The following is a 56,005-nucleotide window of genomic DNA, read 5'->3' as shown; positions in this document are numbered from 1 at the left end:
TCGGAGGCTCCGAGCCGAGAGTTGATCTTGACGCGCTCGAAGCCGCGCAGCCGGGAAGAGGCACCCGTGACGATCTCGGTCACGTAGGTGTCCTTGCGTACGTGCCCCGGCCACGCCCCGCACACGATGGCGGTCCGCTGGATGAGCCGCAGATTCTGCTCATTGAGGTGGTCGGCGGTGAGTACCTTGTGCGTCAGGCTCCGAGACCCGGTGAACTCCTTCTGCAGGGCGTCGAGTTCCGTCTGCAGACGGTAGGACAGAGCCTGCGAGTCCTGGCTCGCGCCGCGCAGGGCGGCGCGGGCGGCAGCGTCCACGCGGCGACGCTCCTTCACGACGATCCCCGACACCAACGTGAGTACGGAGTCGAGAAGCTCCACGTCCTCGGGCTCCGCCGCATCCTTGTGCAGCAGTCCGGGAACGGGGTGGTGAGAGCTGATCAGATGAAGCGCGAGGGCCGGAAGCCGAACGGCGACGAGATGACTCACCTCGTCGCGGAACCTCCCCGCACGAGCTTCCACGTCATCCGCACGCGATTCAGCGCCGAGCCTGCCCGCCTCGGCGGATTGCACACGCGCCTCAGAGCTCCTCACGGCGGCTTCCATGCCGAGCCTGCGCGCCTCGGAGCTCTTCAGGGCTGCTTCCATTTTCCTGCCGCGGCGCACGTGTTTGCGGCACAAGAGCGCCAGCAGCAGTGCGACGACAGCGATGACGACAGTCACGGCGCCGAGCGCAAGTGCGGGTTCTGAGAGAGAGGTCACGGAAAAGGGGTCCTAGGGGATTGAGGGAATTGAGGGAATTGAGGGAAAAAGGTGCACGTCTTCTGACATCGACGGCAGTGCGCCGCCCGTGCGGCGGTGGGAGCCGAGCGGTACCGGAGAGCCGAGCCGAGCCGAGCCGACGCGCTGCGATGCGGCGAACCGCCTGCCGGCCGGGACGGTCCGGCGCAAGGCCCGAAAGGAAGGAAGTCGTTGGCCGTCACACATCACGGGGCCTTCAAACGCCTCACAACCGTTGGCCTCTGACACGGCCGCCGGGCCGGTCCTACTTTCAGTCACCGTCGATCAGGACTCCATTACGGACAGGCGGCGAACGCAGGGTGCTGACCGCCATCAAGTCCTGCCGCGTCTCGGCGATGTCTTACGCCGAAGCGGCGCCCATCTTACGGGAGTTGACCTGCAAAGCGAGCCTCGGGAAGGCGTTGGGATCACACAGGGAGAAACGAGATCATCCGGACTTCTTGTGGACATCCTCGCTACGATCGGTGACCACGGCGACGGGCGGCGGCGTGGCCTGATCCCCGCCTCGTAGGAAGTTCCCCCGCCGACGCGTAACGTGAAGCAGTATGAAGATCCTCATCAGCGCCGACATGGAGGGCGCCACCGGCGTGACCTGGCCGGCTGACGTGCTGCCGGGGACACCGCAGTGGGAGCGGTGCCGGTCGATGTTCACCTCGGACGTGAACGCGGCGGTGCTCGGCTTCTTCGACGGCGGAGCCGACGAGGTGCTGATCAACGAAGCGCACTGGTCCATGCGCAACCTGCTCCTTGAGCGGCTCGACGAGCGCGCCCAGATGCTCACCGGACGCCACAAGTCCCTGTCCATGGTCGAAGGCGTGCAGCACGGGGACGTGGACGGCATCGCGTTCGTCGGCTACCACGCGGGCGCCGGCATGGAGGGCGTCCTGGCCCACACCTACCTCGCGAACTCCATCACCGGGGTGTGGATCAACGACGTACGCGCGAGCGAGGGCCTGCTGAACGCGCATGTCGTCGCCGAGTACGGCGTCCCGGTCGTCCTCGTCACCGGCGACGACGTGGCCTGCGAGGACGCCCTCGGGTACGCGCCCGGGGCGCTCAAGGTCGCGGTCAAGGACCATGTGTCGCGGTACGCGGCGGTGTGCCGGACACCGGCCAGAACGGCCGCGGACATCCGAGCGGCGGCCAAGGAGGCGGCGTCGCTGGCGGTGCGGCACCAGCCGGTCGAGGGCGGGCCCTTCACCGTGGCGCTGGAGTTCGACGCGGAACACCTGGCGATGGCGGCCACCGTCGTGCCGGGCGTGGACCGCGTCGGGGAACGGAAGGTCGCCTACACCAGCGCGACCATGTACGAGGGTATTCGCACGTTCAAGGCGGTCACCACGATCGTTTCGGCCGCGGTGGAGGAGCAGTATGGCTGACAGCGCGCGAGGGCACGTCGACGAGGAGGCGCTCGACGAGGTCGTGCGGTTCACCTCCGACCTCATCCGGATCGACACCACCAACCACGGCGGCGGGGACTGCCAGGAGCGCCCGGCCGCCGAGTACGCCGCCGAGCAACTCGCCGGGGCCGGTCTGGAGCCCACCCTGCTGGAGCGCACCAAGGGCCGCACCAACGTCGTCGCACGGATCGAGGGCACCGACCCGTCCGCCGACGCGCTGCTCGTCCACGGTCACCTGGACGTGGTGCCGGCCCAGGCGGAGGACTGGAGCGTGCACCCGTTCTCCGGGGAGATCCGCGACGGCGTCGTCTGGGGGCGGGGCGCGGTCGACATGAAGAACATGGACGCGATGATCCTCGCGGTCGTGCGCGCCTGGGCACGGCTCGGGGTGCGGCCCCGGCGTGATCTCGTCATCGCCTTCACCGCCGACGAGGAGGCGAGCGCCGAGGACGGCTCCGGGTTCCTCGCCGACGAGCACGCCGGGCTGTTCGAGGGCTGCACCGAGGGCATCAGCGAGTCGGGTGCGTTCACCTTCCACGACGGCTCCGGACGGCAGATCTACCCCATCGCGGCGGGCGAGCGCGGCACCGGCTGGCTGAAGCTCACCGCGCACGGGCGGGCGGGCCACGGCTCCAAGGTGAACCGCGCCAACGCGGTCACCCGGCTGGCCGAGGCCGTCGCACGCATCGGCGCCCACGAGTGGCCCGTCCGGCTCACCCCGACCGTGCGCGCCGCCCTCACCGAACTGGCCGCCCTGTACGGGATCGAGCCCGACCTCGACGACCCCGACGCTGTGGACGTGCTCCTCGGCAAGCTCGGGCCGGCCGCCGCGTTGGTCGAGCCGACCGTCCGCAACAGCGCCAACCCGACCATGCTGCACGCCGGGTACAAGGTCAACGTGATCCCCGGTGAGGCCGTCGGTTACGTGGACGGCCGGTATCTGCCCGGCGGCGAGGACGAGTTCCGTACGACCCTCGACCGGCTCACCGGACCCGACGTGGACTGGGAGTTCCACCACCGCGAGGTGGCCCTCCAGTCGCCCGTGGAATCGGTGACGTTCGCACGGATGCGGGCCGCCGTCGAGGAGTTCGCGCCCGAGGGCCACGTGGTGCCGTTCTGCATGTCGGGCGGCACGGACGCCAAACAGTTCTCACGCCTCGGCATCACCGGCTACGGGTTCTCGCCGCTGAAGCTGCCGGAGGGCTACGACTACGGGGCACTCTTCCACGGGGTCGACGAGCGCGTACCGGTCGAGGCACTGCACTTCGGGGTACATGTCCTGGACCGCTTCCTGCGGACGGCCTAGGCAGGGCCTAGGGGACGAGAAGGGAAATGGGGGTTCAGGTGCAGACGCTGCCGTACGGTTCGTGGCCCTCGCCGATCGACGCGACGCTCGCCGCCGCGCACGACGGCCATGCCGAGTTCGTGGGCTTCGTCGGTGAGGAGGTCTGGTGGACCGAGCCACGGCCCACCGAGGGCGGCCGGCGCACCCTGGTCCGGCGGGGAGCCGACGGCAGAGAGGAGTCGCTGCTGCCCGCCCCGTGGAACGTGCGCAGCCGGGTCATCGAGTACGGCGGACAGCCGTGGACCGGAACCGTACGGGACGGCGAGCCCCTCGTGGTGTTCGTGAACTTCGCCGACCAGCGGCTCTACCGGTATCAGGCGGACGGCGACCCGCAGCCCCTCACGCCGCTGTCCCCCGTGGGCGGCGGCCTGCGGTGGGTGGACCCGCAGCTGCGGCCGGACCGGGACGAGGTGTGGTGCGTCCTGGAGGAGTTCACCGGCGACGGACCGACGGACGTACGGCGTGTCCTCGCCGCCGTGCCCCTGGACGGCTCCGGGGCCCAGGACCGCGACGCCGTACGGGAACTGACCGACGAGCGGCACCGCTTCGTCACGGGCCCCCGCGTCTCCCCCGACGGGCGGCGCGCGGCCTGGCTCGCCTGGGACCACCCGCGCATGCCCTGGGACGGCACGGAGCTGGTCGTCGCCGACGTGACCGACGACGGCACGCTCGCGGAACCGCGGACCGCGGCCGGCGGCCCGGAGGAATCCATCGCCCAGGCCGACTGGGCCGCCGACGGCACACTCGTGTACTCCAGCGACCGCACGGGCTGGTGGAACCTGTACGGGGTGGGGCCGGACGGCCGGGAGCGCGCCCTCTGCCCGCGGGACGAGGAGTTCGGCGGGCCGCTGTGGAAGATCGGGTCGCGCTGGTTCGCGCCCCTGGAGAGCGGACTGATCGCCGTCGTGCACGGACGGGGCGCCACCGCGCTCGGGATCCTCGACCCGGAGACCGGCGAGGTCGTCGACGCGGCCGGCCCCTGGACCGAGTACGCACCGACGCTCGCCGTGCACGGCGGCCGCGTCGTGAGCATCGGGGCGAGCCCCCGCAGCGCGTACGAGGTGGTCGAGCTGGACACCGTCCCCCACGCTTCACCGAGCTCGGCCCTGGGCCGGGCGCGCGTGATCGGTGCCGCCCAGGACGACCCGGTGGACCCGGCGTACTACCCGGAGCCCCAGATCCGCACCTTCCACGGCCCCGCCGGACGTGAGATCCACGCGCACGTCTACCCACCCCACCACCCGGACCACGTGGCCCCCGGCGACGAACTGCCGCCCTACGTGGTCTGGGCCCACGGCGGCCCCACCAGCCGGGCGCCGCTCGTCCTGGACCTGGCGATCGCCTACTTCACCTCACGCGGCATCGGCGTGGCCGAGGTCAACTACGGCGGGTCCACCGGGTACGGGCGGGCCTACCGCGACCGGCTGCGCGAGCAGTGGGGCGTCGTCGACGTCGAGGACTGCGCGGCCGTCGCCCGCGCGCTCGCCGACGAGGGCACCGCCGACCGCGACCGGCTCGCCATCCGGGGCGGCAGCGCCGGCGGCTGGACCACGGCGGCGTCCCTCACCACGACCGACGTCTACGCCTGCGGCACGATCCTGTACCCGATCCTCGACCTCGCGGGGTGGGGCTCGGGGGAGACCCACGACTTCGAGTCGCAGTACCTGGAGACCCTGGTCGGCCCGCTCGCCGAGGTGCCCGGACGGTACGCGGAGCGCTCGCCCGCCGAGCACGCCGAGCGGGTCACCACCCCGTTCCTCCTCCTCCAGGGACTCGACGACGTGATCTGCCCGCCCGCGCAGTGCGAGCGGTTCCTGGCGAGGCTGGAGGGACAGCGGGTCCCGCACGCCTACATCGCGTTCGAGGGCGAGGGCCACGGATTCCGGCGGGCCACCACGATGGTGCGGGTACTGGAGTCCGAACTCTCTCTGTACGCACAGGTCTTCGGCCTGAACCCACCCGGCATCCCGACCCTGGAGCTCGCCAAGTGACCGCACCGACCAGACCGGTTCCGCCGCCCTCTCCGGCCCCGCTGACCCGGCCCGCCCGTCTCGCCCCCGGAGCCCGGGTGGCGATCGTCGCGCCCAGCGGCCCCGTACCCGAGATGGGGGTCCCCCCGCTCGAGCGAAGCCGAGAGTGGGGGAGGCTGAGCACCGGACTCGACCTCCTGCGCGGCTGGGACCTGGAACCCGTCGTGGCACCCCATGTCCTCGACCGGCACCCCGCGTTCGACTACCTCGCGGGCACGGACGCCGACCGGGCCGCCGACCTCCAGGCCGCCTGGTGCGATCCGTCCGTGGACGCCGTGCTGTGCGCCCGCGGCGGCTACGGGGTGCAGCGCATGGTCGACCTGCTCGACTGGGACGCGATACGCGCGGCGGGCCCCAAGGTGTTCGTCGGGTTCAGCGACATCACCGCCCTGCACGAGGCGTTCGCGACCCGGGCCGGACTGGTCACGCTGCACGGACCGATGGCGGCGGGTGTCGACTTCCTCAAGAACGCGACTGCCCAGGAGCATCTGCGGGCCACGCTCTTCGAACCGGAGACGGTTCGGACCATCGCCCCCGCCCAGGCGACCCCGCTGGTACCCGGCCGGGCCCGGGGCGTCCTGCTCGGGGGCTGCCTGAGCCTGCTCGCGTCCGAGCTGGGCAACCGGCACGGCCGCGCCTCCGCGCGCGGCGGACTGCTCTGCCTGGAGGACGTCGGCGAGGAGACGTACCGCCTCGACCGCTACCTCACCCAGCTCCTGCGCGCGGGCTGGCTCGACGGCGTCTCGGGGATCCTGCTCGGCTCCTGGGCCGAGTGCGCCCCGTACGACGAGGTGCGTGCGCTGCTCACCGACCGGCTCGGGGCGCTCGGAGTGCCGGTCGTGGAGGAGTTCGGGTTCGGGCACGGCGAGGGAGCACTGACGATCCCGTTCGGAGTGACGGCCGAGCTGGACGCGGACGCGGGCACACTGACACTGGACGTGCCGGCGCTGGCGTGAGCCCGGGGTGCCGGGGACGGAACGGCCTTCACGGAAGCGCGTCGTTCGCTGAATACCCGTCAAGAAACACCACTACAGGGTGATTGACCCTTCCCGGCACATATCACACCATGACACCGCCCGTCACTTATCGGCCGGTAGTCGGGTTGCCCTCTGCGTGGAGGTCCTCGTGTCCCGTCGTCGCACCCGTGCGCCCAGACCCCGTTCCTTGCTCGCCCTGGCCCTGGGCACGGCACTGGCCGTCCCGCTCCTCGCGGCCGCGCCCGCCCCCACGGCCGGCCCGCACACCGTCACCCCCCTGCGGTTCACGGTCCAGGCAGGCGGCCGGACCTGCGTGGTCGACGCCGACCTCTACCGCCCGGCCGGCGTGGACCCCGACCACCCGGCACCCGCGGTGCTCGCCACCAACGGCTTCGGCGGCAGCAAGTCGGAGCGCGCGACCGCCGAGATCGGCAAGGTGTTCGCGGCGCGTGGCTACGTCGGACTCGTCTACTCCGGCCTCGGCTTCGGCCGGTCCGGCTGTCTGATCTCCCTCGACGACCCACGCGTCGACGGTGCGGCGGCGTCCCGGCTCGTCGACTTCCTGGCGGGCACGCGCGCCGCCGACGACGGCACGAAGGCCGACTTCGTCACCCAGGACGGCGAGGGAGATCCGAGAGTCGGCATGATCGGCGGGTCGTACGGGGGCGCGGTCCAACTGGCGACGGCCTCCGCCGACCACCGCGTCGACGCCCTCATCCCCCTGACCACCTGGAACGACCTCGCCTACTCGGTCGCCCCGAACAACGCCACGGGTGCCCGCGCGGTGCCCGGCGCCTTCAAGTGGCAGTGGACCAACGGCTTCTACCTCATCGGGGAGGGCCAGCCGCTGCTCGCGCCGAGCCTCGACCCGTCCCGCTTCAACTCCCGCCGCTGTCTGCACTTCGTGAGCCGGGCCTGCGAGATGTTCCGGACGCTGAACTCGGGCAGCTATCCGGCGGACCGGACGAAGGAGTTCCTGGCGTACACCCGCAGCGTGTCCCCCGTCTCCTACCTCCGCACGGTGAAGGCACCGACCCTCCTGATCCAGGGCCAGGCCGACACCCTCTTCAACCTGGGCGAGGCCACGGCGACATACCGGACGCTCACGGCGCAGGGCACCGAGAGCAAGTTGATCTGGCAGTCGTGGGGCCACAGCGGCGGCCTCACCGGCCCGGCGAGCGGCGAACTCGACCTGGCGAAGGGCAACCTGGAGTCCAGTTACGCCGGCCGCCGCATCCTCGCCTGGTTCGACCGCCATCTGCGGCACCGCCGGATCGACACGGGACCGGCGTTCGCCTACCACCGCGACTGGGTCACGGACCCGGGGCGCGCGTACGCCACCGCGACCCAGGTCCCCGCCCTCACCGAGACCCTGTACCTCTCGGGAGACGGCACGCTCGTCGACAGCCGGAAGAGGGTCGCCCCCGGGAGCCGCTCGTACACCAACTGGCCGACGCCGACGAGCCATTCCGAGAACTCCCTCGCCGGACTGGTCGGCTTCCCCGACCCGGCGCCGTACGACACACAGGGCACGTACCTCGCCTGGACGACCGGCCCCCTCACCGCCCCCATGGACGTCGTCGGCGAGCCCCGGGTCACCCTCCGGGTGTCATCGCCGGAGGCCGAGCGTGCGCAGGGCTCCGGGAACGCGGCGGACAAGCTCGTGCTGTTCGCGAAGCTGTACGACGTCGCCCCCGACGGCACACAGACCCTCGTCCGCCGACTGGTGGCACCCGTGCGTGTGCCGGACGTGACGAAGCCGTTCACCGTGTCGCTGCCGGGCATCGTGCACCGGTACGAGGCAGGGCACCGGCTGCGGTTCGTGATCGCCGGCAGCGACGACGCGTACGTCGGCAACCGTGGCGTCAAACGGGTCACGATCAGCAGCACGCCCGAGGACACGGGTGTGCTGCGGCTGCCGGTGGTGCACTGACGCGGGCCCGGGACCCCCGGGCGCGCGGGTGCGTGCTCCGGATACCGTGGCGGGGTGTCCGACACCGTTCCCTACCTGGCCGAAGGCCCCCGCGTGGGCATCCGGCACCTCACGTACGACGACCGCGCCGAGTTCACCGCCAGGGCGCGGGAGAGCAGGACTCTGCACCACCCGTGGCTGTTCCCGCCGGTCACCCCCACCGCCTTCGCCATCTATGCGGAGCGGCTGATCGAGGACCCGACGAAGGCGGGTTTCCTCGTCTGTGAGAAGGACGGCGGGGCCATCGCGGGCTACATCAACATCAGCAACATCGTCGAGGCGGCGTTTCTGTGCGGGGCCCTCGGCTACGGGGCCTTCGCGCACGCCGCGGGGCGGGGGCTCATGACCGAGGGGCTGCGACTCGTCGTCGAGTACGCCTTCACCACCATGGGCCTGCACCGGCTGGAGATCAACGTGCAGCCCCGGAACGCCGCGTCCATCGCGCTCGCGCGGCGGTGCGGCTTCCGGCTGGAGGGGTTCTCACCGGACTTCCTGTTCATCGACGGCGCGTGGCGGGACCACGAGCGGTGGGCCATCACCACCGAGATGATCGCCAAGCGGCCGTCTTCCCCGTAGTCCTCCCGTCCGTGAGGATGGCGCCCATGAGAACCCTCGTCGTCGTGGACGCCCCGTCCAACCTGGGCCTGCGCCCGCCCGCCCGCGGCACCGTGCCCGGCTGCTACAAGCTCGCTGGGGCCCTGCGCGAGCAGGGCATCGTGCGCCGACTCGGCGCACTGGAGGGCGGGGTCGTCGTACCGCCGCGTTACGACCGGGGGGACTGGCAGGAGGGCGACGGCGTGTTCAACGCGGCGGCCATCGCCGCGTACACCCCCAGGCTGGCCGACCGGATCGAGCAGTATGTCCGCGCCGGAGACCTGCCCGTCGTCCTGGGCGGCGACTGCTCCATCCAGCTCGGCGCGTCGCTGGCGCTGCGCCGCGTCGGGAGGTACGGGCTGGTGGCGGTGGACGCCTCCGCCGACTTCCGGCATCCGGGGAACTCGGACCGGGTCGGTGCCGCGGGCGGGGAGGAGCTCGCCCTCGCCACCGGGCGCGGGCAGGACGACCTGACGAACCTGGAGGGACGCGAGCCGTACGTGCGCGACGAGGACATACGGCTCTTCGGCGTCCGCGACGCGTTCGCGGACGATCTGGCCGAGCTGGGCGCCCTCAAGATCCCCACGGTGACGGTGGGCGACCTGCGCACCCGGGGTCCCGAGGAGCTCGGGCGGGCAACCGCACAGAGCTTCGAGGTGCCCCAGCTGGACGGCTTCTGGGTGCACCTCGACGCCGACGTCCTGGACCCCTCGGTGATGCCCGCCGTCGACAGCCCCGACCCGGACGGGCTGCTGCCCGACGAACTCGTCGCCCTGCTGCGGCCCCTGGTCACCTCACCGCACTGTGCGGGCCTCAACGTCACCATCTACGACCCCGATCTCGACCCGGACGGCACGGCCGGGGCCCTGCTCAGCGACGTCATCGTGGCGGCGTTCTCCCGCACGGCCGACTGAGCCGTCAGCGCCGGTGCTCACTCGGACGCGCGACGGTCCGCGTACTCGTAGATCGAGCCGTCCGGGTGCATCGCGATCAGATTGCGGCCCGCGGGCGTCCCCACCGGGCCTGCCAGGACGTGGGCGCCCGAGTCGGTGAGGACCTGGTGGGCCTCGTCCACATCCTTGACGGCGATGGTGGCGGCGACCTTGCGGAGCACCTCCAGCTCGGCCTCGGGACCGCTCATCAGCAGGAAGCAGCCGACGGCGGCCACCTGGACGCCACCGCGCTCGAAGCGCAGGGCCCGGCCGCCCGCGAGCCGTTCGTAGAAGGGGACCGTGGTCTCCAGGTCGTCGACGCAGATGCGCAGCGTGGCTCCCAGAATTTCCATGTGCCGAGCCTAGTTGGGGCGGGCCGCGCAGGAGATCGTTTCCCGGGGATCCTCCGGATCTCCCCGGAATCCGCCGGTGGTGACGAGCGGCGTTACGCGTGGTGGGGCGCGGGTACTCGCGGCTCATGAAGCCTTTGGATCACCTGGAACACCTGGACAAGGATCTGGTCGACGAGCTGGCGCAGGTCGCCCGCGAGACCGTGCGTGACGAGCTGCGGCAGCAGACCCGCAAGCAGCGGCGCACGGCCACGCTGTACGCGGCGTCCGGCGCCGTCGCCCTGTACGCGGGCGCCGCGCTCGCCCTCACCATCGGCCTGGCGCTCGCCCTGGGCCTGCCCGGCTGGGCCGCCGCGCTGGTCACGGCGGTGCTGCTGGGCGCCGCGGCGTACGCGCTGCGCAGCGCGGCGCGTCCCTCCATGTCCCGGCCCGCCCCCGAGACGGCGCCCGGCACGTCCCCCGTGACGCCCCCGGGCGGGCGCGGCCCCGGCCAGCCGCCGACGCCGCCCGTCGCGCCCGGCGGTGTCGGCGGGACGGCCGGAGCCCCGGGTGCACCGGGCCCCGGTGCCCCTGGGACGGGAGTGCCGCGCCCGGACGACACGGACCCCGGAGCACCGCACCGCTGGGAGCGGTGAGCGGATGCGGCGGCCGTCCGGCAGGAACCGGCCGCTGGACATGAGCCGGCCCTTCGAGACGAGCCGGCCCGTCGACATGACCGGAAGCCACCTCCCGGAACAGGGGACAGGACCATGCTGAATCACCGGCCACTGAGGAGACGACTGCCGAGGAGCCGCAGGACTGTCGTGGTGACCGGGGCCAGCGGCGGCGTGGGCCGGGCCACGGCACGGGCCTTCGCCGCCCGGGGCGACCGGGTCGCCCTGCTCGCCCGGGGACGCGAGGGGCTCGCCGCGGCCGCGGACGAGGTGGAGCGCGCCGGGGGAGAGGCGCTCGTCGTCACCGTCGACGTGTCCGACGCGAAGGCGGTGGAGGACGCGGCCCAGCAGGTCGCCGACGAGTTCGGGCGGATCGACGTCTGGGTGAACAACGCGTTCGCCGGGGTCTTCGCCCCGTTCACGGACATCACGCCCGACGAGTACCGCCGGGTCACCGAGGTGACGTATCTGGGCTGTGTGTTCGGGACCCGGGCGGCGCTGCGGCACATGGTGCCCCGTGACCGGGGGACGATCGTGCAGGTCGGGTCGGCGCTCGCGTACCGGGGGATCCCGCTGCAGTCCGCGTACTGCGGGGCCAAGCACGCGATCCAGGGGTTCAACGAGTCGTTGCGGTGCGAACTGCTGCACGCGGGGTCGGGGGTGCGGACGACGATGGTGCAGCTCCCGGCCCTCAACACTCCCCAGTTCGACTGGGTGTTGAGCCGCGTGGCCGGGCGGGCCCGGCCCGTCGCGCCGGTCTACCAGCCCGAGGTGGCCGCGCGGGCCGTCGTGCACGCGGCGGGCCACGCGCGGCGGCGCGAGTACTGGGTGGGCGGCTCCACGGTCGCGACACTGCTGGCCAACGCCGTCGCCCCCGGAGTGCTGGACCGGTATCTGGCGCGGACGGCGTTCGACGCGCAGCGCGAGAAGGGGGAGCAGGCCGAGCCGGGGAACCTGTGGAGCCCGGCCGACGGGCCGCACGGCCGGGACTTCGGGGCGCACGGGCGCTTCGACGACGAGGCCCAGGCGGACAGCGCCGAGGAGTGGTTCTCCCGGAACCGGGGGCGGCTGGGCGCGGGGGCGGTGCTGGGCGGCACAGCGCTCGGAGGCACGGCGGCCGTGCTGGCGGTACGGCGACGGGTCGGCCGGTGCGGGTGAGCGACAGGGGTGCGGGACTTTCGCAACAGGCCCTGGCTCCCCGTACCCGTGTGCTCGGCCCGGACAGTGAGGAGAGGGAACACCGTCCGGGCCGAGAGCCCGCGGGGGGACCGCGGTTCGGGTACCCGGAGGCCGCGGTGGAAACCCATGGACGTTTGGGCGCCCTGCCCAGGGGGACGCGGTAGGCCCCCGTACGCGACCTCCCAGGAGGCGAACCGTGAGTCGACCCCGCATCGTGATCGTCGGTGCCGGCTTCGCCGGCTACCGGGCGGCCCGCACCCTGGCGCGGCTGACCCGGAACAAGGCCGACATCACCCTGCTCAACCCGACGGACTACTTCCTGTACCTGCCCCTGCTGCCGCAGGTCGCCGCCGGACTCCTGGAGCCACGCCGGGTCAGCGTCTCCCTCGCCGGTACCCTGCCCCACGTACGGCTGGTGCTCGGCGAGGCCGACGGCATCGACCTCGACGGGCGCACCGTGCACTACACGGACCCCGAGGGCGACGGGGGCACGCTGGCGTACGACCGGCTCGTGCTCGCCGTCGGCAGCGTCAACAAGCTGTTGCCCATCCCCGGCGTCGCCGAACACGCGCACGGTTTCCGGGGGATGCCCGAGGCGCTGTACCTGCGCGACCACGTGACCCGGCAGATGGAACTCGCCGCCGCGTCCGACGACCCCAAGAGCTGTGCCGCGCGATGCACCTTCGTGGTCGTCGGCGCGGGCTACACGGGCACGGAGGTCGCCGCGCACGGGCAGTTGTACACCGACTCGCTGGTGCGCAAGCAGCCCCTGCGGGAGGGCATGCGGCCGCGCTGGATGCTGATCGACATCGCGCCGCGCGTGCTGCCCGAACTGGACGAGCGGCTCTCCCGCACCGCCGACCGGGTGCTGCGCCGGCGGGGCGTGGACGTACGGACCGAGACGTCCGTGCAGGAGGCCACGCCCACCGGAGTACGGCTCAGCGACGGCGAGTTCATCGACACACGCACGCTCGTGTGGTGCGTCGGGGTCCGGCCCGACCCGTTCGTCGAGCGCATCGGGCGGCCCCTGGAGCGCGGGCGGCTGCTCGTCGACCCGTACCTCCAGGTGCCCGGCCACCCCGACGTGTTCGCCTGTGGGGACGCGGCCGCCGTGCCGGACCTGGAGAAGCCGGGCCAGTACACGCCGATGACGGCCCAGCACGCCTGGCGGCAGGGCAAGGTCGCGGCCCACAACGTCCTCGCCTCCCTCGGCAGGGGCGAGCGCCGCGTCTACCGCCACCGTGACATGGGCTTCACCGTCGACCTCGGCGGTGCCAAGGCCGCGGCCAACCCCTTCGGTGTCCCGCTCTCCGGTCGGCTCGCCGACGCCGTCACCCGCGCTTACCACCTCGCCGCCATGCCCGGCAACCGCGTCCGGGTCGCCGCGGACTGGTTCCTGGACGCCGTACTGCCGCGCCAGGGCGTCCAGTTGGGGCTCGTACGGTCCTGGTCGGTGCCCCTGGACACGTCCTCGCCGGAGCTGGCGCGGGTTCCGGGAACACCGGGGCCCGCCGGACGTGAGCCGGAAGGGGAAGCACCCGGGAAGTCCGGTCAGGAGGTGTCCCCACTCCCGGAAGAGCCCGGGCCGGTGCGGGCATCGGAGCAGAAGTCAGAGACGGAGAAAGACTCATGAAGAGCCGTCAGCTCACCGAGTACGCCCAGCAGTTGCGCGTCGACAGCGTCCGCGCCTCGGCCGCCGCGAACTCCGGTCACCCCACCTCCTCCATGTCGGCCGCCGATCTCATGGCCGTCCTGCTCGCCCGCCACTTCCGCTACGACTTCGACCGCCCACAGCACTCCGCCAACGACCGCTTCGTCCTCTCCAAGGGCCATGCCTCCCCGCTGCTGTACGCCGCGTACAAGGCGGTGGGCGCCATCAGCGAGACCGAGTTGATGACGTACCGCAAGCTCGGCAGCCGGCTCGAAGGGCACCCGACCCCGCGGCGCCTGCCGTGGGTGGAGACCGCCACCGGCTCGCTCGGCCAGGGGCTGCCCGTCGGCGTCGGTCTCGCGCTGGCCGGCAAGCGGCTCGACCGCACCGGATACCGGGTGTGGGTGCTGTGCGGCGACAGCGAACTCGCGGAGGGCTCCATCTGGGAGGCCGCCGAGCACGCCGGGTACGAGCACCTCGACAACCTCGTGGCGATCGTCGACGTCAACCGGCTCGGCCAGCGCGGTCCCACCCGGCACGGGCACGACCTCCCCGCGTACGCCCGCCGCTTCCGGGCCTTCGACTGGCACACCATCGAGATCGACGGCCATGACGTGGACGCGATCGACCGGGCGTACGGCGAGGCCCTCTCCACCCGCGGCCAGCCCACCGTGATCCTCGCCCGCACCCTCAAGGGCAAGGGCGTCGCGTCCGTCCAGGACCGCGAGGGACTGCACGGCAAGCCGCTGCCGGAGCCCGAGGAGGCGATCGCGGAGCTCGGCGGCGTCCGGGACCTCCACATCGAGGTCCAGCCGCCACCCGCGGCCCGGATGCTGCACGCCGTACGGACGGGCCACCTCGACCTGCCGCGCTACGAACTCGGCGACGAGGTCCCGACCCGTGACGCCTACGGGAGCGCCCTCGCCGCCCTCGGCACGGCCCGCGGCGACATCGTCGCCCTGGACGGCGAGGTCAGCGACTCCACGCGCTCCGAGTTCTTCGCCAAGGAACACCCCGACCGCTTCTTCGAGTGCTACATCGCCGAGCAGCAGATGGTCGCCGCCGCGGTCGGGTTCGCGGCGCGCGGCTGGGTGCCCTACGCGTCCACGTTCGCGGCGTTCTTCACCCGGGCCCACGACTTCCTGCGGATGGCCTCGATCAGCGGCGCCGGACTTAACCTCGTCGGCTCGCACGCGGGCGTCGCCATCGGCCAGGACGGGCCCTCCCAGATGGGCCTGGAGGACCTCGCGATGTTCCGGGCGCTCCACGGTTCGACCGTGCTGTATCCGTGCGACGCCAACCAGACGGCCAAGCTGATCGGCGCGATGGCGGGCCAGGAGGGCATCCGCTACCTGCGGACGTCCCGCGGGGCGAGCCCCGTGATCTACAGCCCGACCGAGGAGTTCCCCATCGGCGGCAGCAAGGTGCTGAAGGCCGGCGACCACGACCGGCTCACTCTCGTCGCGGCCGGGGTCACCGTCCATGAGGCGCTCGCCGCGGCCGAGGCGCTGGAGGGCGAGGGCATCGGGGTACGGGTGATCGATCTGTACTCGGTCAAGCCCGTCGACCGCCGCACCCTGCGCGAGGCCGCCGAACGCACCGGTTGCCTGGTGACCGTCGAGGACCACCGTACGGAGGGCGGCATCGGTGACGCGGTGACGGACGCGTTCCTGGACGGGCGCCCGGTGCCGCGCCTGGTCCGGCTCGCCGTGCGGAACATGCCGGGCTCGGCCACACCCGCCGAGCAGCTGCACGCCGCGGGCATCGACGCCGAGTCGATCGCGGCGGCGGCCCGGCTGCTGGTGGAGCACGCCGTGGTGCCCTGACCCGTCACGATCCGCAACAGCCGGAACAGGGAGGCCCCTATGGCAAGGGCGCGCACGGTACGGGCCGGCCGCCGCACCGTGGAGATCCAGCGGCCGGACAAGGTGCTCTTCCCCGGCAGCGGGGACGCCAAGGAGTACACGAAGGGCGACCTCGTCGAGTACTACCGGTCCGTCGCCCCGTTCATGCTGCCCCATCTGCGGGGGCGGCCCCTGATGCTGGAACGGCTGCCCGACGGCGTCGAGGGGCAGCGGTTCATGCAGAAGAACACGCCCGAGCACTACCCGGAGTGGATCAGGCGGATCGAGGTGCCCAAGGAGGGCGGCACCGTCTGCCACACGGTGTGCGACGACACGGCCACCCTGGTGTACCTCGCCGACCAGGCATGCCTCACCCTGCACCGCTGGCTGTCCCGGGCGGGCGGGCTCGACCGGCCCGACCGCCTGGTCTTCGACCTCGATCCGGCCGAGGACGACTTCGGCCAGGTACGGCAGGCCGCCCGGCGGCTCGGCGGGCTGCTCGACGAGCTGGGACTGCCGGCGGGCCTGATGACCACCGGCTCGCGAGGACTGCATGTCGTGGTGCCCCTGGGCGGCCGCCACGGCTTCGACGAGGTCCGTGAGTTCGCCCGGGACGTCGCCGAACTGCTCGCCCGCGATCACCCCGACGCGTTCACCACGGCCGTCCGCAAGCAGGACCGCGGCGACCGGCTCTACCTCGACGTGCAGCGCAACGCGTACGCGCAGACCGCGGTCGCCCCCTTCACCGTGCGCGCCAGGCCGGGCGCGCCGGTGGCCACCCCGCTCACCTGGGACCAGCTCGACGACCGGGGCGTCGACGCCCGTCGCTGGTCCGTCGCGGACGCCGTCGACCAGGCGCGCACCGACCCGTGGAAGGGGCTGATGCGGCGGGGGCGCGCCCTGGGCCCGGCCCGACGGAAGCTGAACCGGCTGCGGGGCTGACGGCCGTACGGCGGCAGCGTGAGCGCGTCAGCGGCAAGCACGGACTTTCGCACGTCCATGTGGAGGTTTGGTCAGCCTTTGTGGGGCCACTCGGGGAGACGAGGTGGCCATGGCTAACACACCGAACACACCGAAGTCACAGGGTGTCAGCCCTGTGGACGTGCTGCGTCACGCCCGCACCCAGTTCGCGGAGCTGACCGGCATGGCACCCGAGTCCGTGACGTCCTTCGAGCAGAACGATGAGGGCTGGACGCTGGAGATCGAGGTCCTGGAGCTGGCGCGGGTCCCCGACACGATGAGCCTGATCGCGAGCTACCAGATCGAGCTCGACCCGGACGGGGAGCTGACGGGGTACCGGCGCGTGCGCCGCTACGAACGCGGCCGGGCGGACCCACATCGGCGGGGCGACCGGTAGACCGCCGTCCCCCACGGACAACGGACCGGGAAAGACCCAAGACCCTGAAGACACAAGGAGGAACGGTCGGCATGACCGTAGTTCCGGCACAGCAGGCAGGCGGCGGCGGAGGCGGCTCCAGCGGCCTCTACGACGTTCTGGAGCTCATTCTCGACAGGGGACTCGTCATTGACGCCTTCATACGGGTCTCCCTCGTCGGAATCGAGATCCTCAAGATCGACGTCCGGGTCGTTGTCGCCAGCGTCGACACGTATCTGCGTTTCGCCGAGGCATGCAACCGGCTCGATCTGGAGGCAGGGCCGCGCAAGGCTCCCGGCCTGCCGGACCTCGTCGGTGAGATCACCGAGTCCGGGGCGCGCGGCAAGTCCAAAGGGGCGTTGTCCGGTGCCGCCGAGACCGTCTCGGAGGCGTTCAGGCAGGCACGCGAGGAGGGTCAGGCCGAACCACGGCCACGTGCCCGCAAGGCCACGAGCGCACGCAGGAAGGAGGAGCAGGAGTGAGCACCTACGTCTACGGCATCGCCGCGAGCTCGCATCCCGCGCTCCCCAAGGACATGGGCGGAGTCGGTGATCCGGCGCGTCCCGTGCGCATCCTGACGGAAGGCGAGCTGGCGGCCATCGTGAGCGACGCCCCAGAGGGGCTGCGACCCAAGCGCAAGGACCTGCTCGCCCACCAGACCGTGCTGAGCGAGGCGGGCGCGGGTGGCGTCGTGCTGCCCATGCGGTTCGGCAGCGTCGCCCCGGACGACGCGGCCGTGACGGAGGTGCTCGCCGAGCGCGCCGAGCACTACCTGGAGCGGCTTCGGGCCCTGGACGGCAGGGACGAGTACAACGTCAAGGCCAGCCACAACGAGGAGGCCGTGCTGCACCGGGTGATGTCCGAGAGCCCCGAGATCCGGGCTCTCGCGGAAGCCAACCGGCAGGCGGGCGGCGGAAATTACGAGCAGCGGCTGCAACTCGGCGAGACCGTGGCGGCCGCAGTGCAGAGACAGGAAGCCGAGGACGCGGTCGACCTGCGGCACGCGCTGGAGGCCGTCGCCGAGGCGGTGAGCGCCGGCCCCGAGTCCACGGGCTGGCTCGCCAACGTGTCGTTCCTCGTGGACCACGGGGCGGCCGAGACGTTCCTGGCCGCCGTGGAGGACGTCCGCAAGAGCCATCCGCACCTCGACGTGCGGGTGAACGGGCCGCTGCCGCCGTACAGCTTCGTGGAGCCGGGGCCGTCGGAGCCCGCGGAGACGGGGCCGCGCGTGTGAGGCAGGGGCAAGCGAGTCAGGTGAGGTGCGGTAAGGCGCAGTCGGATGAGGTGCGGTCATGGGACTGATCAGTGAGGTGCTGCTGCTGCCGTTCGCACCGGCCCGCGGCAGCCTCTGGGCGATACGACAGGTACTGGTCGAGGCCGAGCGCCAGTACTACGACCCGGCAGCCGTCCGGGCCGAACTCGCCCGGCTTGAGCAGTTGCTCGACGCCGGCGAGATCGACGAGGAGGAGTTCGACCGTCTGGAGGACGAGCTCCTGGACCGGCTGGAGATCGCTCTGCAGTGGAGGGCGGCAACGGTCGGGGAAACCGGCGGGGGGACGACAGGCGAGGGGACGGCAGGATGAATCGTGTGGGACTGGGCCTCGCCGTAGGGGCCGGATACGTCCTCGGACGGACGAAGAAGATGAAGCTCGCGTTCGCGCTCGGCACGCTGGCCGCCGGAAAGCGGATGCACCTGAGCCCGCGGGCGCTGACGGATCTGGTGTCCCAGCAGCTGCAGAACAATCCGCAGCTCAAGGAGATCAGTGATCAGCTCCGCGAGGGCGCGCGCGGTGCGGGCAAGGCAGCCACGGGCGCCATGCTCGAACGGCAGATCGACGGACTCGCCGAACGGCTGCACGGACGGACCACCCAGCTGCGCGAGCACCTCTCGGAGGTGACCCCCGACGTGCCCGGCGCCGACGCCGAGGAGGACCGGGACGAGACCGAGGAGGACGAAGAAGAGCCTCGCGAGCGGGCCAACCGGGACGAGCGGGACACGGACGAGGAACGGGAGGAAGAGCCCGAGGAGGAGCACGAGGAGAAGCCGTCGGCCAGGAAGGGCGCGGCGCGGCAGGGCACGGCCAGGAAGGCCGGGACCGGGGCCAGGAAGCCGGCCAAGACACCGGCCGCGAAGAAGGCCCCGGCGAAGAAGCCCGCCGCCAAGAAGACGGCGGGCCGCAGGACCACCGCGCAGAAGGCGCCCGCCAAGGGGACGGCCGCCGCCCAGGCGGCCCCGCGCAAGGCCACACGGGAGTCGGGGCGTGAAAGGAGGCGAGGACGATGACTGACATCCTCGGTTCGGCGACCGGACGGGCCAAGGGCGCTGCCGACTCGGCCGGGAACGGGGCGAAGGAGACTCCGCTCGCCGGCCTGGCGCACAGCCCTGCCGTCGACCATCTCAAGGCCGAGGCCCAGGAGTACCTGGCCGCCCAGGCCCAACGTCTGCTCACGGACGCCGGGCACAGGCTCGGCCGGGCGACGGTGAAGCTCAACGACATAGCCGAGGGCAACAGCCCTGGCTTCGCCAAGCTGGCCCTCGACGGCGGCCGCAAGCTTATGGAGGGCAAGGGGCCGCTGCGCACCGCCCTGGAGGTCGGCGCCGGCCGGGCCAAGGAGAACGTGGTCGGTGCCCTGAAGAACCTGGGCGGCGGCAAGGGCAAGGAGAAGGGCCGGGCGGGCCACAAGCCCACGGTCATCATCGAGTCCATCGACATCGGTGTGCCGCTGCGCACCGCCTACGACCAGTGGACCCAGTACCAGACCTTCAGCACCTTCGCCAAGGGCGTGAAGAGCGCGCAGCGCGCGGACGACACGCACTCCGACTGGCAGCTCAAGATCTGGTGGTCCAGCCGCAGCTGGAAGGCCCGCACCACCGAGCAGGTGCCCGACGACCGGATCTCCTGGACGTCGGAGGGCGCGAAGGGCACCACGAAGGGCGTGGTCTCCTTCCACCGCCTCGGCGACAACCTCACCCGTGTCCTGCTGCTGATCGAGTACTACCCGTCGGGGTTCTTCGAGAAGACCGGCAACATCTGGCGCGCCCAGGGCCGCCGGGCCCGGCTCGACCTCAAGAACTTCGCCCGCTTCATCACACTGCGCGGCGAGGCGGAGGACGGCTGGCGCGGCGAGATCCGCGACAGCGAGCTCGTCCGCAGCCACGAGGACGCCGTGGCGGAGGAGGAAGAGTACGAGGAGGGAGAAGAGAGCGAGGAGCCCGAGGAGCCCGAGGAGCCCGAGGAGTACGAGGAGGGCGAAGAGGGCGAAGAGGGTGAAGAGGGCGAGGAGTACGAGGCCCCCGGCGACGAAGAGCCTGAAGACGCCGCCGAGGAGGAGAACGAGGAAGAGTACGAGGACGAGGAAGAGGACGAGGACCGGGCCGCCGTGAGCGGGAGCAGGCGATGACGTTTCCCAACCGGGCCCCGGAGCCGTACGGCCAGGGTGGAGGCGCCAACCTGGCCGACATACTCGAACGCGTGCTCGACAAGGGGCTGGTGATCGCGGGAGACATCCGTATCAACCTGCTCGACATCGAACTGCTCACCATCAAGCTGCGCCTCATCGTCGCCTCCGTCGACAAGGCGAAGGAGATGGGCATCGACTGGTGGGAGAGCGACCCGATGCTGTCCTCCCGGGCGCGCCGCGATGAACTCACCCGCGAGAACGCCGAGTTGCGCGCCCGGCTCGCCGCACTCGACGAGGGGCGCCCGGAGAGCGAGGCATTGCTGGACGGCAGTGGCCGCTCCCGGGCCGAACCGTCACTGGAGCAGAGTGAGCGCGAGAGCGACGAGCGCGGGAGGGAACGGAGCCGTCCGCGGGAGGAGGAGTCCTGATGACCGGACTGCGGTACGTCTACGCCGTCTGCCGCCCCTTCGGCGCCGCGCTCCAGGCCCAGCTGATCGGGGTCGCGGGCGCGCCGCCGAAGCTGCTGCCCCATCACGGCCTGATCGCCGTCGTCAGCGAGGTGCCGGAGCGAGACTTCGCCGAGGAACCCCTCAAGGCGCACCTGGAGGACCTGGACTGGCTGGCCGCCACCGCCCGGGGCCACCAGGCTGTGATCGACGCGCTCACCGCGGTCACCACGCCCCTGCCGCTCCGGCTCGGTACCGTCTTCCGGGACGACAGCGGTGTCCGCGTCATGATGGAGGCCCGCGAGGACTCCTTCCGGCGGGCTCTGGACCGGCTGGAGGGCCGGGTGGAGTGGGGCGTCAAGGTCTATCTCGACCTTGAGGCCGCCGAGGCCGCCGAGGCCGCCCGCCCGCAGGGAAAGGCCGCGTCCGGACGTGACTATCTGCGGCAGCGGCGCATGCGCAGCAGGTCCCAGGACGACATGTGGGAGAAGGCCGAGGCGTTCTCCCACCGACTCCACGAAACCCTTTCCGGACGCGCCGAGGATTTCCGTTTGCACCCGCCACAGAACCCCACGCTTTCCGGGGCCGCCGGCCGCAACGTACTGAATGCCGCTTACCTGGTCCCGCGCGGGAATTCCGAGGCGTTCGTGGAAGTCGTGGACCGTACGAAGGACGACGCCCCCGGACTGCGCGTCGAACTCACCGGCCCCTGGGCCGCCTACTCGTTCACCGAGTTCCACGAGGAGCCCGCGAAGGCCGAGGAGCCCGCGAAGGCCGAGGAGCCCGCGAAGGCCGAGGCGTCCGAGAAGGCCGAGGCGCCAAAGAAGTCCGGGGAGCCCCAGGAGCCCCAGGAGCCCCGGGAGCCCCAGGAGGAGGACGCGTGACCGTCGTCGAACGCCGTGAGATCGCCCTCGTCGATCTGCTCGACCGGCTGCTCGCGGGCGGGGTCGTCATCACCGGCGACCTCACCCTGCGCATCGCGGACGTCGACCTCGTCCGCATCGACCTCAACGCGCTGATCAGCTCGGTGAACAAGCAGGTCCCCGCACCCTGGGGGGAGTTGGAGTGAAGTGACCGGCAGGAACCGCCTCGACCTCGAACCCGACACCGTGGAGCGCGATCTCGTGAAACTCGTCCTGACCGTCGTCGAGCTGCTCCGCCAGCTCATGGAACGGCAGGCCGTGCGCCGGTTCGACACGGGCGAGCTGACCGAGGAACAGGAGGAGCGCATCGGGCTCACCCTGATGCTGCTGGAGGACCGCATGGGCGAACTGCGCGACCGCTACGGCCTGCGGCCCGAGGACCTGAACCTGGACCTCGGGCCGCTCGGACCACTGCTTCCCAGAAACTGACGGGGAACTGACGGGGCCGATCCGCTACCAGCGGTACCAGCGACCCCGGCCGCCCGCGGCACTCGTGCCGCGCACGAGGAATCCCAGCAGCCAGACCACGAAAACAATGAGGGCGATCCACCAGAGTGCCTTCACCGCGAATCCGACACCGAAGAGAATCAGAGCCAGAAGCAGAACGAGCAGGACGGGAACCATTCCGACCACCTCCTGCCTTTCGAGTGACCCGAATTCCCGGGATCAGGCCTCACTGGGCGGGTTCACTTACGGCACAGAATCTCCCCGTGCAGAACGGAGAACCAGCCGTCCTCCCGCCGCCCCCATTCCCGCCACGCCTCGGCCACCGCGCGGAGTTCCTCCGGCGCCGCGTGACCGCCCCGCGTGGCCCGTTCGGCGTATGCGGAGGCCAGGGTCCGGTCCGCCCACAGCCCGCTCCACCAGGCCCGCTCCTCGGCCGTGGCGAACGTCCAGGTGGCGGACGTGGCGGTGATGTCGGTGAGACCGGCCCGCAGCGCCCAGGACCGCAGTCTGCGCCCCGCGTCGGGCTCGCCGCCGTTGGCGCGGGCCACCCTCCGGTACAGGTCCAGCCAGTCGTCCAGGCCCGGCGACAGCGGGAACCACGTCATCGCCGCGTAGTCCGCGTCCCGGACCGCGACGTATCCGCCCGGCCTCGTCACCCGGACCATCTCGCGCAGGGCCCGCACCGGGTCGCCCACGTGCTGGAGCACCTGGTGGGCGTGGACCACGCAGAAGGTGTCGTCCGGGTAGTCCAGCGCGTGCACGTCCGCCACCGCGAAGTCGATGTTCGTCAGGCCCCGCTCGGCGGCCGTGGCCCGCGCCTGGTCCAGGACGCCGGGCGCGCGGTCCACGCCGGTGACATGTCCGTCCGGGACCAGCCCGGCCAGGTCCGCGGTGATCGTGCCCGGCCCGCAGCCGATGTCCAGGACCTTCATAGGGGGTCGGAGTGAGCCGAGAAGGTAGGCCGCCGAGTTGGCGGCCGTCCGCCAGGTGTGGGAGCGCAGCACCGACTCGTGGTGTCCGTGCGTGTAGACGGCGGTCTCCCGCGGCTTCGACATGACCGGTCCCCTCGTCGCGTACGGGCCCCGTGGAGACGCGTCGCTCACGGGGCGGCACTGGGAACCGTACGCCCGCATGCCGAATACCGAGACCGCCGTCTTACTATGTGGTCAAGCGGGTCAGTGCTCAGTGGAGCGTGGCCGGTAGACCGTCAGTGCCTCCGGGAGCTTGCTCAGCGTCAGGTCGCCCGAGATCTCGGTGACTTCGCCGTCGTAGGCGAGGAGCGTGCCCGGGGCGATGCCGTCCAGGTGGAGGCGGGGGACGCGTATCGCGGCGTGGGCGGGGGAGCGGGTGAGCGGGCCCGCCGCGGCGGCGGCGAGCAGACGCAGGGCCGGGTGGCCGTCGCCGTGCACCACACGGACGTCGAGCAGTCCGTCGGCGAGGTCGTGGCGGCGGCCGGGGACGGGGCCCGCACGGTGGTAGGTGCCGTTGCCGGCGAACAGCAGCCACAGCGGGCGCGTCCGGTCCCGGAACCTGGCCCGCAGCGGGTGCTGGTCCCCTCGCAGGACGCGCGCCACGCCGAGCACACCGGCCGGCCAGCCGCCGATCAGCCGCGACCAGCGCTCACGTTCGCGCACCAGCTCCGGATACACGCCCAGACTGCAGGTGTTGAGGAAGACGCCCTCCGTGTCACCGGAGCAGAATCGCCCCACGTCCACGCGGACCGCGTCCCCGTCGCGCACCGCCCGGGTGAGATCCCGCAGATCCTCCACGCCCAGGTCCTGCGCGAAGTGGTTGAGCGTGCCGCCGGGGAGGACGGCGAGAGGGATGCCGTGCCGCAGGGCCACCTCCGCCGCCGTGTTCACCGTGCCGTCGCCGCCGCACACGCCGAGCACCCGCGCACGCGTGGCCGCCTTCTCCAACTCGGTCCTCAGCTCGTCCGGTGCGCACTCGACGGCCTCGGCGCGGGGCAGGGCGTTCCGCAGCGCGCGCACGCGGCCCGCGGTCGCCGCGCCTCCGTTGGCGACGACGACCAGGCCCTCGCCGTCGGGCAGGACGGGTGCGTCGGCGTGCGGGCGGCCGGGCGGCGGGAGCAGGTCGCGGGTCGGCACGAGGCCGCGTACGGCGTAGGCGGCGCCGACGCCGAGGGCGGCGCCCACCAGGACGTCGCTCGGGAAGTGGACGCCCGTGTAGACGCGGGACAGCGCGACCGCGGCGGCCACCGGTGCGACGGCCGCACCCCAGCCGCGGGACTCCAGGGCGACACCCGTCGCGAACGCCGCCGCGGACGCCGAGTGCCCGGACGGGAACGACGTGGTGATCGGCTGCCGCTTCAGCTGCCGGACCACCGGCACGTTGTCGAGGAGCGGCCGGGGGCGGCGCACCGAACGTTTGCCGAGGGTGTTGATCGTCGCCGAGGCGAGAGCGAGCGACGCCACGCCCCGGATGGCCGCCCTGCGGGCCCTCGGGCTCCGGGTCGCGGTGAGGGCCGCCGCCGTGGCGAACCACAGCACCCCGTGGTTCGCGGCGCGGCTCAGCCGGGGCAGCACGGGGCCCGCCCCCGGCCAGTGGCGGGCCGCCACCGCCTCGAACAGACGGGTGTCCGCCGTCAGGAAACGGTCCCGGAGGATGTGGTGACCCGGGGGGCGGACGGTGAGATCGACATCTGGGCTCATGGGGCACGGGTACCCCAGGGCGGCCACTTCGTGTCAAGTCGGGGCCGCCCGGGGGACACTCGTCCACCCCTCGAAAAGCGCTTGCCCGACGGTCCGGGCGGCCCGGACAATCCCTGCTCATGGGACACCTGGAAGCCGCGCACCTGGAGTACTGCCTTCCCGACGGAAGGGTGTTGCTCGGTGACGTGTCCTTCCGGGTCGGCGAGGGGGCCGTCGTCGCCCTCGTCGGGCCCAACGGCGCCGGGAAGACCACGCTGCTGCGGCTGCTCTCGGGCGAGTTGAAGCCCCACGGCGGGAGTGTCGGGGTGAGCGGCGGGCTGGGGGTGATGCGGCAGTTCGTGGGGTCCGTGCGGGACGAGACGACCGTGCGGGACCTGCTCGTGTCCGTGGCGCCGCCCCGTGTCCGGGAGGCGGCCCGGGCCGTCGACGCCGCCGAGCACGCCCTCATGACCGTGGACGACGAGGCCGCCCAGCTCCGGTACGCGCAGGCCCTCGCCGACTGGGCCGAGGCGCGCGGGTACGAGGCGGAGACGCTCTGGGACATCTGCACCACGGCGGCGCTCGGCGTGCCGTACGAGAAGGCGCGGTGGCGGCAGGTGAGCACCCTGTCCGGCGGTGAGCAGAAGCGGCTCGTGCTGGAGGCCCTGCTGCGCGGCAGTGACGAGGTGCTGCTCCTCGACGAGCCCGACAACTATCTCGACGTCCCCGGCAAGCGCTGGCTGGAGGAGCGGCTGAGGGAGACCCGCAAGACCGTGCTCTTCGTCTCGCACGACCGGGAGCTGCTGGCCCGTGCCGCCGAGAAGATCGTGAGCGTGGAACCGGGCCCTGCGGGCGCGGACGCGTGGGTGCACGGCGGCGGGTTCGCCACCTACCACGAGGCGCGCCGTGAACGCTTCGCGCGGTTCGAGGAGTTGCGCCGCCGCTGGGACGAGAAGCACGCCCAGCTGAAGAAGCTCGTGCTGAACCTGCGTCAGGCCGCCGCGGTCAGCCACGAAATGGCCTCGCGGTACGCGGCCGCCCAGACCCGGCTGCGTAAGTTCGAGGAGGCCGGACCGCCGCCGGAGCCGCCGCGCGAACAGGACATCAGGATGCGGCTCAAGGGCGGCCGCACCGGCGTGCGGGCCGTCACCTGCGAGCGGCTTGAGCTCACCGGACTGATGAAACCCTTCGACCTGGAGGTGTTCTACGGCGAACGCGTCGCGGTCCTCGGTTCCAACGGCTCCGGAAAGTCGCACTTCCTGCGGCTGCTCGCGGGAGACGACGTGGCGCACACGGGGGAGTGGAAGCTGGGCGCCCGGGTCGTGCCCGGCCACTTCGCGCAGACCCACTCCCATCCGGAGCTGGAGGGGCGCACCCTGCTCGACATCCTGTGGAAGGAGCACGCCCAGGACCGTGGCGCCGCCATGTCGCGGCTGCGCCGCTACGAGCTGACGGGCCAGGCCGAGCAGCGTTTCGACCGCCTCTCCGGCGGCCAGCAGGCCCGCTTCCAGATCCTGCTCCTGGAGCTGGAGGGCGCCACCGCGCTGCTGCTGGACGAGCCGACGGACAACCTGGACCTGGAGTCCGCCGAGGCGCTCCAGGAGGGCCTGGAGGCCTTCGACGGCACGGTCCTCGCGGTCACCCACGACCGCTGGTTCGCTCGTTCGTTCGACCGCTATCTCGTCTTCGGCTCCGACGGCCGCGTCCGCGAGACGCCGGAGCCGGTGTGGGACGAGCGACGGGTGGAGCGCGTCAGATAGGTCCAGATCCCGCAGGGTCGGCACAGCCACGGTGGTTGTGCGGTCCACGATGCCGTTCAGCCGGACCTTGGTCTTCTCCGGGGCGCGGGAGTGCTGTGGTCCGAGATCATCCCAGGTGCCTCCGTTTCTCGGTCGCGCCGCTCATCCGAGAGGGGGGTAGTCGGTGTAGCCGCGGTGGTCTCCGCCGAAGGAGGTGGCCCGGTCAGGCTGGCCGGCCAGCTCCTGCGCCGCGTCGGACTCCACCCCGGGCAGGAGCTGGTGATGATGCAGCTGTGGGACCTGGGCCCGCAGCGCCAGACCGACCTCGTCCGGCTCCTCGGCTCGGACGCGGCCACCATGACCCGCACCGTCAAACGGCTCGAACATGCCGGCTTCGTCCGTCGCCGCCCCAGTGCCACCGACAAGCGGGCGACCACCATCGAACCCACCGACGCCAGCCTCGCCCCGCGCCACCAGGTCGCCGAGATCTGGGCCGAGCTGGAGGAATGCGCCACGCGGGAACTGTCCCGCGAGGGAAAGGCGAAGGCGGTGCGGGTCCTGGAGGAGATCGAGGCGAACCTCGCTCTCGCCTCGGCCGACCACGCCCAGCAGGATGCCGACCGCCTGACCGCCCCTGAAAAGCTCACCCGCCACCCGTAAACGCCTCCGCGGAACAGGTAGCGGCCCAGGAAGAGCCGGTGCGCGTCCGTACGCCGCAGCGCGATCAGATCACGGGCTCTCCGCCGAGGAAGAGGAACCGCTCCAGCTCTGGGCGCGTGGGCACCTCCCTGAACGTCCTGTACGCCCCGGCCTGCTCGTCAGTCCGGAACCCCACCGGCACGAGGCGGACCGTAACGCTCCCGGCAAGTGTGCTCACTCATCAAGATCAATCTCATTGGCGTTTCCTGTACCGCAACTCCTCACACCCGGTCACGTCCAGCGCAGCAGCGCCCCCAGTCCGCCCACGGGCACCTCCTCCGCCGTGGCGGCCGTCACCGACAGCGCCGGGGCGGCCGTCGCGACCGCGGAGCGCAGCAGGGCGTCGTCCGCACGGGCCGCCCACGAGTGCTGCTCGCCCAGCGTCCTCAGGTCCGTGCGCCGGACCGCCAGCTGGTCCGGGTCCTCGCCGATCCACACCTCACGGTGCGCGTCGGGCCCGGCCGGGCGGACCAGCAACTCGTCGATACGGTGCTCCCGGGCGGCCTCCACCAGCGCGGGCACGCCCTCCACGGCGGCCGTGCGCCCCTCGGCGTCCGGGGACCGCGCCGCGACGAAACGCTCCAGCTCCTCCGCGGCCCGCCGGTGCGCGTGCTCGGCCCGCGCCCGCTCCACGTCCTCGTCCAGCAGCCGGCTGCCGGAGCCGTGCCGGGTCTCCACCACGAGGTCGTGCAGCCGCTGCGGAAGCCGTTCCCGCACGGCGTGCCGCGTGCGCTCCTCGCCGGCGAGGACCAGCAGGTCGGCCCGGGTCTCCTCCTGGCACACGGCGAGCGCGTCGGCGATCTCCGCCGCGTTGTGCTCCCAGGTGTTCTCCACCCGCAGCTGGAAGTGCCGCTCCGACCAGTCAGCGGTGCTCGTACGGTGTACGGGCCACTGCCGGCCGGCCACCGTCCCCGCGTCCTGGCTGCCGCGTGAGCCGCGCAGCTCGAACTCGGCGCCCCGCCGGTCCACGTACGCCACCACGCACACCGCGTCCTCCCCGGCCAGTTCCAGCAGCGGTGTGGCGCGCGGCAGCGGAGCCCAGTGCGCCGAGGTGCCCGGCGGCGCGTGCGCGAGCGGCGGATCCAGCACCACCTCGCCCGACCTGGCGAAGAAGGCCCGGCCGTGCGGCTCGGAGGAGTGGCGCAGCTCGTCCACCGCCCGGTGCACGGCCGCGCGGGTCGGCTCGTCGGCGCCCTGGGCGGCGAGCTCCCGGGAGACCGCCGCGGCCACCAGGGAACGCTCATGAGGAGTGGACTCCGTGTGCGAGGACGTGTCGACATAGACGGAGGCCCAAGGCCCCGGATGTTCGTAGAGTGGATGCAGAAAGGCGAGATCCATGGCTCCCTCCCGGATGCCCCTGGGGTACGGCTTGCCGGGCGGGTACCCGGACGGCACCGAAGGACACGACGAGTGGGGTAGCACCATGAACGGAGTCGACCCGGTCCGGCTGGACGACCAGCAGCTGATGAAAGAGCTGGAGACGATCCACCGCACACGCCATGACACGCTGCTGTACGGATCGAACGACGCGCTGCGCGCCCACAACATGCGCATGGCGCAGCTGGAGGGCGAGTACCTGCGCCGCAACCCCCGCCGCCCGGTGGCCGCCGGACGCACGCGTCAGGGCGCGCGGTGCCGGAAACTCGCTGAGTCATGACCGGCGCGGACGAAGGAAACCCGCTGCTCACCCGGCTGGAGGAGGCCCTCGACCTGTTCGGCGCCCTCGCCCACGCCGTCCGCGACGACCAGTGGGAGGCGGGCACGCCCTGCGCCGAGTGGACGGTGCGCGACCTCGTCAACCACCTCGTCTCCGAGCAGCTGTGGGCGCCGCCGCTGGTCCTCCACGGCTGCATGATCGAGGAGGTCGGCGGCACCTTCGACGGCGACATGCTCGGCTCCGACCCGGCCGCCTCCTGGGACACGGCGGCCCGCGCCACCCGCGAGGCGTTCACCGCGCCGGGCGCGCTCGACCGCGTCGTCCACCTCTGCCACGGCGACACCCCGGCCGTCAACTACTGCGGGCAGATGGTCGCCGATCTCGTCGTCCACAGCTGGGACCTGTCGCGCGCCATCGGAGCCGACGAGCGGCTGCCGGACGACCTGTTGCAGTTCACGGTGCGCGAAGTGACGCCGTACGCAGCCGACTTGGCCAAGAGCGGACAGTTCGCGGAGCCGGTGGAACCGCCCCCCGACGCGGACGTCCAGACGAAGCTGCTGTGCCTGCTCGGGCGGCGGCCCTGAGGAACCGCACTCCGTCTTCAGGCGGTCTGACCGCCTCCCTCCACCACTCATGCGCCACCCTGTGTCATTACACGTTTGCAAAGGGTGGCTGTCTACGTCTCTGAAGATCGCTCCGTACCCGTTCTGACGGGCACCACCAGGCGCGTACCTCAATTGAGGTACGCGCCTTTCGTTCAATTGAAGGTTCTCAACTTCGCTCACGCGTACGGCGATTACGACCAGGTTTCCCTCCTACAGTCGGTGCGGCGGTTGGAAGACCGCGGATTTCCTGCCCCCACCTCGGAAGGAACCTCCTGGTGCCTCGCCCGCTCCCCCGTATGGCCCACGTGCTGGACCGGCTGAACCGTGGCGGACGCCGCAAGCTGGCGGTCGCGACCGTCGCCGGTGTCGTGGTCGGCGCTGTCGCCGTCCCCACCATCGCCGACGGTTTCGACTCGCTACCCGGTCGCTCGACCTCCGCGGAGGTCGAGCCGCAGCTGTCCAAGCCGGTCGCCTCAGCAACCGGCCCCGCCCCGACCGTGCAGGTGAACCAGGTCGGGTACCAGACCGGCAGCCCCAAGAAGGGCACCGTCGTCACCAAGGCCAAGACGCCGCTGTCCTGGTCCCTCAAGGACGCGGACGGCAAGGAGGTGGCCAAGGGGACGACCGTGCCCGCCGGTGTCGACCCGTCCTCCGGCGAGAACGTCCACACCTTCGACTTCAGCAAGGTCACCAAGAGCGGTAAGGGCTACACCGTCTCCATCGACGGTCAGAAGAGCGAGCCCTTCGCCATCGCCGACAACATCTACTCGCAGCTGCGCACCGACGCGCTCGCGTACTTCTACCAGAACCGAAGCGGTATCAAGATCGACGCCGACCTCGTCGGCAAGGAGTACTCCCGCCCCGCCGGCCACGTCGACGGCGCGGCGTCCAGCGACCAGAAGGTCCCCTGCCAGCCGCAGGTCTGCGACTACAGCCTCGACGTCAGCGGCGGCTGGTACGACGCGGGCGACTACGGCAAGTACGTCGTCAACGGCGGTATCTCCGTCGCCCAGTTGATGTCCTCCTACGAGCGCACCCTGCACACCAAGGGCGCCGACGGCAAGGCCCTCGGCGACGGCCGGCTCGTCGTGCCGGAGCACGGCAACGGCGTGCCGGACATCCTCGACGAGGCCCGCTGGGAGATGGACTTCCTGCTGAAGATGCAGGTGCCCAAGGGTCAGAAGCTCGCGGGCATGGCCCACCACAAGATCCACGACGCCCAGTGGTCCGCCCTGCCGCTGCGGGCCGACAAGAGCGACGGCCAGCGCGAGCTGCACGCCCCGTCCACCGCCGCCACCCTCAACCTGGCCGCCACCGCCGCCCAGGCCGCGCGCCTCTTCGAGCCGTACGACGCGAAGTTCGCCGCCAAGTCCCTGAACGCCGCCCGCGCCGCCTGGGACGCCGCGAAGGCCAACCCGAAGATGTTCGCCGACCCGGGCGACGCCACCGGCGGCGGCGCCTACAGCGACTACGAGGCCAAGGACGAGTTCTACTGGGCCGCGGCCGAGCTGTTCATCACGACGGGCGACAAGGAGTACCGCCAGGCCGTCCTGGACTCCCCCCTCCACAACGACAGCAAGGCACTGTTCCCGGCCGCCGGCGTCTCCTGGCAGTCGGTCGGCGGGCTCGGCGCCCTGGACCTGGCCACCGTGCCGAACAAGCTGGGCGAGGCCGAGACCAAGGCCGTGAAGAAGACCGTCACCCAGGCCGCCGACCGCTACGCCGCCGATGCCCGCAAGGCCGCGTTCGGCGTCCCGTACGCCCCCGACGGAGGCCGCTACCAGTGGGGCTCCAACGGTCAGGTGCTGAACAACATGGTCGTCCTCGCCACCGCGAGCGACATCACCGGTGACACCAAGTACCGCGACGCGGTGACGAGCGGCATGGACTACATCCTGGGCCGCAACCCGATGGGCATGTCGTACGTCACCGGCTACGGCGAGCGGTACGCGCACAACCAGCACCACCGCTTCTGGGCCAAGCAGAAGGACCCCAAGCTGCCGCAGCCGGCCCCCGGTGCCGTGGCGGGCGGTCCGAACTCGTCGCTCGACGACCCGATCGCCCAGACCAAGCTCAAGGGCTGCGCCCCGGCGAAGTGCTACGTCGACGACCTCGAAGCCTGGTCCACGAACGAGGTCACCATCAACTGGAACGCCCCGCTGGCGTGGGTGGCCTCATACCTGGACGACCAGGCCTGACAGCCAGAACCACGACCACGCGACAACGCCAGGTCCCGGCCGCTCGGCGGCCGGGACCTGGCGTTTCGCCGCTCCTGCCTTCGCCGGACGTCAGCAGCGCACCGGCGGCCGGTCCCAGTGGCGGTGCTGGCCCACCGCCTCCACGAACGCCCGCAGGAACTCCTCGCTCGGTGTGCCCGGCGCGGTGTCCGTCACCACGCCCCGGTCGGCGACCACATGATGGAACTCGGCGCACAGCAGCAGCCCCTCGGGCTCCAGCGCCGACACCAGGCCGACACCCGAGCCGAGGGCCCCGACCGGCTTCCCGTGCCGGTAGGCGCTCCGCACGAACCGCAGGACGTCCGGATCGCCCACATGGGCCGGAGTACCCGTGGGCCCGCCGGGCAGCAGCACCGCGTCGTACAGCACGGACGCCACGGTCGGCAGCGCCCGGTCCACGGCGTACCGCTCGCCGTCCGAGCCGAGCACGGTCCCGTCCGTGGCGGCGATCGCCTCCACGATCGCGCCCTCGGCGGCCAGCGCGTCGCGCGCGGAGGTGACCTGCTGGGCGTCCACGCCGTCGGCGACGAGCACCGCGATCTGCCGGGTGCGGATCGACCCGCCGCCGCGCAGCGACTCCAGGCTGAGGGCGGGGGAGACCAGCTTGTGCGCGATCGACTCGTTCCGCGCCGGCTCCGGCACGCCGATGCCGGCCGCCACCCGCGCGGCCAGCTCCGGGTCCACCTTGGCGAGCTCCTCCACCGTGCGGGAACGGACCGTCCGGGCGTTGACCTTGCCGAGCTCGAAGCGGAACGCCTCCACGATGTGCCGCTTCTCCCAGTCCGCCATGCTGTTCCAGAACATCGCGGCCTGGCTGTAGTGGTCCTGGAAGCTCGCACTGCGACGCCGGATCGTCGCGCCGTCCACACGTTCCGCGTAGTGCGTGTACGCGCTCCCGTCGACGCCCGCGTGGGCGGGGCAGCCGCCGCCGAGCGAGTTCGGGAAGTAGTTCGTACCGGAGTGGAGCGCGCTCTGGTGGTAGCCGTCGCGCTGATTGGTGCGTACCGGTGCGACCGGGCGGTTGACCGGCAGCTGCGCGAAGTTGGGGCCGCCGAGCCGGATCAGCTGCGTGTCCAGGTAGGAGAAGTTGCGGGCCTGGAGCAGCGGGTCGTTGGTGAAGTCGATGCCCGGGACGATGTTGCCCGTGTGGAACGCCACCTGTTCCGTCTCCGCGAAGAAATTCTCCGGGTTGCGGTCCAGCACCATCCGGCCGATCGGCCGCACCGGCACCTGCTCCTCCGGGATGATCTTCGTGGCGTCGAGCAGGTCGAAGTCGAACGCGAACTCGTCCTCCTCCGGCACGAGCTGGACACCCAGCTCGTACTCCGGGTACTCGCCCGCCGCGATCGCGTCCCACAGATCCCGCCGGTTGAAGTCCGGATCCCGGCCCTGGCACTCCTGCGCCTCGTCCCACACCAGCGAGTGCACGCCCAGCTTCGGCTTCCAGTGGAACTTCACGAACGTGCCCTTGCCGTCCGCGTTCACGAACCGGAAGGTGTGCACACCGAAGCCCTGCATCATGCGGAAACTGCGCGGGATCGCCCGGTCCGACATCAGCCACATGATCGCGTGCAGTGTCTCCGGCTGGAGCGAGACGAAGTCCCACAGCGTGTCGTGCGCGGACGCGCCCGTGGGGATCTCGTTGTGCGGCTCCGGCTTGAGCGCGTGCACGAAGTCGGGGAACTTGATTCCGTCCTGGATGAAGAAGACGGGGAAGTTGTTCGCGACGAGGTCGTAGTTGCCCTCCGACGTGTAGAACTTGGTCGCGAAGCCGCGCACGTCCCGTACGGTGTCCGCCGAGCCGCGCGGTCCCTGCACCGTCGAGAACCGCACGAACACCGGCGTCCGCACGGACGGGTCCTGGAGGAAGGCGGCACGGGTGAACTCCGCGCAGGACTCGTACGGTTCGAAGTAGCCGTACGCCCCGGAGCCCCGTGCGTGCACCACCCGCTCGGGGATGCGCTCATGGTCGAAGTGGGTGAGCTTCTCCCGGAAGTGGAAGTCCTCCATGAGCGTGGGCCCGCGCTCGCCGACGGTCAGCGAGTCATCGGTGTGGTCGACCTCGACGCCCTGGTCGGTGGTGAGTGGCCCGCCGGCCGGGTCGTCCGCCTGGAATTCCTCGCGCTGCCGTTGCTTGCGGTCGTCCGTGTCCTGGTCGTTCCGCTGTGTGTCGGACTGCCTGCCGAGCTTCCTGACGACACCCATCAGACGGCCTCCTTGGCCTTGGCGAACTCCTCCAGGAACGCTTCACAGAACGCCTTGAGGTCGTCCGGCTTACGGCTGGTGATCAGCTTGTTGGGGCCGTGGTCGCAGATCTTCACCTGCTCGTCGACCCACTCGCCGCCCGCGTTGCGGATGTCCGTGCGCAGGCTCGGCCACGAGGTGAGGACGCGGCCGCGGACGACGTCCGCCTCGACCAGCGTCCACGGCGCGTGACAGATCGCGGCGACCGGGCGGCCCTGCTCGAAGAAGTCCCGCGCGAAAGACACGGCCCGCTTGTCCAGGCGCAGGAAGTCCGGGTTGGCCACACCGCCCGGCAGGACCAGCCCGTCGAAGGACCCGGCCGACACCTCGCCGACGACCTCGTCCACGGGGAAGGTGTCCGCCTTGTCGAGGTGGTGGAAGGCCTGCACCTCACCGGCCTTCGTCGAGACGAGCACGGGCTCGTGGCCGGCGTCGGACACGGCCCGCCACGGCTCGGTGAGCTCGATCTGCTCGACGCCTTCGGGTGCGGTCAGGAATGCGATGCGCATGGTGTTCAGAGTCCTTTCGGCGTTTCTGCGTGGCGTACGTGTACGTCACCCGGCGGGGGGCGTGCCCGGCCGGCTGTGCGGCCCGGCGCGACTGATGTCGGCGAGCGCCGACGCCGGGTCCTGCGACACCGCGAGGTCCCCGAGGCTCACCATGCCCACCGCGTGCCCGTCCTCGACGACCGGGAGCCGCCGCACCGCGTGTCTCCGCATCAGCTCCACCGCGGCCGACACGTCGTCGTCGGGGCCGATCACCACCGGGTGGGGCGTGCAGACGGCCCCGGCGCTCACGGTGAGCGGGTCGGCGCCGTCGGCCACGGCACGCAGCGTGATGTCGCGGTCGGTCAGTACGCCGATGACCTCCCGGCCGCCGGCCACGAGGACGTCACCGATGTCCTGCGCCCGCATCAGCTGCGCGGCTTCCACGAGCGAGGCGTCCGGCCGGACCGCGACGACGCCGGGAGTCATGACCTCCCTGACGAGATCAGCCATGGTGTGGTCCTTTCGTGCGTTCCCCCGGGCTGTCGGGTACGGGGGTGGTGCGTCAAGGTGCCGACGCCCGCAGTACCCCTGAGCGGGGTGCCTATGCGTGCCGGTGGGTGACGGTGCTCCCGGTCGTGTGCGGGTTCCGCGCTCTCCTCAGCGCCCCTCCCGGCCGCGTTCCTCGACCCGGACCACCGCTTCCGCGAGTTCGTGCGCCGTGCCGTACCGCGCGTTCCTCGGCAGCCGTTCCAGGGCCTCGACGAGGACGTCCGGGGCGTGCTTCTCGCGCAGGATGCCCATCAGCTCGCGGGGGCGGGCCGGGAACGAGGTACGGCCCAGGATGCGGCCCAGCTCGAAGCGCAGAGCCTCCAGGCGGGCCGGTGAACGGGTCGGCGTCACGGGACCGCCCGCGACCTCCGGGTCGTCGTCGGCGGTCGGCTCCGGGTCGTGCCACTCCTCCGTGCGGGTGGGGTGGCCGGAGCGGAGAAGACCCTGTAGTTCGTGCTTCATTTCGTCGTCGCGGTGGACACTCAGCCGGTCGCTGCCTCGCTGCATGACTCCCTCCAGATCCTCGGGGGTGGCCGACCGCGTACCCGCTGACCGGACGTCGACACCGGGCCGGTCGGGTTTGCGCTCCCGTCTCCCGTCACGCGCCCGTCACCCAGCACGCGCCCGCCCCCGTCACCTTCGGCGGGACGGCTCCGGGCGGTGGACGCCGCGCGGCCGGTAGCCCAGGGCGTCGGAGCGGCCCAGGAGATCGGCGAGGAGCCAGATGATCGCCAGCCACATCTCGGTGCCCTGGAGGCCCGGTTCCGGGCCCGGACCGCTGGTGCCGGGGCCGAAGCCGAAGCCCTGGCCGTCGTGCCAGCGGGCGAGCGCGAGGGCGAGTTGGTGTTCGGCCCAGGCGCGGATCTCGGCCGAACGGTATCCGCCGTCCCCGCCGTCCCCGGCGAGCGCGCCGAGCTGCCGGCCGCACAGCCACAGCGGATGCGCGACGTCCAGCACGTTGCAGGCGTTCTCCCGGCCCGCCCCGAAGTGACGCGTGTCGCGGGCGTGGTCCAGGACCGCGTCCACGACCCGCTCCGGGTACGGCACCGGCATCCCGAACTGGGCGAAGGACCCGCGCGTCAGGCGGTAGTAGCCGTTGACCACCTGGAGGCGCCCGGCGTCGGCCGAGGGGGTGCCCCACATTCCCGTCCACGGGTCGGCCCGGGTCAGCAGCCAGCCGAACAGCGCCTCCAGCGTGCCCGGCTCCCCACCGTCGCCCCCGGCGTGCCGCAGGTTCCAGTGCGCCGCCGTCGCCCACGCGTCGATCCACGCCCCGGCACCCCACGCCCCGTCCCGCCAGGGCAGCCCCTCCAGCCGCGCGACGAGCTGCCCGGCGGTCATCTCCCGTACACCGCGCACCGGATGAGGGAAGGAGGCGCCCAGCAGATCGAGGGCGTACCCGACGGACAGCACGTGGTACAGCGCGGGCCCCTCGCCGACGAAACCGTCGGCCTCCGGCACGGGCGCCGGCTCGCCGAACTCCGGAACCAGCCCCGTGTCCGCGTCCTGCAGCCCGGCCAGCCGCCCGACGTGCTCCTCGCCGGTCAGCTCCACCGGCGCCGAGCCCAGCAGCAGATCCGCGATCTCCACCGCGTCGCAGTGCGCCCGTACGGTGGGCGCCGCGCCGGGCCGGTCGACATACCGCTCACCGTCCCAGCAGCGGGCCAGGAGACCGGCGGCCTGGGCACGTGCCGTCCCGGCGAACCGCGCCAGAGCGTCGCCGCCCGCACCCGCCGCCCCACGGGACGGCCGGGCAGCCGCCCCACCCCGGCCGCTCGTGTTCCGCCGGTCGCGCAGGGGACGGGCCGGGTTCCCCGCCGCCACCGTCCACGCCGGCAGGTCCTTCGTGACCACCGCCCCGGCACCGATCACACAGTGGTCCCCGATGGTCACTCCGTCCACGACGACCACGTGCGAGCCGATCCACACGTCGTCCCCGACGGTGATGCCCTCGCTGGTGTGCGGCTGCCGGAACACGGGCCGGTCCGGCGCCATGGAGTGGTTGAAGCCCAGCAGCGAGGTGTGCGCGCCGATCCGCACCCCGTTGCCCAGCGTGACCCTGCCCCGGACGACCGTGAACGGGTTCAGCGTGCAGTCGCTGCCCGTGGTCACGTCCCCGGTGACGTAGGCGTGCGCGGCGATGTACGAGTCGTCGCCGAGCCGCAGCCGGTCCGGGAACACCGCCGCGGACCCGGCCACGTAGCACCGCTCACCGATCTCGCGGTCCCCGCCGATGGACCGCTGCCGGTCCCCCTGCGCGTCCCGCTGTTCCGCGGAGGCATCCTCGGCGAACAGCCAGGGGCAGTGGTCGAGATGCCCGGTGGAGGGTCCCGCGGACGGCCCCCGTTCGGGCTCGGCCAATTCCAGATCATCCATGGGCCGCACGCTAGGCCGCCCCGACCCTCACGGAAAGGGCTTTCTGCGCGGCGCCCTCGGCCGTGGGCCGCGCGCTGGTCGGGTAGCGGCTGTCGGACGAGGGAAAAGAGCGCAGGTGCGGGAGGCTCATGGGACGACCGGCAACAGCAGGTATGACTGGTCGCCCTCGTCTCGGCCCTGGCCGAGCATCCGCTTGCCGACGAGCTACGCACTGTCGGCGGGTTCCTCCCCCACATGGCCAACCGATCATCCGGCCGAGGCGGAACGGGCCTGCTGGGAGTTCAGCGCGGCAGAGCAGCGGGACTGGTACCGGTCGGGTACGGACGCAGGTTCCGGATCAGCGCCACGCCCTGGGCGGGGTCGTCGTTGACGTACTTGGTCGCGGTGATCTCGGTCGGCGCGGTGCCCCGCTCGACCCAGCGGACGACCGGGGCCAGCGTGTCGAACCGCTTGGGTCCGGGCCCGCCGCCGCAGTGGGTCATGCCGGGCGCCATGAACAGCCGGGCGAAGTCCTCCCTGTTCTTCTTCGGGCCGGGCGCGGTGGCGCGGACCATCTGACGGTAGTAGTCGATCGTGTCGTAGGCGGAGACGACCGGGGCGGCCCAGCCCGCGTACATCAGCAGCTTCCCGCCGCCGTCTCGGAAGCGGCGCAGATCCAGTACCGCCAGAAGTTCGCGCGCGCCGGTGCTGCGGTGCCCCATTAGCCGCTCCAGCCGGACAGCACCTCGCCCGCCGCGTTCACCACTGGCGCCTCACTGCCGACCGGCCAGCCCGGATAGACCTGCTTTCCGGTGCGCGGGTCACTGCCGGTCCGGCACTCGCGGTCGACCCTCGACCAGCTCCGGCCCCGGCTCGGCTCGATGAGCCACCCGGTTCATCCGACGCGATCCACGGCCGCGACTGATGCCTTCCCACGATCACACCAGCGAGCGGACAGACCCGCCGACAGGCGGGGCACTGAACAGTTCACTGCGCTACTGAACCATTCAGTGCCATTCAACAGCGGCACTACTGCTTCTTCTCGTGCCCCGGCAGGAACTCCTGCACCTTCGCCTTGAAACCCTGCCGCACCATCCCGCCCCGGTCCGCGTCACCCTTGAGTATGGCCGCGGCCGTGGACTCCATCTGCTCCCAGGTCGCGTGCGGCGGGACCGGCGGGACGGCCGGGTCCGTCAGGAACTCGATCACCGCGGGGCCGTCCGCGTCCAGGCCCGCCCGCCAGCCGGCCTCGACGTCCCCGGGCTTCTCCACACGGATACCGGTCAGGCCCAGGGAGCGGGCGAAGGCGGCGTACTGGACGTCCGGGATCTCCTGTGAGGGCAGGAAGGACGGCGAGCCCTCCATCGCCCGCATCTCCCACGTCACCTGGTTCAGGTCGTGGTTGTTCAAGATGCCCACCACCAGCCGCGGGTCCTCCCAGCGGTCCTGGTACTTGGCCGCCGTGATCAGCTCCGCCATGCCGTTCATCTGCATCGCGCCGTCCCCGACCAGCGCGATCGCCGGACGCTCCGGATGCGCGAACTTCGCGCCGATCGCGTACGGCACCCCGCAGCCCATCGTCGCCAGCGTGCCCGACAGGGACCCCCGCATGCCGCCGCGCATCGTGAGGTGCCGCGCGTACCAGTTCGCCGCCGAACCGGAGTCCGAGGTGATGATCGCGTTGCCGGGCAGCAGCGGGTCCAGCACATGGGCCACGTACTCCGGGTTGATCGGATCGGCCGACAGCTCCGCGCGCCGCCCCATCACCTCGCGCCAGCGGGCGACGTTCGCGCACACCGTGTCGTACCACTCGCGGCCCCGGTCCTCGTTCAGCAGCGGGATCAGGCGCTGCAAGGTGGCCCGCGCGTCGCCGACCAGGTTCACCTCGTACGGATAGCGCATGCCCACCATGTGCGGGTCGATGTCGATCTGTACCGCCCGCGCCTTGCCGTAGTCCGGCAGGAACTGGGAGTACGGGAACGACGAGCCGATGGTCAGCAGCGTGTCGCAGTCGCGCATCAACTCGTACGAGGGGCGGGTGCCCAGCAGCCCGATCGCGCCCGTCACATACGGCAGTTCGTCGCTCAGCGCGTCCTTGCCGAGCAGCGCCTTCGCGACGCCCGCGCCCAGCAGCCCGGCGATCCGCTCCACCTCGGCGCGGGCCCCGCGGGCGCCCTGGCCGATCAGAATGGCCACCTTGTCACCGGCGTTGAGGACCTCGGCGGCCCGCTCCAGCGACTCCTGCGAGGGGACCGCGGTCCACGCACTGCGGTCCAGGCTGGAGGGGACCATCTTGAACTCGTGGGTGGGGGCGGCGTAGTCGAGCTCCTGTACGTCACCGGGGATGATCACTGCGGTGGGGGCGCGGCGCGCGTACGCGGTGCGGATCGCCCGGTCCAGCACGTTCGGCAGCTGTTCCGGCACCGTCACCGTCTCCACGAAGTCCGACGCGACGTCCTTGAACAGCGTGTGCAGGTCCACCTCCTGCTGGTACGAGCCCCCCATCGCCGTACGATCCGTCTGGCCCACGATCGCCAGCACCGGCACATGGTCCAGCTTGGCGTCGTACAGGCCGTTGAGCAGGTGGATCGCGCCCGGCCCCGACGTGGCCGCGCACACTCCGAGACGGCCGCTGAACTTCGCGTAACCGACCGCCTGGAACGCGGCCATCTCCTCGTGCCGCGACTGTACGAACCTCGGCTGGTTCTCGGCCCGTCCCCACGCGGCGAGCAGGCCGTTGATGCCGTCGCCGGGATAACTGAAGATGTCCGTCACACCCCACTCGCGCAGCCTCTGCAGGACGTGGTCGGCGACCTTGGTGCTCATGGGACCTCCCGTGGGGAAGAGCGCGGAAACGGCATCTTCCGAGTCACCACGGCGCCCTGCGGAAAACCTGGCGCCCGTCCGCTGGTGCGTGCCGGGTGTTTGCCCCGCGGGCTCCCGGGCAGGCGGACTCACAGTGCTTCGGACAGGAGGCACGTCCGTGGGAGCGGCGAACCCTTGCCACGGGTGTGTCCGGTCCACCAGGGGCGCGCTCCCACGGTGACCGTCCATCCGAGGGGCCCGGCATCACGTTGGCGTCTGCCCTGCGACGCCTGGCCCCGGCACCTTCAAGGGAGTTGCGACGCACCATGCGAACTCAGGCAAGCGCGAAGCACCACCCCCACGACGACGCCCCGGACACCGCTGAGGCGTTCCGCGAGCTCGCCACGCTCCCCCCGGGGGAGCGGCGCGCCACGCTCCGTGAGGAGATCGTCGAGGCGTGGCTGCCCATGGCCGAACGGCTCGCGGGACGGTTCCGCAGCCGTGGCGAGAGCTACGAGGACCTGCGTCAGGTCGCGGCCCTCGGCCTGGTCAAGGCCGTCGACCGGTACGACCCCGAACGCGGCAACGCCTTCGAGAGCTATGCCGTCCCCACCGTCACCGGTGAGATCAAGCGGCACTTCCGCGACCACATGTGGACCCTGCACGTGCCGCGTCGCGTCCAGGACCTGCGCAATCGTGTGCGGTTCGCCTCTCAGGACCTGTCACAGACCATCTCAGGCCGGCGGCCCACCGTCGCCGAGATCGCCGAGCACGCCCGTATGAGCGAGGAGGACGTCCGGGTCGGCCTGGAGGCGCTGGAGAGCTTCACCGCGCTCTCCCTGGACGCGGAGCTGCCCGGAGCCGAGGACGGCTACTCGCTGAGCGACGCGCTCGGGTCGCCGGATCCGGCGCTCGACACCGTGGTCGACCGCGAGGCGGTCAAGCCCCGTCTGCGGGCACTGCCGGAGCGGGAGCGGGCCATTCTGTACATGCGGTTCTTCAACGACATGACCCAGAGCCGTATCGCCGAGCAGATGGGGATCTCCCAGATGCATGTGTCCCGGCTGATCAGCCGGTGCTGCACTCGGCTGAGGGAGCAGGTCATGCGGGACGCCGCGTGAGCGGTCACCGCCCGGGCCCCAGCCCCGCGCCCTATCGCGGCGCGCCCATCGCCAGCGCGATGTGCCGGGCCATCATGTCCATAGCCTGCGCCTCCGCCATCGAGAAGGCCAGGCGGGCGCCCGAGCGGAACAGGGTGAGGACACCGCGGACCGGGCCGTCCGGGGCGGTCAGCGGCAGGCACAGGAGTGAGGTGACGTCGGCCCGGACGAGGACCGGGGCGCCCGAGGCGTCGTGGCCGAAGGCGCCCGGGTCCTCGGGCCGCACCTGGAGGGACGTGGCGCCGCCCCGTGCCGCCTCGACCACGAGGGGGCAGCCGGCGGGATCCTGCGCGGCCACGGTCGCCGCCTCCTCCTCCGAGGGGCCGAGGACCGTCGTACGGGAGAGCCGGGCGGCCCCCGAGTCGGCCACCACCCAGTCCGCGAACCGTCCGTGCAACACCCGCGCCGCCCGGTCGAGCACCTCGTCGGCGGGTGCGGTGAGCAGGGCCGTGGTCATCATGTCCAGCAGCTCCAGCAACGTCGCGTGCCGGGTCGTCTCGGACAGGTTCGGCAGCGGGCGTACGGGACTGCCGATGGCGGGGACGCGGGTGTCCGCGGGCTGGAGCACGACGAGGACGCCGGTGCGCGGCTCGTTGCTGGGGCGCAGCGCGGTCAGCGTCGCGCGCACCGGCACCGCGGGACGCTGCTGGAGATGGACGGTGAGACTGCGGTCGCCCTCGCCGCGCGCCACCGCCGCGGACTGCGTGCGAAACGCCGCCCGGTCCGCGTGGGCGAGAAATCCGGTCAGCGGCCGGCCGGTGGCGTAGCCCGCCCGCACTCCGGTGAAGGTGGTCGCCGCGAAGTTCAGCCGGCGCACCACGGTCTCGCGGTCCACCAACGCGACCGGCAGCGGCAGCCGTTGGTAGACCGTCTTCAGCAACTGGAGCTCCTGCCGGTCCGCGGAGGCGGCGGCGGGCGGGCCGGATGTGGCGAGCCGTTCGTACCACGGCCACAACTGGTCGGCCACATGGTCGAGTTCGAAGATCGCGGCGTCGAGTACCGTCGGCAGGTTGTCGTTCGGCACCGACCGGGCTGCCTTGAGCTCCGCGACGCGACGCACGAAGTCCGCGAGCTGCTCACCGAATTCGTCCGTCTGCGTCATGCGTCGAACGTAACGTGTCCGGCCCCCGCGGGGGATGGGGCGGCGGAACGGGTGAACACCGTTTTCTCCACTGGCGAGCGGGAACGCGCGGGAAGAGAGGAGGCCTGAGGCATGCCGGAGACCGAACACACCGGTCACATGCGAGTGGAGTCACCCGAATCCGCCCTGCCGGGAAGGAGGCTGTCCGAGCTCGCCGAACAGGCGGTCCGCTGCACCCGTGAGTGCTGCGGCGCGAGCAGTCTGGTGTCCGAGGGCGACACGGATCCGCCGGCCGCTGTCACCCACCCCGACCTCGCCGCACTGGTCTCGGTGCAGTTCCGCTCGGGCGACGGGCCCATCCCCGCGGCGCTGGAACGTGGCGAGCCCGTCGACTCGGCGGACCTGCTGCGCGAGGAGCGCTGGCCGGAGTACCGGGCCGTGGCGCTCGAGTCGGGCGTACGGTCCAGCGTCACCATCCCGTTCCGGCGTCCGGTGCTGACGGTGGCTCTCAGCCTCTACAGCTTCCGGCCCGGCGTCCTGGGGGACGCCTCGCGCGGTCCGGCGCGTGCGCTCGGAGAACTCGCGGCGACCTGTCTCGTGGGCGACCGCTCGTACCGTGCCGCGCTCACCGAGCTCGGTCAGCTGGGTGCCGCACTGCGCTCCCGGCCCGTCGTGGACCAGGCGTGCGGCATCGTCATGCACGTCCTGGGCTGCGATGCCGACGACGCGTTCGGAGTCCTCCGCCGTATCTCCCAGGGCACCAACCGCAAGCTCACGGACGTCGCGGGCGCCGTGGTGGACAAGCGGGGGCGGGGCTTGGAGAAGGAACTGGTGTCGCTGTCCGACTAGGGCTTGTTACGCCCTGGCCGGGTTCCGGGTTCCAGCTTCCGGCTTCCGGGTTCCGGATCCGGGTTCGGGGAGCGTGCGGCGCTCCGGTCACCCGCTCGGCGGTCCGGCGTCCCGCTAATGGGGCCCGGCCGCGAGCGGTGCGGCGGCCGACGGGCTGTGATGGACGGGCGGGGCGCGGCGGTCGTGCCCCGTAGCCCGTCACAGCCGGCCCGAAGGAGCCCCGCCCATGCGCCGCAGAGCCTGTGTCCTGTCCGCCGCCACCCTGGTCGGCACCGTCCTGGGCGCCGCCGCCCCGGTCGCGGCCGGGGACCCCTCGGCGGAGGTCGGCCCGCGCACGGTCGCCCCCGGCGGAACGGTCACGGTGTCCGTCACCTGTGAGCCGACCGGCGGCGCCTCGCCCGACACCATCGACGCCGGCTCCCAGGCCTTCGAGCAGGGCACCGTCAAACTGCAGCGAGTGTCCGGCGGAGACGACCCCGGCTCGGGCCGCGAGCCCGGGGCCGGTCGCGAACCGGGGACAGGTCGTGATTCCGGGACAGGTCGCGAACCCGGGACGGGCCGTGATCCGGCCTCGGGCAACGATCCCGGAACGGGTCGTGATCCGGCTTCGGGCAATGACCCGGCAGCGGAGCAGGACCCCGGCGCGGGGGGTGACCCCGCGTCGAGTTACGGGCCTTCGGGAGAGGACGCACCCGGAGCAGTTCCCGATTCCGGCACGGGACGGGACCCGGTGGGTCCCGGTTCCGGGAGAGTCCAGGGCCCAGGGACAAGCCTCGACCCGCCGAAGGCCCCCAGTTCCACGGCGGTTCCCAGCCCCGCGGCCGCCCCCAGGCAAGCGGCGGTTCCCAGGCCCGCGACGGATCCCAGCTCCGCGGCGGTCCCGGCCCCCGAGGCAGCCGTGGCTCCCGCGGCGGCGCGCGTCCCGAGGGCGGGCTTCGTGGGCGCGGCAGCCCGCGTCCCCGCCCCCGCAACGGCCCCCGCCCCCGCAACGGCCCCCGCCCCGGCAACGGCCCCCGCCCCAGCGACAGCCCCCGCAACCGTCCCGGCCCCCGCCGCGGGCCCCGGCGCCTCCGCCGGGCTCGTCTACCGCGGCACCGCCCGTATCGCCCCGGCCGGGAACTTCGAGAGGGGCGCGGACGGGGCGGGCAAGTCGTCCGAGTGGAGCGTCGACGGCACGTGCCCGGCGGCGCCCGGCGGGCAGGGCAAACAGTGGAGTGCGACCTTCACCGCGGCGCTCGGCGGTGACCAGCACGGCAAGGAGTCCGACGGCGACCACAGCCGGGCACCCTCCTTCGACCCGGACGGGATGCGGCACGGGGTGCAGGCGGGCGACGGCGGTGCCTTCACCGACTCCGTCCCGGCCATGATCGCCGGCGGCCTCCTCATCGCGGGCGCGATCGGCGCCGCCGTTCAGCGCATCCTGCTCCGCCGGGGCACCTCCAAGCACCGTTGAGCCCGCGACCGGTCCGACCCGCACGGACACCCATGGCGGCGCGGGACCGGGGGTACTCGCCAATCCGGACGGGAGGGGCAGGGCACCCGCAGACCGAGCCCACCCCGCAGACCGAGCCCAGGCACCACTGACTGCGGAGGCACCGATGCGGCGGACGGAACCGGAGGGACACGGACCCGTCCGCTACGGCCCGCCCCTCCCCGACCAGGGACTCCCCGTCCTGCCCGGCCTCGCGGCCCGTCTCTCCGCCGCCGCGGACCGCCCCGACGCCGAACCCACCGGCGGCGGCCCCGCCCTCCTCGACGCCGCCTGCGGTTACTGGGCGCGGCGCGGCCTGCCGACCGCGCGGGAAAGGGTGGCCGCCGCTCCCGGCGCCCCCGCCCTGCTGCTCGCGCTGACGGCGGTGTTCGGCGGCGACGTCCTGGTCCCACGGCCGTGCGCCGCCTGGTGGGCGCCCGAGACCCGCGCTCTGGGAAGATCCGCCTTCCACGTGGCGACACCGGCCGAGTGCGGCGGCGTCCCGGACCCGTACGCCCTGCTGGAGACCCTCCGCCGGATCCGCGACGAAGGAGGCGATCCGCGCCTGCTCGTCCTGTGCGTCGCCGACGACCCCACCGCCACCGTCGCCCCGCCCGAACTGGTGCACGAAACCGTCGAGGCCGCCGCGGCCGAGGGCCTGCACCTGGTCAGCGACGAGTCCTGGCGCGACACCGTGCACGAGCCGCACGACACCGTGCTGCTCAGCCCCGCCGAGATGCTGCCCGACCGGGTCACCGTGGTGACCGACCTCGGCGGCGCCTTCCTGCCGCTCGGCTGGCCCGCCGCCGTCGCCCGCTTCCCGGACACCGACGCCGGTGCCGGGCTGCGGGCCCACGTGCTCGACGTGCTCACCGCGCTCGGCGCCCGTATCGCCACGCCGGTCGCCGCGGCCGCCGCGTACGCGCTGGGCGAGCCCGCCGAGGTCACCGCCCGCCTCACCGCCGCCGTACGCCTGCACGCGCGCGTGGCCGCCGCCGCGCACCACGCCGTCACCAGCGCCGGGGCGCTCGCCCTGCCGCCCCGGGCCGGCCGGCACCTGTACGCGGACCTTGGCCCGCTGCGGTCCGCGCTCACCACGCACGGCGTCGGGGACGCACAGGAACTGGAGGACTTCCTCACCACCCGCCTCGGTATGCCCGCACCCGGCGGGCACCGCTTCGGGGACGATCTTGAGGCGCTGAGGGTCCGGCTGTCGACGAGTGCGCTGCTCGGTGCCACGGCCGAGGAGCGGGCGGCGTCCCTCGCGTCCCCGGAGCCCCTCGAATTGCCGCACGTGGTTCGCGCGTTGACCTTGTTCGGATCGGCCCTCGACGGTCTCCGATCTCGGTGACGACGCTCAGCGATGGGAGCCTCCTCGATGACGCAGCAGCCCGAGTCGACCACCACCACGACCGCGATCACGCCCACGGGCACGGGCACGAACACGGGCACGAACACAGGCACGGGCATGCGTACGGGCGAGCCGTATCCGCTCGCCGAGCCCCGCCCCCTGGGGGAGAAGCGGATCTGGCCGGTCTCCTTCGCCGACCGGCTGACCACGCCGCTGCCGGGGCTGCGGGCCCTCGCGCGGTTCGCCCGGGAGGGTGCCGTGCGGCCCGGGCCCGACGGCCTCGCCGACATCCCGCTCCTGCCGTACGATCCCCAGCCGCTGCCCCGGGTGAACGCCCGCACCGTGGCCGTCTCCTGGGCGGGACACGCCAGTTGGGTGATCCGGATCGGTGGTCTCACCGTCCTCACCGACCCTGTCTGGTCGCGCCGCATCCTCGGCACCCCGAACCGGATCACCCCCGTGGGAGTCGCCTGGAACGCCCTGCCTCGCGTCGACGCGGTCGTCATCAGCCACAACCATTACGACCACCTGGACGCGCCCACGCTGCGCCGGCTGCCGCGCGACACACCGGTCTTCGTGCCGGCCGGACTCGGGGGCTGGTTCCTGCGCCGCCGGTTCGCCCGCGTCACGGAGCTGGACTGGTGGGAGGCGGCCGAACTCGGCGGCGTTCGCTTCGACTTCGTGCCGGCCCACCACTGGTCCAAGCGCACCCTCACCGACACCTGCCGCTCGCTGTGGGGCGGCTGGGTGCTGACCGACACCGACGGACGCAGGGTCTACTTCGCGGGCGACACGGGGTACGGCCACTGGTTCTCCCGGATCGGCCGCCGCTACCCGGGCATCGGCCTCGCGCTGCTGCCGATCGGCGCGTACGACCCCCGGTGGTGGCTCAGCGACGTCCACTGCGACCCGGAGGAAGCCGTGCGGGCCTTCCAGGACCTGGGTGCCCACCGGATGGCCCCGATGCACTGGGGCACGTTCGTCCTCTCGGCCGAGCCGGTCCTGGAACCGCTGGTCCGGGTGCGGGCGGCCTGGGAACGGGCGGGACTGGCCCGCGAGAAACTGTGGGACCTGCCGGTGGGCGCCTCGCGAGTACTGGACTGAACCCCCTTGCCCGGTAAGGGGTAGCGGTCAACGGCTCAGTGGGAGGCGGCCCGGCGCATCCTGCGCCACACGCTCGGTGCGGCGCTGATCAGCAGTGTCAGCGCCACCGCCGCCACCACGCCCTGCCACGGCTCGGCGAAGAGGGAACCTCCGAGGATGCCGATGAGCTGGTACGTGACGGCCCAGGCGAGGCAGGCGGGGAGGTCGCCGCGGGCGAAGCGGCCCAGCGGCAACTCGGCCAGCAGACAGGCCAGCATCACCGGGACGCGGCCCGCCGGCACGAGCCGGGACAGGACCAGGACGGTCACACCGTGGTCGTCGAGCTTCTCCTGGGCCTGGGCGAGCCGGTCCTCGGGCGCGCGTCGGCGGATCGCCTCCAGCCAGCGCGAACCGTTCCTGGAGCGCATCCCGCGCCGGCCCAGCCAGTACAGCGCGATGTCCCCGAGGAACGCGGCGCACGACGCCGTCACGAACACCAGCAGCAGCGCGAAGGGCACCGTCTGGTGGAAGGCCACCACCGCCGCCGAACTCACCAGCGCCCCCGTCGGCACCACCGGCACCAGCGCCCCGACCAACACCAGCACGAAGAGCGTCGGGTAACCGATCGCCTGCTGTGTGGACCCGGTGGTGACGGCCGAACCCGCCGCGGCCAGAAGCGTCATGGGCGGACCTCCGGAGTCACCGACCGCACCGCGGTGGGCCGGCCTCGCCTCACCGTGCCGCCTCCGGCCGGACGCGCTCTCCGTGTCCCAGGCGGTGCACGGTCACCTCGGGGGCGTGGACGGCGGCGAGGCGCACGAACTCGTCGCCGGGGGAGTGGAATTCATGGGGGCGCACGGCGTCCAGACCGATCGGCCAGTACGTGCCGTAGTGCACGGGCACCGCACTGCGCGGCATGAGCCGCGCGAGCGCCTGCGCCGCGCGCCCCGCGTCCAGATGCCCCGGACCGAGGTACGGTCCCCAGCCGCCGACCGGCAGCAGCGCCACGTCGACGGGGCCGACCTCCCGCGCCATCGACTCGAACAGTCCGGTGTCCCCGGCGAAGTACGTCCGCGCGGCCCCCTCGATCACAAAGCCCACGGCAGGCGACCGGTGCGGCCCGAGCGGCAGCCGCCGCCCGTCGTGCCGCGCGGTCACCGTGCGCAGGACCAGGTCGCCGACGCGGGTCTCGTCGCCGGGCGCCACCTCGGTGAGCCGGAGGTGGGCGAGCCTGCGCAGCCCCGGTACCTGGCGCGGTGCGCCCCTCGGCACCAGCAGCCGGGTACCCGGCGCGAGGCGCGCGAGCGAGGGCACGTGCAGATGGTCGGCGTGCAGGTGCGACACCAGCGCCACATCCGCCACCGCGGCCTCCGCCGGGGGCGGCGCGCCGCGGCGTCTGCGCAGGTGCGCGAGCCGGCGCGCGAACAGCGGATCCGTGAGCACCCGCGTACCCGAGTCCTCGACCGTGCAGGTGGCATGACCCCACCAAGTGATCTCCACCGGCACTCCCATTCCCTCCTTCGCGCGACTCCCCAGAGCCTACGGGCAGGAGTAGGGTCTGCGGCGAAACCCGGAGGTGAGGGGGACTCCATGGGAGACATGAGGCGTGCCTTGGGCCGGACGCCGGTCGTCCGGGTCGCGGCCATCGCCGGCCTGACGCCGTTGGAGGAACTGGAAGCCGACCCCTTCCTGGTGGACTCCCGCAGCCAGCACGCCATGTGCGCCCGCTGGGCCGCCGAGCGCGGATACGTGATCACGCGTGAACTCCTCGTACGCGGACTGCGCCCCGATCACTGCGCCCTGTGGTCCGACGTCGAGGCCGGTCTCGTCGACCTGTTCGTCGCCCCCAGCCGCCGGGTCCTGGAGCGGGCCCTGACCGACGTCGACGCGTTCACCGCGGAGTGCGCGCGCCGGGGCGTGCGGGTCGAGACGGTCGGCCGCGCCGAGCCCCTGTACGACGCCCAGATGAAGGCCCGGGTGCACCGCCGCCTCTCCATGCCGACGGCGGGCTACGACGGCCGCTGACGCCCGCGCGGGTCCCGTGTGTCCCGCACAGGCGGGCGTGACTCAGCCCTGTCACACCGCTGCGGGTGCGTCGGGCCGGGGTCGCTCGGGCACGCGCGGAGCGCTGCCGTAGCGGCGCCGGCGGCGGGTGTAGGCGGTGACGGCCTGCCACAGGTCACGGCGGTCGGTGTCGGGCCAGAGCGCGTCGGTGAAGTGGAGTTCGGCGTAGGCGGCGTGCCACGGCAGGAAGTTGGAGACGCGGTGCTCGCCGCCCGTGCGCCACAACAGGTCGACGTCGGGCAGGTCCGGCAGCGACAACTGCGCGGCGAGGTCGGCCTCGTGGATGCGGGCGGGGTCGATCTGGCCGGTGGCGGCCCGGTGGGCGAGGGCGCGGGCGGCACGGGTGAGTTCGGCACGCCCGCCGTAGTTGAGGCAGAGGGTGAGGGCGAGGCGCGTCTGGCGGCGGGTCTCGTGCTGGACGCGCAGGAGTTCGTCGACGAGGTCCTCGGGCAGGCCCTCGGGGCTGCCCGCCCAGCGCACGCGTACCCCGTACTGGGTGAAGCTGTGGGTGCGCAGTTCCTCGCGGAAGAGTGCGAACAGCCCGGAGATCTCGTCCGTCGACCGCTTCCAGTTCTCGGTGGAGAAGGAGTACAGGGTCAGGTACGGAAGGCCGAGCTCCAGGGCCCCGTGGAAGGCTTCGCGCACGGCCGTGGACCCCTCGCGGTGGCCGTCACTGCGCGGCAGGCCGCGCTGGGTTGCCCAGCGGCCGTTGCCGTCCATGATGACGGCGACGTGGCGGGGCAGGTCGCCCGGGGCGAGGGACGGGGGGCGTGCGCCGCTGGGGTGGGGCGGTGGTGAGGTGACTGTTCCGGACTCCACGACGACACTGTCCTGCGACTCGGCCGGGAGCGGGGGAGTGCGGTGGTCGACGGGGCACGAGAGCAGACGCCAGGCGAGAGCGGTCTGCGCGCGTGCGGGAGCCAGGAGCCGCCAGCGGGTGACGCGGGAGGGGTCGGCCCGCCAGTGCAGGAGCCTGCCGCCGGCGGCGTCGACGGCGTCCAGCCGAGCCATGAAGAGCCTGGTGGCGGCGTCGAAGACGACGGCCGGACCCGGCGGCAGACCGCCCAGGAGCTCCGGCTGGTGCAGCCAGTGGCGTGCCCGGCCGGTCAGATGGGAGACGAGGTCGCGGACCGCCGGGGTGTACCGGCCCGCACGGAGGCCGTCCTCAGCGCCGGGAAAGGAGGCCAGGACGTCCGCGGGCAGGAGGAGTTCGCCGCGGGACAGGTCGTCGGCGAGGTCGGCGAGCGTGTCGGTGAGGTAGATGCCGTCGAGGTAACGCCGGTAGCTCTCGGTGCGGTTCAGCCACAATGGGATGTGGACGCCGGCGCGGGTGAGCAGGTGCAGCCCCTCGACGGCCCAGCTGTGGTTGCTGCGGCGCACCCGTGAACTCCACTGCGTCCACGTGGCGAACTCGCGGCCGCCGATGTCCTCGGCGAGGGTCGCGAACGAGCGGTGCAGCGTGCTGGGATCGAGGTCCCAGCGGCGTACGGTGTCGACCAGGGCGTGCCGTACGGGGTCGTCGCTGCGGCCGCCCGCGAGGTCGCGGTCGAGGCGGGTGGTCCAGTCACGCAGCCGCGCGGCGCGTTCGGCCCGGTCGGTGCCCGGGTCGTCCGCGATGTCGTCGGCGGCGCTGAAGGCGGCCCACATGGCCCACCAGGCGGGGCGCAGCGCCGGCGGTGTGAGCTGTGTGAGGGCGTACTGGACCGGGTCACGTCTGCGCACGGCGCGTCGGCAGTGACGGTAGGCGGCGCGCAGCGTGCGCTCGTCGCTGCGGGGGGTCAGGCGGTCGGGCATGCCTTGTTCTTTCCTTCTTCCGGGGTGGATGGAGGTACGGGAGGAGCGGGCGGTGCCCAGGCGAACGCGAGGCAGCCGCCGAGGACGCCCAGCGCGGTGCCGAGGAAGAGCCCGCCGAGGTTGCAGGTCAGCAGGGCGAGCACCGACAGGACGGTGGCGCAGAGGCCGGCCAGGGCGTGCAGTGCCGGGAACCGCATCAGGGCGACACCGCTCAGCAGCAGCGGCAGGCTCACCCCGAGTCCGGCCGAGCCCGCGACGCCCGGCTGGAGCAGGGCGACGGGGGTGCCGAGGAACGGCAGCACGATCAGCCAGGTACCCGCCGTGGTGACGAGGACGGCGGCGCCGAGCGGACGGGTCCTCCACCAGGCGGCCGCGCCCGACCACCGTGCGCGCCGGACCGGGTGCCTGGTCAGAAGCATTCCGCTGCTCCCGGTACCAGACGCAGGCTCAGGTCCCGCAGCTCGAAGGACCCCGCCGTGCCGCGCCAGCCGGTGAACTTCGGTTCGCGCACCACCACACGTGCCGTGCGCGCCAGGAACCCGCCCGGACCCTGCCCCGCCGAGGGCCTGCCGAGGGCCTGGGCGGTCACGTCGGTGAAGTTGACGCTGCCCCGCACGTGGTCGGCGTCGACCGACAGCCCGGTGGCCCTGACCGGCTGCGTGGTGCCGGCGCGCACGCGGACCGTCATCTCGCCCACGGGGGTGGGGACGAGCACGCTCACGCACAGGTTCTCCAGCTCCGCCTCGCGGGCGGTCACCCTCACCACGGGGTGCCTGCCGCCCCCCGGCTCCGAGTTGACGCCCGGGACGGCCGTGAAACCGCTGCCCGCGAGCCGGTCGCCCGAGACCTTGAACGACTCTCCCGAAGCGGCCACCGACGCCGCCACGGCGCCCTGCGCCACGGCAGCCGTCAACGCCGCCACCGAGGCCGCCGCCGGCGCCATCAGCAACCAGAACCGGCCCCAGCGCCGCCCCGCCCGCCCTGTCGGCGGAAGGCCTGTGGGAGTGCCGGCTGGAGTGTCCGACGGAGCGCCGGCCGGGGCGTTCTCCGGGGCGTTCGTGAGGATGTCTTTCGGGATGCCCTTCGTATGATCCACACCGTGCTGCAACGGGGCCGGCCCGCACCGCGACACGGCGCACCCGTCATCCCGACCCGAAGGGATCGCTTTGTCCGGCGGCAAGTGACCTGTCGTGCCTCTTGTTCGTTTGTTCGTTCTTCTCTGCCGAAGCAGCGCCCCCGCCCGTTGTGACAGGCTGGGACAAGGCCCGTGCGGTGGGCGGGCCGGGACGTGAGGTGGACGTGGGCGGTGGGCGTTGGCGACGCGTACTGAGCGGGGTGTGGCGGAGTATCGCGGTGTGGGCCGTGTCCACCGTGACGATGCTCGTGCTCGCCGGGGCGTTGCCCGACTTCCAGTTGCAGTCCGCGGGCGGTGACAGTGCCACCACGATCGCCGTGACTGCGGCGTTCGGCGCCGGGGCCTTCGGTCTGCTGTCCTCCCTGGTGTGGCCGCTGCTGGTCCGGCTGCTGCTCCTCGTACCCGCCCTCGTCCTCGGGCTGCTCGTGTTCTTCCTGAACGGGTCGCTGCTGCTGCTCGCCCTGCGGCTCAACCCGTCCGGGCGCGGCGAGGTCGCCCCGGAGACGGCCGTGGTCGTGGCCGCCGTCATGTCCGCGGTCGCCTCCGCCACCGGCGCCGCACTCGCCGTACGGGACGACGACGCGTACCGGCGGCGGCTGTACCGTCTCGCCGACCGGCGCCGCAGACACGCCCACGACCACCCGGGACCGACCGGTCCCGGCACCGTGTTCGTCCAGCTCGACGGCGTCGGGCACGAGATGTTGCACGCCGCCGTCGACAAGGGCCTGATGCCCACCGTGGCCCAGTGGCTCGGCCGGGAGGCCGGCCGGCCCGCCACCCACCGCATCACCCCCTGGAGCACCGACTGGTCCAGCCAGACCGGCGCCAGCCAGCTCGGCATCCTGCACGGCACCAACCACGACATCCCGGCCTTCCGCTGGTACGAGAAGGAAAGCCGCGAGGTGATGGTCTGCAACCGGCCGTCCAGCGCGGCCGAACTCCAGCGCCGTGCCGTCTCACGCACCGGCGACACCGGCCTCCTCACTCTCGACGGCGCCAGCCGCGGCAACCTCTTCAGCGGCGGCGCCGACCAGCTCGCCCTGGTCCTGTCCATCGCGGCGCGCAGAGGGAAGGACAACCGTTCCCGGGCCGGGTACTTCGCCTACTTCTCCGATCCCGCCAACGCCGTGCGCACCGCCATGTCCTTCGTCGCGGACGTCTTCCGCGAGACCGGGCAGTCCACGCGCGCCCGGATGCGCAAGCAGCGTCCCCGTGTCGGGCGCGGCGGTCTCTACCCCTTCATCCGTGCCTTCGCGACCGTCGTCGAGCGTGACGTCGTCGTCGCCGCGGTGATCGGCGACATGCTCGCCGGGCGCGCCGCGATCTACGCGGACCTGGTCGCCTACGACGAGGTCGCCCACCACTCCGGCCCCGGCAGCCGGGACGCCGGGAAGGTGCTCGAACGGCTCGACCGTTCCCTCGCGCTGATCGCGCAGGTCGCCGAGCACGCCCCGCGCGCCTACCGCATCGTCGTCCTGTCCGACCACGGGCAGAGCCCTGGTGAGACCTTCCTCGCCCGCTACGGCCTCTCCCTCGGCAACCTGGTCCGGGCCGGGTGCGGACTGCCCGTACCGCGCAGGGCGCAACGCACCCACAGCGGGGCCGAGGCGCGGGCGGCGGTGCGGGCCGCGCTGCGCAGGCCGGTCGAGGAGGGCGGCGAGCAGCACCGGCCGTCGCGCCGCTCGGGGCCGATCGTGCTGGCCTCCGGCAACCTCGGACTGGTGTCGTTCCCCGACGTGCCCCACCGGATGAGCAGGGAGGAGATCGACCGGCGGTACCCCGCGCTGCTGTCCACGCTCGCCAACCACCCCGGCATAGGGTTCGTCCTGGTCAGGAGCGAGGAGCACGACGGTGTCGTGCTCGGTGCGCACGGCGCGGAGATCCCCGTGGCCGAGCTCACCGACGAACACCCCGGTCCGCTCGCCGACTTCGGGCCCGGCGCCGCCGCCGCCGTACGGCGCACGCACGACTTCCCGCACGTCGCCGACATCATGGTCAACTCCTGGTACGACCCGGACGGCGGCGAGGTCCTCGCGTTCGAGGAGCAGATCGGCTCGCACGGCGGCCTCGGCGGGGCCCAGACCAGGCCGTTTCTGCTGTCGCCCGTGGCGTTCTCGGCGCCGGTCGGGGACGGGGAGGAACTCGTCGGCGCCGAGCACGTCCACCGTGTGCTGCGGCGCTGGCTGCGCGAGTGCAGCGGTCCCCAGGTCCCCTTGGAGGCGGAGCCGAAGCGGCGGGCCGCCTGAGCCGATTCCATCAGAAGGGCCCCAGCTGCTCGCCTGCCGTTCACCCCCCGAGGGCCGGTCTTCGGGGTGCGGCGCGCCAGAGTGTGATCGGATGGGGCACAGGAACCCGGGGTACCCCCATCGGGACCGCTCGCGAAAGGAAGAACCGTGGCAACCACGCGCTCCGCACACACCGTGTGGGAAGGCAACCTGCTTGAGGGCAACGGCGTCGTGACCTTCGACTCCTCCGGCATCGGCCAGCAGCCGGTGTCGTGGCCGTCGCGCGCCGAGCAGGCGAACGGGAAGACCAGCCCCGAGGAGCTGATCGCCGCCGCCCACTCCAGCTGCTTCTCCATGGCGCTGTCGCACGGCCTCGCCGGTGCCGGTACGCCGCCCGCCAAGCTCGTCACCTCGGCCGACGTGACCTTCCAGCCGGGTGAGGGCATCACGGGTATCCACCTCACCGTCGAGGGCACGGTCCCGGGCATCGACAACGACACCTTCGTCGCCGCCGCGGAGAACGCCAAGGCCAACTGCCCGGTGAGCCAGGCGCTCACGGGGACCACGATCACGCTGTCGGCGAAGCTCGCCTGACGCCTGTAGCTCCGCGGATGCCGCGTCCCGTAGGGGCGCGGCATCGTCGTTTCCGGGCAGGCGGCATTGACATTACTCCACTCAAGTTTTTTGCTGGAGTAGGAAGCGCCCTGGCGGAAGGGGACAGCGATGGCACGTGCGGTCGGAATCGATCTCGGTACGACGAACTCGGTGGTGGCCGTCCTGGAGGGCGGCGAGCCGACCGTCGTCGCCAACGCGGAGGGCGCCCGGACCACCCCGTCCGTCGTCGCCTTCGCCAAGAACGGTGAGGTCCTCGTCGGAGAGGTCGCCAAGCGGCAGGCCGTGACGAACGTGGAACGCACCGCCCGCTCCGTCAAGCGCCACATGGGCGACGCGAACTGGCGTTTCCCCGGGCAGGGCGACATCGACGGCAACCGCTACCGCGCCCAGGAGCTGTCCGCACGCGTCCTGCAGAAGCTGAAGCGGGACGCGGAGTCCTACCTCGGCGAGGACGTCACGGACGCGGTGGTCACCGTGCCCGCCTACTTCGACGACGCCCAGCGGCAGGCCACCAAGGAGGCGGGGGAGATCGCGGGCCTGAAGGTCCTGCGGATCATCAACGAGCCCACGGCCGCCGCCCTCGCCTACGGGCTCGACCGCGGGGAGGAGCAGACCGTCCTGGTCTTCGACCTCGGCGGCGGCACCTTCGACGTCTCGCTGCTGGAGATCGGCGACGGCGTCATCGAGGTCAAGGCCACCAACGGCGACACCCACCTCGGTGGCGACGACTGGGACCAGCGGATCGTCGAGTACCTCGTCAAGCGGTTCAAGGGGGCGTACGGCATCGACCTCGGCCACGACAAGATGGCGCTCCAGCGGCTGCGCGAGGGC

55 protein-coding genes (2 of these 55 running past the window's edge) are annotated in these 56,005 nt (G+C 72.3%); 36 read left to right on the top strand and 19 right to left on the bottom strand.

Features of this window, described 5'->3' with window-relative positions:
• A protein-coding gene (locus tag IE262_RS19685; RefSeq protein ID WP_134028065.1) for an ATP-binding protein crosses the window boundary here: on the bottom strand, window positions 1-719 show its 5' portion. 691 nt of this gene lie to the left of the window's left edge; the window shows 719 of its 1,410 coding nt (coding positions 1-719); the start codon lies at window positions 717-719; the stop codon falls past the left edge of the window.
• 623 nt (window positions 720-1,342) lie between these two features.
• Here IE262_RS19685 and IE262_RS19680 point away from each other — a divergent pair.
• The 7 genes from IE262_RS19680 to IE262_RS19650 all read left to right on the top strand — a co-directional run bounded on the left by IE262_RS19680 (window position 1,343) and on the right by IE262_RS19650 (window position 10,029).
• A complete protein-coding gene (locus IE262_RS19680) occupies window positions 1,343-2,176 on the top strand; it encodes a M55 family metallopeptidase (protein ID WP_134028063.1) in 834 nt (277 codons plus the stop codon).
• Window positions 2,169-3,503, top strand: coding sequence for a M20/M25/M40 family metallo-hydrolase (locus IE262_RS19675; RefSeq protein WP_189875208.1), 1,335 nt, complete (start codon window positions 2,169-2,171; stop codon window positions 3,501-3,503). Before IE262_RS19680 ends, IE262_RS19675 begins: the two co-directional genes overlap by 8 nt.
• Before the next feature lie 26 nt (window positions 3,504-3,529).
• Window positions 3,530-5,533 (top strand): LpqB family beta-propeller domain-containing protein, encoded by a 2,004-nt coding sequence (locus tag IE262_RS19670; protein ID WP_189875206.1) that lies wholly within the window; start codon window positions 3,530-3,532, stop codon window positions 5,531-5,533.
• Between the two features lie 77 nt (window positions 5,534-5,610).
• The gene (locus IE262_RS19665; RefSeq protein WP_373305088.1) at window positions 5,611-6,528 is read left to right on the top strand and encodes a S66 peptidase family protein; all 918 of its coding nucleotides are present in this window, start codon (window positions 5,611-5,613) and stop codon (window positions 6,526-6,528) included.
• 169 nt (window positions 6,529-6,697) lie between these two features.
• Window positions 6,698-8,482 carry a CocE/NonD family hydrolase gene (locus IE262_RS19660; RefSeq protein WP_229877341.1) on the top strand — a complete coding sequence of 595 codons (1,785 nt, stop codon included), beginning with the start codon at window positions 6,698-6,700 and terminating at the stop codon, window positions 8,480-8,482.
• A gap of 54 nt (window positions 8,483-8,536) precedes the next feature.
• Window positions 8,537-9,097, top strand: coding sequence for a GNAT family N-acetyltransferase (locus IE262_RS19655; protein WP_134028055.1), 561 nt, complete (start codon window positions 8,537-8,539; stop codon window positions 9,095-9,097).
• 26 nt (window positions 9,098-9,123) lie between these two features.
• On the top strand, window positions 9,124-10,029 hold the full coding sequence (locus tag IE262_RS19650) for an arginase family protein (protein ID WP_134028053.1): 906 nt from the start codon (window positions 9,124-9,126) through the stop codon (window positions 10,027-10,029).
• Window positions 10,030-10,046: 17 nt separating this feature from the next.
• Here IE262_RS19650 and IE262_RS19645 read toward each other — a convergent pair whose 3' ends face one another.
• The gene (locus IE262_RS19645) at window positions 10,047-10,400 is read right to left on the bottom strand and encodes a VOC family protein (RefSeq protein ID WP_134028051.1); all 354 of its coding nucleotides are present in this window, start codon (window positions 10,398-10,400) and stop codon (window positions 10,047-10,049) included.
• Between the two features lie 125 nt (window positions 10,401-10,525).
• Here IE262_RS19645 and IE262_RS19640 point away from each other — a divergent pair, with 125 nt between their 5' ends.
• The 15 genes from IE262_RS19640 to IE262_RS19570 all read left to right on the top strand — a co-directional run bounded on the left by IE262_RS19640 (window position 10,526) and on the right by IE262_RS19570 (window position 22,299).
• Window positions 10,526-11,032, top strand: coding sequence for a phage holin family protein (locus IE262_RS19640; RefSeq protein WP_134028049.1), 507 nt, complete (start codon window positions 10,526-10,528; stop codon window positions 11,030-11,032).
• A gap of 114 nt (window positions 11,033-11,146) precedes the next feature.
• Window positions 11,147-12,208, top strand: a complete 1,062-nt coding sequence (locus tag IE262_RS19635; RefSeq protein ID WP_134028047.1) for an SDR family oxidoreductase — start codon at window positions 11,147-11,149, stop codon at window positions 12,206-12,208.
• 217 nt (window positions 12,209-12,425) lie between these two features.
• Window positions 12,426-13,862 carry an NAD(P)/FAD-dependent oxidoreductase gene (locus tag IE262_RS19630; protein WP_189875200.1) on the top strand — a complete coding sequence of 479 codons (1,437 nt, stop codon included), beginning with the start codon at window positions 12,426-12,428 and terminating at the stop codon, window positions 13,860-13,862.
• The gene (locus IE262_RS19625) at window positions 13,859-15,706 is read left to right on the top strand and encodes a transketolase (RefSeq protein ID WP_134028043.1); all 1,848 of its coding nucleotides are present in this window, start codon (window positions 13,859-13,861) and stop codon (window positions 15,704-15,706) included. Before IE262_RS19630 ends, IE262_RS19625 begins: the two co-directional genes overlap by 4 nt.
• 39 nt (window positions 15,707-15,745) lie before the next feature.
• Window positions 15,746-16,666 (top strand): non-homologous end-joining DNA ligase, encoded by a 921-nt coding sequence (gene ligD, locus IE262_RS19620; protein WP_134028041.1) that lies wholly within the window; start codon window positions 15,746-15,748, stop codon window positions 16,664-16,666.
• A 109-nt stretch (window positions 16,667-16,775) separates the two neighbouring features.
• On the top strand, window positions 16,776-17,081 hold the full coding sequence (locus IE262_RS19615; RefSeq protein ID WP_134028039.1) for a gas vesicle protein GvpO: 306 nt from the start codon (window positions 16,776-16,778) through the stop codon (window positions 17,079-17,081).
• 71 nt (window positions 17,082-17,152) lie between these two features.
• The gene (locus tag IE262_RS19610) at window positions 17,153-17,581 is read left to right on the top strand and encodes a gas vesicle structural protein GvpA (RefSeq protein WP_134028037.1); all 429 of its coding nucleotides are present in this window, start codon (window positions 17,153-17,155) and stop codon (window positions 17,579-17,581) included.
• The gene (locus IE262_RS19605; protein WP_189875198.1) at window positions 17,578-18,333 is read left to right on the top strand and encodes a GvpL/GvpF family gas vesicle protein; all 756 of its coding nucleotides are present in this window, start codon (window positions 17,578-17,580) and stop codon (window positions 18,331-18,333) included. The genes IE262_RS19610 and IE262_RS19605 overlap by 4 nt, the downstream gene beginning before the upstream one ends.
• A gap of 58 nt (window positions 18,334-18,391) precedes the next feature.
• Complete coding sequence (locus IE262_RS19600) at window positions 18,392-18,682, top strand: gas vesicle protein GvpG (protein WP_189875196.1); 291 nt, start codon at window positions 18,392-18,394, stop codon at window positions 18,680-18,682.
• Window positions 18,679-19,383, top strand: coding sequence for a DNA primase (locus tag IE262_RS19595; protein WP_189875195.1), 705 nt, complete (start codon window positions 18,679-18,681; stop codon window positions 19,381-19,383). The genes IE262_RS19600 and IE262_RS19595 overlap by 4 nt, the downstream gene beginning before the upstream one ends.
• Entirely contained in the window at window positions 19,380-20,501 is a 1,122-nt protein-coding gene (locus tag IE262_RS19590) for an SRPBCC family protein (RefSeq protein ID WP_189875193.1), read from the top strand. The genes IE262_RS19595 and IE262_RS19590 overlap by 4 nt, the downstream gene beginning before the upstream one ends.
• The gene (locus IE262_RS19585; protein ID WP_189875191.1) at window positions 20,498-20,929 is read left to right on the top strand and encodes a gas vesicle protein; all 432 of its coding nucleotides are present in this window, start codon (window positions 20,498-20,500) and stop codon (window positions 20,927-20,929) included. The genes IE262_RS19590 and IE262_RS19585 overlap by 4 nt, the downstream gene beginning before the upstream one ends.
• Entirely contained in the window at window positions 20,929-21,831 is a 903-nt protein-coding gene (locus tag IE262_RS19580) for a GvpL/GvpF family gas vesicle protein (protein ID WP_189875189.1), read from the top strand. The genes IE262_RS19585 and IE262_RS19580 overlap by 1 nt, the downstream gene beginning before the upstream one ends.
• Window positions 21,828-22,016: a gas vesicle protein gene (locus IE262_RS19575; RefSeq protein ID WP_131559857.1), complete on the top strand. Its 189-nt coding sequence runs from the start codon at window positions 21,828-21,830 to the stop codon at window positions 22,014-22,016. Before IE262_RS19580 ends, IE262_RS19575 begins: the two co-directional genes overlap by 4 nt.
• A gap of 1 nt (window position 22,017) precedes the next feature.
• Window positions 22,018-22,299, top strand: coding sequence for a gas vesicle protein K (locus IE262_RS19570; protein WP_131559859.1), 282 nt, complete (start codon window positions 22,018-22,020; stop codon window positions 22,297-22,299).
• A 24-nt stretch (window positions 22,300-22,323) separates the two neighbouring features.
• Here IE262_RS19570 and IE262_RS19565 read toward each other — a convergent pair whose 3' ends face one another.
• The 3 genes from IE262_RS19565 to IE262_RS19555 form a co-directional block, all read right to left on the bottom strand.
• Complete coding sequence (locus IE262_RS19565; RefSeq protein WP_134028025.1) at window positions 22,324-22,494, bottom strand: hydrophobic protein; 171 nt, start codon at window positions 22,492-22,494, stop codon at window positions 22,324-22,326.
• Window positions 22,495-22,556: 62 nt separating this feature from the next.
• Entirely contained in the window at window positions 22,557-23,372 is an 816-nt protein-coding gene (locus IE262_RS19560) for a methyltransferase domain-containing protein (protein WP_189875187.1), read from the bottom strand.
• 120 nt (window positions 23,373-23,492) lie between these two features.
• On the bottom strand, window positions 23,493-24,989 hold the full coding sequence (locus IE262_RS19555) for a bifunctional phosphatase PAP2/diacylglycerol kinase family protein (protein WP_134028021.1): 1,497 nt from the start codon (window positions 24,987-24,989) through the stop codon (window positions 23,493-23,495).
• Between the two features lie 119 nt (window positions 24,990-25,108).
• Here IE262_RS19555 and IE262_RS19550 point away from each other — a divergent pair, with 119 nt between their 5' ends.
• Complete coding sequence (locus IE262_RS19550) at window positions 25,109-26,728, top strand: ABC-F family ATP-binding cassette domain-containing protein (protein WP_189875185.1); 1,620 nt, start codon at window positions 25,109-25,111, stop codon at window positions 26,726-26,728.
• A 174-nt stretch (window positions 26,729-26,902) separates the two neighbouring features.
• Window positions 26,903-27,367, top strand: a complete 465-nt coding sequence (locus IE262_RS19545) for a MarR family winged helix-turn-helix transcriptional regulator (protein WP_229877340.1) — start codon at window positions 26,903-26,905, stop codon at window positions 27,365-27,367.
• A 270-nt stretch (window positions 27,368-27,637) separates the two neighbouring features.
• Here IE262_RS19545 and IE262_RS19540 read toward each other — a convergent pair whose 3' ends face one another.
• On the bottom strand, window positions 27,638-28,744 hold the full coding sequence (locus IE262_RS19540) for a baeRF2 domain-containing protein (protein ID WP_189875183.1): 1,107 nt from the start codon (window positions 28,742-28,744) through the stop codon (window positions 27,638-27,640).
• A 13-nt stretch (window positions 28,745-28,757) separates the two neighbouring features.
• On the opposite strand from IE262_RS19540, the gene IE262_RS19535 reads away from it, so the two are divergent.
• From IE262_RS19535 to IE262_RS19525, 3 genes are all read left to right on the top strand, one after another.
• Window positions 28,758-29,063: a DUF6158 family protein gene (locus IE262_RS19535; RefSeq protein ID WP_134028972.1), complete on the top strand. Its 306-nt coding sequence runs from the start codon at window positions 28,758-28,760 to the stop codon at window positions 29,061-29,063.
• Entirely contained in the window at window positions 29,060-29,647 is a 588-nt protein-coding gene (locus tag IE262_RS19530) for a TIGR03086 family metal-binding protein (protein ID WP_189875181.1), read from the top strand. The genes IE262_RS19535 and IE262_RS19530 overlap by 4 nt, the downstream gene beginning before the upstream one ends.
• Before the next feature lie 296 nt (window positions 29,648-29,943).
• Window positions 29,944-31,866, top strand: a complete 1,923-nt coding sequence (locus IE262_RS19525) for a glycoside hydrolase family 9 protein (protein ID WP_373305083.1) — start codon at window positions 29,944-29,946, stop codon at window positions 31,864-31,866.
• Window positions 31,867-31,956: 90 nt separating this feature from the next.
• Here the strand turns inward: IE262_RS19525 and IE262_RS19520 are convergent, their stop codons facing one another.
• The 7 genes from IE262_RS19520 to IE262_RS19490 all read right to left on the bottom strand — a co-directional run bounded on the left by IE262_RS19520 (window position 31,957) and on the right by IE262_RS19490 (window position 40,367).
• Window positions 31,957-34,110, bottom strand: coding sequence for a catalase (locus IE262_RS19520; protein ID WP_134028011.1), 2,154 nt, complete (start codon window positions 34,108-34,110; stop codon window positions 31,957-31,959).
• Window positions 34,110-34,658, bottom strand: coding sequence for a type 1 glutamine amidotransferase domain-containing protein (locus IE262_RS19515; protein ID WP_134028009.1), 549 nt, complete (start codon window positions 34,656-34,658; stop codon window positions 34,110-34,112). The genes IE262_RS19520 and IE262_RS19515 overlap by 1 nt, the downstream gene beginning before the upstream one ends.
• 45 nt (window positions 34,659-34,703) lie before the next feature.
• Window positions 34,704-35,147, bottom strand: coding sequence for a CBS domain-containing protein (locus IE262_RS19510; RefSeq protein ID WP_134028007.1), 444 nt, complete (start codon window positions 35,145-35,147; stop codon window positions 34,704-34,706).
• Between the two features lie 147 nt (window positions 35,148-35,294).
• A complete protein-coding gene (locus tag IE262_RS19505) occupies window positions 35,295-35,693 on the bottom strand; it encodes a DUF2795 domain-containing protein (RefSeq protein WP_134028005.1) in 399 nt (132 codons plus the stop codon).
• A 126-nt stretch (window positions 35,694-35,819) separates the two neighbouring features.
• The gene (locus IE262_RS19500) at window positions 35,820-37,562 is read right to left on the bottom strand and encodes an acyltransferase (protein WP_189875180.1); all 1,743 of its coding nucleotides are present in this window, start codon (window positions 37,560-37,562) and stop codon (window positions 35,820-35,822) included.
• A gap of 281 nt (window positions 37,563-37,843) precedes the next feature.
• Entirely contained in the window at window positions 37,844-38,263 is a 420-nt protein-coding gene (locus IE262_RS19495) for a tannase/feruloyl esterase family alpha/beta hydrolase (RefSeq protein WP_189875178.1), read from the bottom strand.
• 307 nt (window positions 38,264-38,570) lie between these two features.
• Window positions 38,571-40,367: a thiamine pyrophosphate-requiring protein gene (locus IE262_RS19490; protein ID WP_189875175.1), complete on the bottom strand. Its 1,797-nt coding sequence runs from the start codon at window positions 40,365-40,367 to the stop codon at window positions 38,571-38,573.
• A gap of 305 nt (window positions 40,368-40,672) precedes the next feature.
• Between IE262_RS19490 and IE262_RS19485 the strand changes: the two genes are divergently transcribed.
• Window positions 40,673-41,467 (top strand): RNA polymerase sigma factor SigF, encoded by a 795-nt coding sequence (locus IE262_RS19485; protein WP_134027995.1) that lies wholly within the window; start codon window positions 40,673-40,675, stop codon window positions 41,465-41,467.
• 31 nt (window positions 41,468-41,498) lie between these two features.
• Here IE262_RS19485 and IE262_RS19480 read toward each other — a convergent pair whose 3' ends face one another.
• Window positions 41,499-42,608, bottom strand: a complete 1,110-nt coding sequence (locus IE262_RS19480; RefSeq protein WP_189875173.1) for a PAS domain-containing protein — start codon at window positions 42,606-42,608, stop codon at window positions 41,499-41,501.
• Between the two features lie 111 nt (window positions 42,609-42,719).
• On the opposite strand from IE262_RS19480, the gene IE262_RS19475 reads away from it, so the two are divergent.
• The 4 genes from IE262_RS19475 (at window position 42,720) to IE262_RS19460 (ending at window position 47,362) form a co-directional block, all read left to right on the top strand.
• Window positions 42,720-43,436 carry an ANTAR domain-containing response regulator gene (locus tag IE262_RS19475; protein ID WP_189875172.1) on the top strand — a complete coding sequence of 239 codons (717 nt, stop codon included), beginning with the start codon at window positions 42,720-42,722 and terminating at the stop codon, window positions 43,434-43,436.
• Window positions 43,437-43,662: 226 nt separating this feature from the next.
• Entirely contained in the window at window positions 43,663-44,889 is a 1,227-nt protein-coding gene (locus IE262_RS19470; RefSeq protein ID WP_189875170.1) for a hypothetical protein, read from the top strand.
• Between the two features lie 145 nt (window positions 44,890-45,034).
• On the top strand, window positions 45,035-46,258 hold the full coding sequence (locus IE262_RS19465) for an aminotransferase class I/II-fold pyridoxal phosphate-dependent enzyme (RefSeq protein ID WP_189875168.1): 1,224 nt from the start codon (window positions 45,035-45,037) through the stop codon (window positions 46,256-46,258).
• A gap of 27 nt (window positions 46,259-46,285) precedes the next feature.
• On the top strand, window positions 46,286-47,362 hold the full coding sequence (locus IE262_RS19460) for an MBL fold metallo-hydrolase (RefSeq protein WP_189875166.1): 1,077 nt from the start codon (window positions 46,286-46,288) through the stop codon (window positions 47,360-47,362).
• A 35-nt stretch (window positions 47,363-47,397) separates the two neighbouring features.
• Here the strand turns inward: IE262_RS19460 and IE262_RS19455 are convergent, their stop codons facing one another.
• Together IE262_RS19455 and IE262_RS19450 are read right to left on the bottom strand one after the other, a co-directional pair.
• Window positions 47,398-48,024: a DedA family protein gene (locus IE262_RS19455; protein ID WP_189875164.1), complete on the bottom strand. Its 627-nt coding sequence runs from the start codon at window positions 48,022-48,024 to the stop codon at window positions 47,398-47,400.
• A gap of 49 nt (window positions 48,025-48,073) precedes the next feature.
• On the bottom strand, window positions 48,074-48,847 hold the full coding sequence (locus tag IE262_RS19450; protein ID WP_134028968.1) for an MBL fold metallo-hydrolase: 774 nt from the start codon (window positions 48,845-48,847) through the stop codon (window positions 48,074-48,076).
• Window positions 48,848-48,931: 84 nt separating this feature from the next.
• On the opposite strand from IE262_RS19450, the gene IE262_RS19445 reads away from it, so the two are divergent.
• Window positions 48,932-49,366: a hypothetical protein gene (locus IE262_RS19445; RefSeq protein ID WP_134027982.1), complete on the top strand. Its 435-nt coding sequence runs from the start codon at window positions 48,932-48,934 to the stop codon at window positions 49,364-49,366.
• Window positions 49,367-49,417: 51 nt separating this feature from the next.
• On the opposite strand, the gene uppS is transcribed toward IE262_RS19445, so the two are convergent.
• From uppS to IE262_RS19430, 3 genes are read right to left on the bottom strand one after another with little or no spacing between them, the layout of a single operon-like run.
• Complete coding sequence (gene uppS, locus IE262_RS19440) at window positions 49,418-51,199, bottom strand: polyprenyl diphosphate synthase (RefSeq protein ID WP_134027980.1); 1,782 nt, start codon at window positions 51,197-51,199, stop codon at window positions 49,418-49,420.
• Window positions 51,184-51,618, bottom strand: coding sequence for a DUF6114 domain-containing protein (locus IE262_RS19435; protein WP_189875160.1), 435 nt, complete (start codon window positions 51,616-51,618; stop codon window positions 51,184-51,186). The genes uppS and IE262_RS19435 overlap by 16 nt, the downstream gene beginning before the upstream one ends.
• Window positions 51,609-52,142, bottom strand: coding sequence for a DUF6230 family protein (locus IE262_RS19430; protein ID WP_189875158.1), 534 nt, complete (start codon window positions 52,140-52,142; stop codon window positions 51,609-51,611). The genes IE262_RS19435 and IE262_RS19430 overlap by 10 nt, the downstream gene beginning before the upstream one ends.
• Window positions 52,143-52,498: 356 nt before the next feature.
• Between IE262_RS19430 and IE262_RS19425 the strand changes: the two genes are divergently transcribed.
• From IE262_RS19425 to dnaK, 3 genes are all read left to right on the top strand, one after another.
• Window positions 52,499-54,580: an alkaline phosphatase family protein gene (locus IE262_RS19425; protein ID WP_134028966.1), complete on the top strand. Its 2,082-nt coding sequence runs from the start codon at window positions 52,499-52,501 to the stop codon at window positions 54,578-54,580.
• A gap of 147 nt (window positions 54,581-54,727) precedes the next feature.
• Window positions 54,728-55,153: an OsmC family protein gene (locus IE262_RS19420; RefSeq protein ID WP_134027974.1), complete on the top strand. Its 426-nt coding sequence runs from the start codon at window positions 54,728-54,730 to the stop codon at window positions 55,151-55,153.
• Window positions 55,154-55,282: 129 nt separating this feature from the next.
• Window positions 55,283-56,005: the beginning of a molecular chaperone DnaK gene (gene dnaK, locus IE262_RS19415; protein ID WP_134027972.1), read on the top strand. Its footprint extends 1,143 nt past the window's final position; only the first 723 of its 1,866 coding nucleotides appear in the window; its start codon is at window positions 55,283-55,285; the stop codon falls past the right edge of the window.

Source organism: Streptomyces bluensis (genome assembly GCF_014650715.1).
Taxonomy (GTDB): domain Bacteria; phylum Actinomycetota; class Actinomycetes; order Streptomycetales; family Streptomycetaceae; genus Streptomyces; species Streptomyces bluensis.
Note: the sequence above shows the minus strand (reverse complement) of the source record. Positions and strands in the feature narration are given on the sequence as shown.

Coding starts and splice junctions, on each gene's coding strand:
- IE262_RS19595 (WP_189875195.1), top strand. CDS start 18,679: ATGAATCGTGTGGGACTGGGCCTCGCCGTAGGGGCCGGATACGTCCTC.
- IE262_RS19565 (WP_134028025.1), bottom strand. CDS start 22,494: ATGGTTCCCGTCCTGCTCGTTCTGCTTCTGGCTCTGATTCTCTTCGGT.
- IE262_RS19560 (WP_189875187.1), bottom strand. CDS start 23,372: ATGTCGAAGCCGCGGGAGACCGCCGTCTACACGCACGGACACCACGAG.
- IE262_RS19455 (WP_189875164.1), bottom strand. CDS start 48,024: ATGACGCTTCTGGCCGCGGCGGGTTCGGCCGTCACCACCGGGTCCACA.
- IE262_RS19485 (WP_134027995.1), top strand. CDS start 40,673: ATGCGAACTCAGGCAAGCGCGAAGCACCACCCCCACGACGACGCCCCG.
- IE262_RS19445 (WP_134027982.1), top strand. CDS start 48,932: ATGGGAGACATGAGGCGTGCCTTGGGCCGGACGCCGGTCGTCCGGGTC.
- IE262_RS19475 (WP_189875172.1), top strand. CDS start 42,720: ATGCCGGAGACCGAACACACCGGTCACATGCGAGTGGAGTCACCCGAA.
- IE262_RS19580 (WP_189875189.1), top strand. CDS start 20,929: ATGACCGGACTGCGGTACGTCTACGCCGTCTGCCGCCCCTTCGGCGCC.
- IE262_RS19510 (WP_134028007.1), bottom strand. CDS start 35,147: ATGGCTGATCTCGTCAGGGAGGTCATGACTCCCGGCGTCGTCGCGGTC.
- IE262_RS19680 (WP_134028063.1), top strand. CDS start 1,343: ATGAAGATCCTCATCAGCGCCGACATGGAGGGCGCCACCGGCGTGACC.
- IE262_RS19625 (WP_134028043.1), top strand. CDS start 13,859: ATGAAGAGCCGTCAGCTCACCGAGTACGCCCAGCAGTTGCGCGTCGAC.
- IE262_RS19555 (WP_134028021.1), bottom strand. CDS start 24,989: ATGAGCCCAGATGTCGATCTCACCGTCCGCCCCCCGGGTCACCACATC.
- IE262_RS19600 (WP_189875196.1), top strand. CDS start 18,392: ATGGGACTGATCAGTGAGGTGCTGCTGCTGCCGTTCGCACCGGCCCGC.
- IE262_RS19670 (WP_189875206.1), top strand. CDS start 3,530: ATGGGGGTTCAGGTGCAGACGCTGCCGTACGGTTCGTGGCCCTCGCCG.
- IE262_RS19530 (WP_189875181.1), top strand. CDS start 29,060: ATGACCGGCGCGGACGAAGGAAACCCGCTGCTCACCCGGCTGGAGGAG.
- IE262_RS19430 (WP_189875158.1), bottom strand. CDS start 52,142: ATGGCGCCGGCGGCGGCCTCGGTGGCGGCGTTGACGGCTGCCGTGGCG.
- IE262_RS19615 (WP_134028039.1), top strand. CDS start 16,776: ATGGCTAACACACCGAACACACCGAAGTCACAGGGTGTCAGCCCTGTG.
- IE262_RS19650 (WP_134028053.1), top strand. CDS start 9,124: ATGAGAACCCTCGTCGTCGTGGACGCCCCGTCCAACCTGGGCCTGCGC.
- IE262_RS19465 (WP_189875168.1), top strand. CDS start 45,035: ATGCGGCGGACGGAACCGGAGGGACACGGACCCGTCCGCTACGGCCCG.
- IE262_RS19435 (WP_189875160.1), bottom strand. CDS start 51,618: ATGCTTCTGACCAGGCACCCGGTCCGGCGCGCACGGTGGTCGGGCGCG.
- IE262_RS19585 (WP_189875191.1), top strand. CDS start 20,498: ATGACGTTTCCCAACCGGGCCCCGGAGCCGTACGGCCAGGGTGGAGGC.
- IE262_RS19535 (WP_134028972.1), top strand. CDS start 28,758: ATGCCCCTGGGGTACGGCTTGCCGGGCGGGTACCCGGACGGCACCGAA.
- IE262_RS19495 (WP_189875178.1), bottom strand. CDS start 38,263: ATGGGGCACCGCAGCACCGGCGCGCGCGAACTTCTGGCGGTACTGGAT.
- IE262_RS19645 (WP_134028051.1), bottom strand. CDS start 10,400: ATGGAAATTCTGGGAGCCACGCTGCGCATCTGCGTCGACGACCTGGAG.
- IE262_RS19550 (WP_189875185.1), top strand. CDS start 25,109: ATGGGACACCTGGAAGCCGCGCACCTGGAGTACTGCCTTCCCGACGGA.
- IE262_RS19640 (WP_134028049.1), top strand. CDS start 10,526: ATGAAGCCTTTGGATCACCTGGAACACCTGGACAAGGATCTGGTCGAC.
- IE262_RS19635 (WP_134028047.1), top strand. CDS start 11,147: ATGCTGAATCACCGGCCACTGAGGAGACGACTGCCGAGGAGCCGCAGG.
- IE262_RS19490 (WP_189875175.1), bottom strand. CDS start 40,367: ATGAGCACCAAGGTCGCCGACCACGTCCTGCAGAGGCTGCGCGAGTGG.
- IE262_RS19500 (WP_189875180.1), bottom strand. CDS start 37,562: ATGGATGATCTGGAATTGGCCGAGCCCGAACGGGGGCCGTCCGCGGGA.
- IE262_RS19590 (WP_189875193.1), top strand. CDS start 19,380: ATGACTGACATCCTCGGTTCGGCGACCGGACGGGCCAAGGGCGCTGCC.
- uppS (WP_134027980.1), bottom strand. CDS start 51,199: ATGCCCGACCGCCTGACCCCCCGCAGCGACGAGCGCACGCTGCGCGCC.
- IE262_RS19520 (WP_134028011.1), bottom strand. CDS start 34,110: ATGGGTGTCGTCAGGAAGCTCGGCAGGCAGTCCGACACACAGCGGAAC.
- IE262_RS19470 (WP_189875170.1), top strand. CDS start 43,663: ATGCGCCGCAGAGCCTGTGTCCTGTCCGCCGCCACCCTGGTCGGCACC.
- IE262_RS19480 (WP_189875173.1), bottom strand. CDS start 42,608: ATGACGCAGACGGACGAATTCGGTGAGCAGCTCGCGGACTTCGTGCGT.
- IE262_RS19515 (WP_134028009.1), bottom strand. CDS start 34,658: ATGCGCATCGCATTCCTGACCGCACCCGAAGGCGTCGAGCAGATCGAG.
- ligD (WP_134028041.1), top strand. CDS start 15,746: ATGGCAAGGGCGCGCACGGTACGGGCCGGCCGCCGCACCGTGGAGATC.
- IE262_RS19610 (WP_134028037.1), top strand. CDS start 17,153: ATGACCGTAGTTCCGGCACAGCAGGCAGGCGGCGGCGGAGGCGGCTCC.
- IE262_RS19505 (WP_134028005.1), bottom strand. CDS start 35,693: ATGCAGCGAGGCAGCGACCGGCTGAGTGTCCACCGCGACGACGAAATG.
- IE262_RS19460 (WP_189875166.1), top strand. CDS start 46,286: ATGACGCAGCAGCCCGAGTCGACCACCACCACGACCGCGATCACGCCC.
- IE262_RS19675 (WP_189875208.1), top strand. CDS start 2,169: ATGGCTGACAGCGCGCGAGGGCACGTCGACGAGGAGGCGCTCGACGAG.
- IE262_RS19540 (WP_189875183.1), bottom strand. CDS start 28,744: ATGGATCTCGCCTTTCTGCATCCACTCTACGAACATCCGGGGCCTTGG.